This is a genomic window from Hirschia maritima DSM 19733 (assembly GCF_000378345.1).
Lineage (GTDB): Bacteria > Pseudomonadota > Alphaproteobacteria > Caulobacterales > Hyphomonadaceae > Hirschia > Hirschia maritima.
In genome coordinates this window covers 403,701-461,371 of sequence record NZ_KB899545.1, presented here as the reverse complement: position 1 = coordinate 461,371, position 57,671 = coordinate 403,701, and the positions used below count along the sequence as shown (strand labels likewise).

Below are 57,671 nucleotides of genomic sequence, written 5' to 3'. Positions count from 1 at the left end.
TGCTTAGCTTTTAAGTATGCTGTTTGATATGCAATCACGGCATAGGCAGCGGCGTGCGATTTGTTGAAACCATATCCGGCAAACTCATTCACGAGTTCAAAAATAAACTCTGCGCGTTCCTTGGTGACACCCTTTTCTGCCGCTCCCTCTAGGAAACGCACCTTCTGCTTGAGCATTTCCTCCGGTTTTTTCTTACCCATGGCACGACGAAGAAGATCGGCCTCACCAAGTGAGTATCCGGCAAGGATTTGTGCAATACGCATCACCTGCTCCTGATACACGATAACCCCGTAAGTTTCCTCCAGAACAGGTTTTAAATCATCATGAAGGTAATCAATCTCTTCTCGCCCTTCCTTACGAGCAACATAGGTATCGATGTTTTTCATCGGCCCTGGACGATAAAGTGAAATAAGCGCGATAATATCTTCAATACAGTCCGGCTTCACCTTCCGAAGCGTATCTCTCATCCCAGTCGATTCTAGCTGGAACACACCAAGTGTTTCACCTGATGAAAGCAACTTATAAGCTTCTTCATCATCAAAAGTGTGCCATTTTTCGGTTAGTGCTTTACCTTCGCTTTCAACAAATTTAAGCGCACGTTGGATAACTGTAAGAGTTTTTAGGCCCAAGAAGTCGAACTTCACCAAACCATTATGCTCAGCCCACTTCATATTGAATTGGGTGGCAGGAATGTCTGATTTGGGGTCTTTATAAAGTGGTGCGAGCTCGACCAAAGGACGGTCACCAATCACTACACCCGCTGCGTGCGTACCTGCGTTTCTATATAAGCCTTCCAGCTCAAGTGCTGTTTCCACAAGATTACGGACATCTTCATTGTCCCGCATTTCCTGTTTGAACTTCGGTTCACCATCAATGGCTTCTTGCAAGGTTGGCGGATTGGCTGGGTTAAATGGAATCAGTTTGGAAAGTTTATCCACCTGACCAAACGGCAATTGGTGAACGCGGCCAACATCTCGGATAACCGCCTTTGCCTGCAATGTACCGTATGTGATAATCATGGCCACACGGTCTTCACCATATTTACGCTTGGTGTATTCGATCACTTCCTGACGACGATCCTGACAGAAGTCGACATCAAAGTCGGGCATGGACACACGTTCAGGATTCAAGAAACGCTCAAACAGCAATCCAAAACGCAATGGATCAAGGTCTGTAATAGTAAGCACCCAAGCCACCAATGATCCGGCACCAGAACCACGCCCCGGTCCCACCGGGATATCATGCTCTTTTGCCCATTTAATGAAGTCCGAAACGATCAGGAAGTAACCCGGAAACCCCATATGGCGGATAATGCCAAGCTCGAAATCAAGGCGCTCCCAGTATTCAGACTCTTCAGCGTATAGCTTTCCCGTGGACAGGCGCATTTTGAGACCTTCGCGCGCCTGACGATCCAGCTCCTCACCTTCGTCACCATCATCTCCTGTAAAATTGGGGAGGATTGGTTTTCGCCACGCGGGACGATAGGCACACCGGCGCGCAATCTCACACGTATTTTCGATTGCTTCTGGAAGGTCTGAAAAGAGGTCCATCATCTCTTCTTCAGTCTTCATATATTGTTCAGGCGAAGCCTTAGGTCGATCGTCAACCGAAACATACGTAGAGCCAGCGATACAAAGCAACGCATCATGGGCTTTGTGTTGTGCACGTTTGATAAACCGAGCTTCATTAGTCGCAACGAGAGGTAAATCTAGCTCATACGCTAAATCAACGAGTGCTTCTTCACCTTTATCCTCGGTCTCACGTCCATGACGTTGCAATTCCACATAAAGACGATCCGGGAAAGCCTCACTCAGTTTGTTCAAATAATTTCGCGCACCATCTATATCGCCGCGTGCACATAAGTGAGTAACCTCACCATTTCCACCACCTGTGGTGCAAATCAATCCTTCTGTGTGGGCTAGTACATCATCCAGGTAAACACCAGTACCTCCAGAAGGAGACTCCAAAAACCCTTTTGTTGTCAGCACCATCATGTTTTTATACCCAATCTCATTCTGGGCAAACAGTGCTAGTTCAGTTGGTGCTGTATCTGGGTTTTTAGGGTCATAAATATGAAGCGTGATGGCGACAACAGGCTGCACCCCCATTGGTGCAATCGTCTCTGACAATTCCAGCGCACCGAACATATTATTGTCGTCTGTAATTGCAACAGCCGGAAAACCATTTTCCGCTGTCCATTTGCACAAGCTCTTGATCGTAATCATTGACCCTAGAAGGGATAACGCAGAACGAACTCGTAAATGTACAAAGCGCGGTTTCGATAGAGTTTGTATCTCTGTTGATTCAGCCATTGAGAAAACAACTCCTAAATTAAACCAGAAACTATCTTAAAGTAGATTGCCTATTTATGATCTAAACTGATGTGCTCGCGAACCAATTGAGCTACAGGTCAGCCTTCGCCAATTGACCATCTTTTAAAGTTAACACCCTATCCATATAACTTGTTAGTTCAAGATTATGGGTAGCGACTAAAACCGCGACTTGTTCAGTACGCGCTGTATCAAAAAGGCTTTGAAAAACAGCCGTTGTCGTAGTTGGGTCAAGGTTCCCTGTTGGCTCATCAGCTATAAGCACTCGAGGGTGATTTGCCAGCGACCTAGCAATAGCTACTCTTTGTTGTTCACCACCCGATAATTGCCCAGGTTGATGAGTCGCTCGATCGGACAATCCCATCGCGTTGAGTAATTTTTGCGCTCTAGCACGCGCTGCGGACCGTTTTACGCCATCAATCATCAATGGCGCTGCTATATTATCGATTGCGTTTAGTTCAGGTAGCAAATGGTGAAACTGATAGACAAATCCAAGCTTCTTACGACGCGTTAAAGTGCGCTCTCTTTCGCTCATTGTAGCCGCGTCTACACCGTCCACTTCAACGAGCCCTTCATCTGGTGATTCAAGGAGACCAGCCGTGTGTAAGAGTGTAGATTTTCCTGATCCGGAAGGTCCAACCAGACCAACCATTTCACCGGGACGAAGTTCTAGATTTGCTCCTCTCAGCACCTCTAGCGAACCTTCACCTGTCACATAGGTGCGGCGCACATTGTTGAGCCGCATGATCGGCTTACGTTGAGAAATTGGAGTCGTACTCATTGGTTTCTCAATGCCTCCACAGGATCAAGCTTAGACGCCCACATAGATGGGATCAAAGTCGTAAGAACCGTCATTAGGAAAGCCCATCCAGTTACAATCGCAACTTCCGACCATTGGAGTTTTGCCGGAATTGCATTGAGTTGGTAAACAGATTTAGGGAAAATTTCACAACCACACACAAATTCAACACCGTGCTGAATTGGAGCGATGTTAAGTACAAACATAACTCCCAGAAACAAGCCAACTCCAACACCTACAGCACCAAGGATTGATCCACTCATCAGGAATATCCGAACAACGCCACCGCGCGTGGCACCAATTGTTCGTAATATCGCAATATCGCGTGCTTTGTTTTTTACAAGCATCAAAACACCAGTAATGATGTTTAGAGCGGTGATCATAACTACAATCATCATAATTAAACGCATGACGTTGCGTTCAACCACCAACGCACCAACAAGCTGTGCATTCAATGACTTCCAATCACGTGCATAGCGATTTGTAATCCCTTTTTCGCGCAGCTCTATCAAAAGATCTTCCGCATTGTCAGGGTCTTCAACTCTGACACCAAGGTATTGATAACTATCACCTTTGGAGAAAAACAATCTAGCGTGATCCATCGGCATTATCACAGTATATCGATCATACTTTTCATTACCGACGTTATATATAGCTGTTACAGTATAAACTTTAGAACGGGGCACTTGCCCCATCACGGTACGTGGCCCGTTGGGTGATAACAATTTCAAGCGTGATCCAACCACCAGCCCCATCGAACGAGCAAGACCTTCACCTATGACAATGGTATCTGATCGCGAGCCTTCCATGCCAAATTGACTTAAGTCACCTTCCTGAAGGTGAGACACGATAAGCTCAATATCTTGAAGATCGTGAGGGTGTAGTCCCTTAACAGAAACACCCTCTTTTCGGCCACCGGAATCGGCGAGCACCATTTCTTCGATAACGGGAGCCACGTTGACCACGCCATCCAGTTGACGGATACGTCGACCTAGTTCATCCGCTTCAGCTGTGGGCATTTCCACTGCGTTTACATACACATGCGGTTCAAACCCTACGACTTTTGACAATAGCTCCAACCGGAAGCCATTCATAATGGACATGATAGTGATCAATGCGAATACCGCGAGGGTCACTCCCACTGTCGAAACAATGGAAATTAGGGCCAGACCACCATGTTCACGTTTGGCCCGTATATAACGAAACGCAAGCATTCTCTCGAATGGACCAAAAGGTTGTGTGCCTTTGGCATGCTCATCAAGACCATCCACACGTGCAGCGTTAGGAGATACACGATCCGTTACGACACCATTTGTCATTAATCTTACGCACCTGCTGACAGTTTATTCAGAGCGGCGTCAACAGACATTTCTTCTGTCTCACCTGTCATTCTGTCTTTCACTTCAACTACGCCATTTTTAAGGCCGCGCGGTCCAATCACGATTGCTTTGGGAATACCAATAAGTTCCAAAGTTGACAGTTTAGCACCAGGGCGTTCATTTCTGTCGTCATACATTGGCTCAAGTCCCGCAGCTTCAAGTTTTGCGTAAACATCCTCACATGCTGCATCACAGGCTTCGTCGCCTTGACGAAGATTGACCACTGCTGATCTAAAAGGCGCGACCTCATCGGGCCATATCACACCTTTTTCGTCATGACATGCCTCGATGATTCCGCCCAGCAGACGAGAAACACCAACACCGTAAGAACCCATGTGAACAGGCACCTCCTTACCTTCTGGTGTCATCACTTTGGCCTTCATAGGCTCAGAATACTTGGTCCCGAAGTTGAAAATATGCCCAACTTCTATACCGCGCGCAGAAAGGCGACGCTCCTCTGGCACTTCAGCTTCAAACTTAGACTGATCGTGCATTTCTTCAGTTGCAGCGTAGTATCTTGTTCTCTTCTCAAATTCAGGAAGCAAATCACTATCGAAGTCCAGACCGAGGCCGGGTGCTGGCATGTTTACAAGCTCAGAGTCACAATAAACTTCGCTCTCACCTGTTTCTGCTAGAATAATAAATTCGTGAGACAAATCCCCACCAATTGGTCCTGTATCCGCGCGCATTGGTACAGCTTTCAAACCCATACGTTCAAACGTATTTAGATAGGCACAGAACATTTTATAATAGCTCTTACGCGCTTCTTCTTCATTCACATCAAATGAGTACGCGTCCTTCATCAAGAACTCACGACCCCGCATCACCCCAAAACGAGGCCGAATTTCATCACGGAATTTCCATTGGATATGGTATAGATTCAGAGGGAGCTGTTTATATGATTTAACATATGATCGAAAAATATCAGTCACAACTTCTTCATTTGTTGGACCAAACAACATTTCACGATCGTGACGGTCGTTGATACGCAACATCTCTTTACCGTACGCGTCGTACCGCCCGCTCTCTTTCCAGAGGTCGGCTGGCTGAATTGTAGGCATTAATAATTCGATTGCACCGGCACGGTTTTGTTCTTCACGAACGATATTCTCTATTTTTTTAAGAACACGAAGCCCCAAAGGTAACCAAGAATAAATCCCTGAACCTGTTTGCTTAATCATACCAGCACGCAACATTAATTGGTGCGAGATAATTTTAGCCTCTGCAGGTGTCTCTTTTAAAACTGGGAGAAAAAACTTGGACAACCGCATAACAGGTCGACTCCTTTAAGGTAAATATTTCCTTTTGGATAAACGGCCTTGAATTTTGGTGCAACTGCTAAAAGCGTCAAAAAGAGACGATTACCTCTTTAACGGTTGGTATAGTCGATCAAATCAATGAATTGAGCAAACAATCCTGACACCATCCCCAACCAAAACAGAAACGTGAACAAAGCACCACCTGCTATAGCCCATAGTGCTTTCTTTGGTAACTGATGATCAATCGGCGCAGATGCCTCTGAGCCTGGCACAACATGCCCATCTTCTTCTTGAGTTACCGTTCCTCTGGATACAAGAGGAAAAAACACCAGCCACGATGAGATAAACCAAACGATTCCAATCTCCACAAAGCCCATAGTTTGTTCCTCTCTATTTCCCATTCTGACCTAGTGGTCAGCAGGTTCCATTAGTTCGATCAATACACCATTTGAGTTTTTAGGGTGAATGAAGATCATAGGAGTGCCGTGCGCACCTATACGTGGCTCCCCGATAATGCTAGCCCCCTCTGCCTTTGCATCTTCAATAGCTTGATCAACACTATCAACCTCAAAACAAATATGGTGCTGACCACCTTTAGGATTGTTTTTTAGAAAATTCAAAATTGGAGATTTCTCACCTAATGGCTCTATAAGTTCAATCTGAGAGTTAGGTAGGTTTACAAAAGCCACACGCACACCCTGGGCTTCCATTTCAAACGGTTCTACAAACTCAGTCGCTCCATACAATGAACGATAGTTTTCCATTGCTTCTTCAAGGTTAGGAACAGCTACTCCCACATGATTTAGTGGACCTATTTTCATAATTTTCTCCCGCTTTGTTTTATTTTTTACACGCGCAGAATGTTGATATCTACGAGTGGTCTTTTTCCAAATAAACCTTCAGCGGATTTCCGTACACTGCGCAAAAGCGCACGTTCTACATTTTCATCATTATGAATATCTTTGCGGGACATTTTTTCCATGGCCTTTTCTACAGCTTCGTCAAGCTGATCAAGGCTCTCATCTGCAACACGGCCATCAGTTTCTGAAAACCCACGAGCAGCAACAAAGGGACCATCCTTAACACGGCCTTTTTCATCGATAGCAACACTCACACTAAGATGCCCAGACCAAGACATACGACGTCTTTCCTGCATTCCACCGGAATGTTCAGGCGTAAGTCGGTTTCCATCCAGGAATAAGCGCCCAGTTGGCACCTCATCTACGACTTCTACTGGACCTGGAGCAAGACGTATAAGATCACCATTATTCGGCGTTACAGCCTCAGGGACCTGCATTGATAATGCGTATCTTGCATGTTCAATAATGTGGCGACGCTCTCCATGGACAGGCACAGATATTTTTGGTTTTGCCCAAGAATACATTCTGCGCAATTCATCGCGACAAGGGTGTCCAGATACGTGTATGTGTTCCTGACGGTCTGTTATGATTTTCACACCATTTTCAGCCAATGAATTTTGGAGGTCAAAAATACCTCTTTCATTGCCCGGGATCACGCGGGATGAAAACAATACTGTATCACCCTCGCCCATTTTAACATTTGGATGTGAGCCATTTGCAATTTTTGCTAAAGCAGCGCGGGATTCTCCTTGAGACCCAGTACAGAGATACAGAACGTTATCTGGAGCTAAGTGTTCTGCATCGCCCGCTTCAACAAAATGAATGTCTTTTAGTAGACCTACTTCTTTAGCTGCATCTGTAATGCGGAACATTGATCTACCGACCAGCACCACCGAACGATCATTTTCCATCGCGGCAATACAGCAACTTTCCAAGCGCGCTACATTGGACGCAAAGGTGGTGATAGCGATTTTACCCGTCTGCTCTCCGACAACTTTAATAAGGTTTTCTCTTACTGACTCTTCAGAGCCGGACTCACCTTCTTCGAACACGTTGGTGGAATCACACACAATCGCGAGAACACCTTCTTCACCTAGTTCCTTAATACGAGCTTCATCAAAGTTTTTACCGACCATTGGATTTGGGTCGATCTTCCAATCACCTGTATGAAAAACCGTTCCCAGAGGTGTTTTGATCACCAAACCATTGGGTTCTGGAATTGAGTGAGTGAGTGTTACATATTCCAAATCAAACGGCCCAATTGAACGCTTGTCACCCAATGCGACAACATTCAACGGAACATCTTTATCTAGCTGCTTCTCACGAAGCTTTTCCATGACCAAATGTGCAGTAAATGGTGTTGCATACACTGGAGCACGTAACCTTGGCCATAAGTGAGCAATTGCCCCAATATGATCCTCATGCGCATGCGTTAACACAATACCTACAATATCATCGCGAATGGTTTCGATGAACTCTGTGTCAGGCATGATTAGATCAATACCCGGTGTTTCAGGTCCACCAAAAGTTACACCTACATCAAGGATCAACCATTTGCGATTTGCACCAGAGCCGTATGCATACGCATTTAAGTTCATGCCGATCTCACGGCAACCACCTACCGGCAAGAACAATAATTCTTCTTTAGTCATAAAATTCTACTTTTTCTGCGCGTTGTCTTTATTGCGCTGATAAAGAACTAATAGGCCGCGAATGGTTAGATCTGGATCGAAATGATCAATAGTTTCTGCTGCGCCTTCAAATAGGGAAGCAACTCCACCGGTCGCAACAATTGTCATCGGAGCTCCATATTCGTCTTTGATACGATTAACAAGCCCATCGATTAATTCCATATACCCCCAAAACACCCCAGATTGCATGGCACTTACAGTATCAGTGCCTATAACTTTATTGCCTTCCGGAGGCTGAATAGCCACTCGTGGAAGCTTGGCTGAAGCATCGTGTAAGGCACGCATAGATAAATTAATCCCAGGCGCAATAATGCCGCCTTCAAATCCACCATCTGCACCGACAACATCAAACGTTGTAGCAGTTCCTGAATCTATAACGATCATGGGACCATCATACACTTCAAGAGCCCCTACAGCGTTCACTAAGCGGTCAGCCCCAACCTCTGATGGTTTCGGTATTTTAACCGGAACATTGATATCGACATTTTCACCGATAACCAATGGTTCAACATTTAAATATCGACGCGCCAAATTTCGCATGTTGAATAATCCCTGCGGAACCACAGAAGATATAATACAAGCGTTGATCTTCCCTATTTCTAATCCACTCAAGTGCATTAGCTGTGTCAACCAAACTGCGTAATCATCAGCTGTCTTTGTTGAATCAGTGGCACTACGCCATTGCGCTCGCCAATTTTTTCCATCGTGAATTGCAAATAATGTATTTGTATTCCCGGTATCTATTGCCAGAAGCATTTTCGCCCCGTCTTATATCAACTTTAAATGTCAGTTTTCAAGACTGACATCGCCTGTTGTAATTAACTTTTGTGTTCCATCGGATAATTCAACTTCCAAAGCACCATCTTCATTGATACCTTTCATTTTTCCGACAATTTGCGATTGTGAATCCTGCACGGTGATCATCTCATTTAGACCTTCCGCGTATTTCATCCAATCTTCTCTTATTGGAGAGAAACCAAACTTTAAGAAAGAGTGCAACCTATCTCCAAAGGTCAATTTGAGTTTTTCCAGCAAGTTATCGGCGTTTGGCGCACCAGTCTTCGTTAATTCGCTTAACGAAATTGTCTTTTGATCTACATTCGGTGAAGATTGAATATTGACGCCAATTCCAAGAGCAATCCAATTCAAATTTGATGAAACCTCTCCAGTTTCAATCAAAATTCCCGCCAATTTATGCTTGTTACTGCGAACATCATTTGGCCATTTAAGTTGCAACCCATCAGATTTGGCACCAATGGAAATAGCAGCATCATACACCGCCAAAGCCGCAATAAAACTGATTGCAGAAGCTTGCTTCAATGTGCCATCGAATGGAAACAATGCTGTTGTTGAAAGGTTCCCTTCAGGTGCAGACCATTGACGCCCCAATCTACCTTTACCCTGAGTCTGTCGTTTGGCAGCAATCCAGCAGGGACCATATTCGTTGTTAGATGCCCGCCTTCTAGCTTCCAGATTTGTACTGTCTAATTCTTCATACCAAAAAGTTGGCCAAGAATGCGCCAAAGCAGCTTCAATAAGTTTTGTCATTAGCCCGCTGCTGTGGTTGTGTTGATTAACGTTACAATCGTTCCAATCCAGATAACCAAGACAGGAAAAGCTAGTAGAGTGGTGCCATAAATAGAAACAGCGACCATTGAATCAGCCGGTTGTAGACTTTCTTCTTCAGTCGTCTTTGCCCAGATAGCCCAGATGATCTTCAAATAGTAACCGAGTGATACCACAGAAGCCAATACGCCGACCGCCACCAACCAATATAATTCCGATTGAATTGCAGCCTCAAATACCAAGAGTTTTCCAAAGAACCCTGCCATTGGTGGAATTCCAGCTACAGAAAAAACTAGCACCGTTAGAGCAACAGCTAATCCTGGACGAGATGTAGACAGCCCATTCAAGTCAGAAAGGCTTTCAACTTGTCCGTCTCGCCGGCGCATTGCCAGCACAACCCCGAACAGTCCTAAGCTCGTTAGCACATAAATTGTCATGTAGGTTAGAACTGCGGAAGCACCGTTCACTTCACCAGCTGCAACTCCCATTAATGCGTATCCAACATTTGCAATGGAAGAATAAGCCAATAGACGCTTAATATTATTTTGAGCGAGTCCCCCGAACGCGCCGACAAGCATCGAAATAGCAGATACAGCTCCAACAATAATAATCCAAGACTGTTCATACACACCAAACACCGTAAACATTGTGTTTGCCAATAGTGCTACAGTTGCAAGCTTAGGCGCAGTCGCAAAGAATGTGACTACTGGTGTTGGAGCCCCTTCATACACATCTGGTGTCCAAACATGGAAAGGTGCTGCTGACGCTTTAAAACACATTGCCATCAAGATAAGGACTAAACCAAATGTCAGCCCCAAGCTTTGTTCAGAAGCAGCGATATCTTCATATCCAGTAAATCCTGTGAAGCCATAAACAAGGGAACATCCGAATAAAAGTAATCCTGATGCCAAAGCACCAAGTACAAAATACTTAAGTCCAGCTTCAGCGGATCGTCTGCTATCTCGATTAAAAGCGGCCAGCACATAAGATGACAGAGACAGGGTTTCTATCCCGAGATATAATGTCATCAAATTGTTCGCAGACAACATCACACCCATGCCTACACACCCAAACAAGATCAAAAGTGTGTATTCGAACTTGTTCATGTTTTCTCGGTGAAGATATTCACCTGCCATAAGGAGCGCTACTGCTGCCACGCCAAATGCGATTGTTTTTGCAAAAGCAATAAAAGGCGTAATCTTATAGAGTCCATTGAAAGCAGAAACCGCGTCGCCTGTTGACTGGCCAGCAGCCAGAAATGCTGCTCCGGCAAGGGCTAACGCCCCCAACAACCTAGAAAGACCATTGAAAGCGTCTTTCAATAATGAACCAATCAAGACTCCAATTAGCCCGACGGCTACTAGTAGTACTTCTGGGCCTGCAACGGAAATGTCATTCAAAATATCCATCTTTTGCCCTTTCCTATTTCTGCATCAAACTTAAAACTTCGACGGCGGAAGCTTCTGAGATATCGAAGATAAGTGATGGGAATATACCCAAAACTAACGTCCCTATTGCTAATAACAATAAAGTTACACCTTCAACTAATGTGACATCTTTGGCTATTTCTGGATCGGCAACTTTGGGATTCTGAATAGTCCCAAACACGGTAGCTCTGAACAATGTCAGCATGTACACCGCTGAGAAAATCATACCAAGCGCGGCCCCTGCTGCTGCCCAAGGGTTTGCTTTAAACCCTCCCACCATAGACATGATTTCACCTATAAACCCGGAGGTTCCAGGAAGGCCGACATTTGCCATTGTAAAGAACATAAAAAAGGCAGCATAAATTGGCATTCGATGAACCAGTCCACCATATTTGGCTATTTCGCGAGTATGCATTCGATCATACACGACACCTACACACAAAAAGAGAGCACCTGAAATCAGACCGTGCGAGAACATTTGAAAAATTGCTCCCTGAACACCCTCTTCATTGAACGCAAAAATTCCGAGCGTTACCAACCCCATGTGAGCGACAGAAGAATAAGCGATCAATTTCTTCATATCTGTCTGACGGTAAGCAACTAGTGACGCGTAGATCACGGCGATGACCGATAGAGTGAAAACAAGTGGCTGAAACAGAAGGCTAGCCTCTGGGAACATTGGCAATGAAAAACGCAACATTCCGTAACCTCCCATTTTCAGTAGAACACCCGCAAGAATAACCGAGCCTGCTGTAGGTGCTTGCACGTGGGCATCAGGAAGCCAGGTATGAACTGGGAACATTGGCAGTTTGACAGCAAAGGATGCAAAAAAAGCAAGCCACAGCCATGTCTGCACATCTGAAGAGAATACATGCTGCTGAAGCGTTGGAATATCCGTCGTTCCTACGTCTACATAGATGTACACTAGAGCAGCTAAAAGAGCTAAAGATCCGAGCAACGTATATAAGAAAAACTTAAACGCTGCATAAAGCCGATTTGCGCCTCCCCATATCCCAATAATGATAAACATTGGAATGAGGCCACCTTCGAAGAATATATAGAACAATACCAAATCTAATGCACAGAACACTCCCAACATCAGCGTTTCAAGAACAAGAAACGCTATCATGTATTCAGCAAATCGAACTTCAATATTCTTCCAACTCGCCAATACACAAAGCGGCATCAAAAATGTGGTAAGTAAAATGAGCAACATAGAAAGCCCATCAACACCTAGTTTGTATGAGATCTGCCCAAACCACGCGACATCTTCAACCAGCTGATACCCCGGAGCAGAGGGATTGAATTCCGACATAGCCCAGAGTGAAAGGACGAATGTAGCCAAAGTTACAACCAAAGCTGCTAAGCGGATTGTTTCTCGAGATTGTTCGCCAACTGCTGCACGCGTTAGAAGGATTATCAACGCCCCCACCAAAGGCAGAAACGTAATCATGGAGAGAATTGGAAAAGATGCCATTAGTTTCCTCCAGATTGGCCTGAGATTGCCACTGCCCCAAAGACCACTGCTGCAATCAAAATTATGAATGCATAATGATACAAGTAGCCTGTGTGCAAACGAGACAATCCACCTGCGCTGGCTTTTGTGAGTTTAGTCAAACCATTGGGCCCTAAACCGTCGATCAGTTTCATGTCGATTATCTTCCAGAAGAAATCACCAATTGCTTTCGTACCCTTCACAAATACAAAATTATAGATCTCATCGAAGAACCATTTATTCGATAAAATTGCATGCACTGGCCCTGATCTTTCACCCATAGCTCTTGGGATATGAGGTACCCATCCGTAGAAAATCAAAGCGAGAATTAATCCGCTCATCCATGCGAAGAAAGGAGCCCACAACACCCAATCTGGAGGATGAACCCCATGATGCCCATCACCGTGATCTCCAGCGTAATCATTGGAGGATCCAACATCATGGCTAATGGTGTCATGATTATCAGCATCAGCGGCCACCACGTGTTCTGTAGAGTGCGTCACATCGGTTTTGTAAACCTCTGAATCATCATGATGTTCTTCGTAATGTGAGGCTTTATAGATTGAATCACCCCAGAAGTTTTTATTCACTTCAGTGAGCTTCCCGATAAACGCTCCGTAGAAAACCACTCCTGCGAGTACCGCTCCTCCTGCCAAAAGATACAATGGAACACCCATCACTTTTGGCGCATCATGAGCATGGTCAAAGTCATGTTCGTTGGCACGTGTTTTCCCGTGGAAGGTCATCAACATCAACCGCCAAGAATAGAAACTCGTTAGCAACGCTGCGAGTATTCCCATCCAAAATGCAAAATGGGCATACATGCCGCCTGAGAGGAATGCCTCTTCCAATATTGCATCTTTAGAAAAGAAGCCAGCAAATCCAATCTTAGTACCCGGGATACCGACGCCTGTTATTGCTAAAGTTCCGATCAGCATCATCAACCACGCAATCGGCATTTTAAAACGCAACCCACCCATTTTGCGCATGTCTTGTTCATCAGCCAAGCCATGAATGACGGCACCCGCGGTTAAGAAAAGCATCGCTTTGAAGAATGCATGTGTAAACAAGTGAAACATCGCTGCATCATAGGCTCCAACACCCGCAGCAAAGAACATGTACCCAAGCTGCGAACAGGTCGAATATGCAATTACGCGCTTAATATCGTTCTGGGTAAGCGCCACAGTTGCGGCAAATATAGCCGTCAATGCACCTATGAATGTAATCATTGCGGAAGCATATGTTGTGTATTCATATATAGGCGAACAGATGGCCACCAGCACCACTCCAGCTGTCACCATGGTGGCAGCATGAATAAGCGCCGATACAGGGGTTGGCCCCTCCATGGCATCAGGCAGCCATACATGTAGTAAAAGCTGTGCGGACTTACCCATTGCCCCGACAAACAACAACACGCCGATTATCTCTAGAGCGGGTGCAGTTACGCCCAATATCGATAACGACATCTCCTGCACATGAGCAATTTCACCAAACGCAAATGGCGTCAGTTCAACATTGTCTTTTATAGCGTCAAACACAGGTGCAATTTCGACCGTTCCGAACACAAGGAACACAGTCATTATTCCCAGAGCGAAGCCCACATCACCTACCCGATTTGTGACGAAAGCTTTGATCGAAGCATCATTCGCAGACGATTTATGATACCAGAAACCAATCAGTAAGTACGATGCCAAACCAACACCTTCCCAGCCAAAAAATAACTGCAGGAAATTGTCGGCGGTCACCAGCATCAACATCATAAATGTAAATAGAGAAAGATAAGCGAAAAAGCGTGCACGGCCCATGTCATGCGACATGTATCCCCAAGAATAAATATGCACCAAAGACGAAACACTCGTGACCACAAACATCATTACGAATGACATTGTGTCCATACGAATAGCCCAGTTCGCTTGGAAAGCACCTACATCAAGCCAACGTGCCAAGGTAATAGAATATGTTTCAGGTACGCCTTCACCAGATGCAATAAACTGGTTCATGAATAATAGTGTCGCACACATAGCCGCTGTCACGACAAGTGCAGTGGTTGCGGACATTGCAATCTTATCTAACCTCGCACGGTTTGCGGGAATATGCGCGTGACTGTGCGCATCGTGAGCTACATTTTCAAGAGAAGTAAACTCATCATTTAGAGGTGTAAAAAGATTTACGAATCCCCCAATAATTGCTCCAACCAACGGAGCAAATACGACGATTATTGCAGCTAATTCTTGCCAGCCCATGCCCCGTTCTCCTTTACCCGTTACCCGCGCATCATGTTGACATCATCCACCGCGATCTCGCCACGGTTTCGGAAGTAAACAACAAGAATAGCTAATCCAACTGCCGCCTCGGCTGCTGCTACCGTCAGTACAAGCATTGCAAACACTTGCCCTGTAATTGTTCCGTTGAAGACAGAGAACGCAACCAGATTGATATTCACAGAAAGCAATATCAATTCAATTGCCATCAAGATTACGATAATGTTTTTACGGTTCACGAAAATGCCGAATACGCCAATCGTGAAAAGTATGGCAGAAAGGCCCAGATAGTGTCCAAGTGTTACTTCCATATCCAGCCTCTATTTCTCATTCTCTTTGCGAATGCTCGCACCTTGCCCCGGGTTTACATCCAGAACCTCAACAGCATTTTCGCGTCGACGTGCAATTTGATCACCCACATTTTGGCGTTTGACATCAGGCCTATGCCGCAATGTAAGAACAATGGCTCCAATCATTGCGACCAGCAGAACGATCCCAGCCATTTGGAATAACAACAAATAATCAGTGTAAAGCACATTGGATAAAGCTTCTGCATTGGTGTCTGCACCTGGAGATGGGTCAAAATTACGAACCTGATCCGTATTTGCAGCTGTTGCGATAATTGCGAGTTCAGCAAGGAGAGCTAATCCAATCATTCCACCTACGACGAAGTAATCAGCAAAGCCCTTTCGCATTTGTTTGAAGTCGACATCTAGCATCATCACAACAAACAAGAACAAAACCGCTACCGCGCCGACATAAACCACCACCAACAGCATTGCGAGGAATTCAGCACCAATTAGCACTAGCAATCCAGCTGCCGTGAAGAAAGACAGGATCAACCACAACACGGAGTGCACTGGATTTCGCGATGAAATCACAAACAGGGCCGATAAAACCACGACCGTTGAGAGTATGTAAAAAGCGATCAGCTGCACGCGTCCGCCTCGTCTTTCTTCTTTGCGGCAATCAAAGATCACCTTTGTCAGTCACCTGACGGGTTAGTTGTTGCGCGCTGCCTATCGATAGCGTGCGTCGAGTTCTAAATTCTTTGCGATTTGTCGTTCCCAACGATCTCCATTGGCCAACAATTTGTCTTTGTCATAGAAAAGTTCTTCGCGAGTCTCAGTGGCAAACTCGAAGTTTGGTCCTTCAACTATTGCATCAACTGGACAAGCTTCCTGACAAAACCCGCAGTAAATACATTTCGTCATGTCGATGTCATAGCGGGTTGTACGTCGTGAGCCGTCAGAACGCGGTTCTGCTTCAATCGTAATAGCTTGAGCAGGACACACCGCTTCGCAAAGCTTACACGCGATGCAGCGCTCTTCTCCGTTAGCATACCGGCGAAGCGCATGTTCGCCCCGAAAACGCGGACTTAAAGGCCCTTTTTCAAATGGGTAGTTCACCGTGGCCTTGCGCTTAAACATATAACGAATTGCAAGAACTAATGCCGACAAAATATCCGATAACATTGCGCCTTTAATGGCTTGAGCGATACGGAGCATGAAACTTACCTTCTTGTTCTACGCTATTGCGGAGCCATTTTTGACAAAAACCACATAAGCAGAAACTGCTATGACGGCGACGAGTGATGTGGGCAGAAATATCTTCCATCCAAGACGCATTAATTGGTCGTACCGGTAACGCGGAACGATCGCACGAACGATTGCGAACAAAAAGAAGAAGAAAACAACTTTAATTGCAAAAGATCCGAAATAGATAATGCTGGAAATCAAACTTCCTGATTTCAACCCAAGATCTTCCAGACTAAAAAATGGCAAATGCCATCCACCTAAGAACAGAATGGTCATAAGCGCACACATAAGCACGATCGCTATTTGTTCAGCTAAATAAATCAACAAGAAAGGCGAGGAAGAATACTCAACTTGATAGCCAGCCACCAATTCTGATTCTGCCTCTGGTAAGTCGAATGGAGCGCGGTTTGTTTCAGCCAATGCGGACACAAAGAACATAACGAACATCGGCAACATCACGAAAATCAAAATCAGATCGCCGCCGCCAAAGATATTCCAATTCCAAAATCCACCAGATTGTGCATTCACAACATCAGTCAAATTCATCGATCCAGCTAACATAAGCACAGTGACGAGAATAAATCCGATAGACACTTCATAGGATACCATTTGCGCAGCGGATCTTAGTCCACCAAGGAATGGATATTTTGAATTTGAAGCCCATCCAGCCATGATAATGCCGTACACACCCAGTGATGACACTGCAAATAGATACAAAATTCCTACATTGAGATCAGCATTTACCCACCCTGGGGCAACTGGAATGACAGCCCAAGCCATAAGAGCTGTTACAGTTGAAATTATCGGAGCCAGAATGAAAACTGTCTTATTCGCTCCTGCTGGAATAATAATCTCCTTGAGAACGAATTTTCCAAAGTCAGCAAAGGATTGAAGAAGACCAAATGGTCCCACGACATTGGGTCCCTTGCGTAGCATGGATGCAGCCAACACTTTACGATCCATCCAAAGCAACATGGCAATGGATAAAAGTAGTACGACCAAGAAAGCTAGGACTTGCGCTACAGCGAGAAGGACAGCTAGCCAGGGATTTCCATTCGTCCATTGTAGAAAGAGTTCCATATCTCGCCCTCCTACTCTGCCGCAGCTTTAATATGCTGGGTGGCAAGCTCTGCACATTCAGCCATTGTCTTAGAAGCTCGGGCGATTGGGTTCGTTAAATGAAATGCACCTATTGCGTGTCCGAATGGAGCATCTGCTACATCACCAGCTAATCCAAATGGGAATTCAATGCTGCTGTCGCTTACGGTTGATACATAGTCCACCCCTTTAAAGGCAGGATTGTCCTCACCCAATTTCATGCGGAGTTCTTCAATAGAATCGTAAGGAAGAGGTTTTCCAATTTTCTCTGACAATGCTCTAAAGATTTTCCAATCTTCTTTGGCCTCGCCTTTAGAGCCGACAGCGCGTTGTGTACGTTGAACACGCCCTTCAGTATTTACATAGGTAGCTGACTTTTCAGTGTATGCAGTTGAAGGAAGAATGACATCAGCACGATGAGCCCCTTCATCACCATGACTGCCAACATAAATCACAAACGCATTGCCAAAAGCATCGCCAACAATTTCATCTGCACCTAATGAAATAATAGTTTCTACGTTACCTTCTTGGGCACCACTCAGAATGCCATCAATATCTAGGCCATCATCTGCTGGCAAGAAACCAGCGTCCAAGCCTCCTACGCGTCCCGCTGCATTGTGTAAAACATTGAAACCATTCCAACCTTCATCTTCTTCTGTTTTAGGTTTGAAACACCCAACATCAGCTGCAAGTTTCGAAGCGAGATGTAAAATTTCAGCGCCATCTTCACGCGCAAATGCGCTCTGCCCTAAAACGATCATAGGTCTTTCGACATCTTTTAGTGCTTCAAACACTCCCGTTCCAGGTTTGATGCCTTTTAAAGTTTGAGAACCAGTTCCCAAATGCGTGTATTCATATGAGAGATCAACTTCCTCTCCTATCAATGCAACCGGCATATCTCTGTGCAGCCAATTTTTACGTATGCGAGCATTTAATACGGCTGCTTCTTTTCGCGGATTAGTACCGATAAGAAGTACAGCATCCGCCTCATCAATTCCCATAATAGAAGAGTTAAACAAATAACTCTCACGAGGAAGCATATTTCCAGATGCATCTAGCCCGAGCTTAGCGCCGTCTTGACGACAATCTGTTGAAGACACACCTAGAGAACGCATTAAGTCTAACAGCGATTTCATACCTTCAACACAAGCTAAATCACCCGCAATTGCAGCTATTTTAGATGCTTCACCTTTCAGACGTTCCGCTACAACGCCTAAAGCTTCATCCCAACTTGCTGGAACTAACTTTCCATCTTTGCGAATATAGGGCTTATCTAATCTTTGACGCCCTAATCCATCTATAGCAAAACGCGTCTTATCTGAAATCCACTCTTCATTTACCTCTTCATTTATTCGAGGCATAACACGCAATACAGCAGCGCCACGCGCATCTACTCGTATTGCACTTCCCATTGCATCCATCACATCAATGGATTCAGTTTTACGTAACTCCCATGGACGTGCATTAAATGAATACGGTTTTGAGGTCAGCGCCCCAACAGGGCAAAGGTCAATAACGTTACCAGATAATTCCGAAGCTAGAGACGCTTCTAGATATGTAGTTATCTGCGCATCTTCACCACGGCTGACTAATCCAATTTCTTCAACACCAGCCACTTCGGCAGCAAATCTCACACAACGCGTACACTGAATGCAGCGCGTCATGACCGTACTAACCAACGGTCCCATGTGCTTATCATCAACAGCTCGTTTAGGCTCCTCATAACGGCTGGCAGCACGACCAAAACCAACGGCTTGGTCTTGCAAATCACATTCTCCACCTTGATCACATATCGGGCAATCTAGTGGGTGATTGATGAGCAAAAATTCCATCACACCATTGCGCGCCTTGATAGCACGCTCAGACTTGGTCGACACCTTAGGAGGAGAGCCATCACGGTCGGGACGCATGTCACCGACAGCCTGAGCACAAGATGCAATCGGTTTAGGAGCTCCCACCCAGTCAACCAGACACATGCGGCAATTTCCAGCGATGGACAGGCGCTCATGGTAACAAAAACGCGGAATTTCAGCACCAGCTTCTTCACAAGCCTGTAGCAAAGAATAATTCCGAGGAACTTCCACCTCAACTCCATCAACAACAACTTTGGCAGTATCTGACATTCCTTACCTTACTCCGCTGCTGTGATGTTTGAGCCCTGAACATGCGGGCGACCAATACGATAACTTGTAATGCGTTCTTCAATTTCAGACCGGAAGTGTCGAATTAATCCTTGCACAGGCCATGCTGCCGCATCTCCCAATGCACAAATGGTGTGACCTTCAATCTGGTGCGAAACATCTAACAACATATCGATTTCAGAAGCATCTGCTTGCCCTTCAACCATACGTGTTAGAACACGCCACATCCATCCAGTACCTTCACGGCACGGTGTGCACTGTCCACAACTTTCATGTTTATAGAAATAAGCAAGACGAGCTATCGCTCGGATCACATCTGTAGACTGATCCATCACAATTACAGCCGCGGTCCCTAACCCTGATTGGACTTCTCTGAGTGCATCAAAATCCATCAAAACATCATCGCAAATGTCTTTGGGTATCATTGGTACAGATGAACCACCTGGAATGACCGCCTTTAGGTTCTCCCAGCCGCCTCGTACGCCCCCACAATGTGTCTCCAACAATGTCCGAAGTGGAATGGACATTTCCTCTTCGACATTACAAGGACGGTTCACATGGCCAGAAATAGCAAATACTTTTGTGCCAGCATTATTTTCGCGTCCGAACTTTTTAAACCAGCCTGCACCACGCCGTAGAATGGTCGGTGCCACAGCAATGGACTCAACATTGTTTACCGTAGTCGGACATCCATAAAGTCCGGCATTTGCTGGAAATGGAGGTTTAAGACGTGGTTGTCCTTTTTTACCTTCGAGACTTTCCAAGAGCGCAGTTTCCTCGCCGCATATATATGCACCCGCACCGTGGTGAATGTGGATATCGAAATCCCAACCAGACCCTGATGCGTTCTTACCGATTAAACCAGCCTCATAAGCTTCATTGACAGCTTGCTGCAAGCGTTCACGTTCGAATATGTATTCGCCACGCAAATAGATGTAACAAGTGTGCGCACGCATAGCGAAAGAAGCGATCAAACACCCCTCAATCAGCAAATGCGGGTCGTGACGCATAATATCTCTATCTTTACACGTACCTGGCTCTGATTCATCCGCATTCACGACGAGATAGTGCGGACGCTCTTTGACCTCTTTAGGCATAAAGGTCCATTTCAAGCCTGTCGGGAAGCCTGCACCACCCCGACCTCTAAGCCCTGAATCTTTAACCTGATCACAAATCCACTCCGGACCAAACTGCATCAGTTCTTTTGTAGAATTCCAAGCACCACGTTTTTTAGCACCCTCAAGTGACCAATCATGATGGCCATATAAATTCGTGAATATACGATCTTTATCGAGCAACATTATTCTTGCTCCTTATTCGCGCGAATAAATTTAATGAGCGCTGGAATTGAAAACCCAACTCCGGCCACTATCCCAATGGCCAGCCAGATAATTTTATCTGTCGATAACCATGCTAGTACACCGGCTAAGATACATACCGTTTCGAGTATCGCTGGAACTATGAGCGCCTTAAGAGCTTTATTCGGAGAAGAATTCGACATAATCTTATTCCCCTTTTTCGCTAACTTTGGATTGACGTCGAGAAAACTCTGTTTCACCTCCGACAGACAGTAATCTTGCTTGTGGAATCCAATTTTCTCGTTCAACTCTGCCTTTGAAACTCAAATAGCCATTTACCCATTCAATGTTGGCTTTGCTCCAGTCAGCAATTTGAGAGAAGTGAAAAACTCCCAATTCATTCAAAGTGGCTTCAATTTTGGGACCAATTCCCGACACTTGTTTGAGATCATCAGCTTCTCCTTCTGGTTTGTCTAAAAAGAGAGGTCTGTCCGTATCTTCAAGTGTTGGCTTACCTGCGTTTTCAGTTTTCTTTGGAACTTCAGTTTCTGTTTTATCAGCACTGGCATTGTTTTCCAGTTTCGGACTGGACGCTGTCTCTTTAACTGCCACATCCGGTTCAGCACTTTCTACGACACTAGACGGAGCGCCCGGAATACTCGTTAATTGCCTAGCCAATGACCCATCATATAAACTCTCATCCAACAAAGTGGTCATTCCACCTTCTGGCGCACTAGTTTGCCGATCAATTCGTGTGCCAGGTTGAGGGTCCTTACCGGCAACAAAATCATCTAGCAATTTTGCCATGCTGGTTTCATCTAAATCTTCAAAATAATAGTCATTTATTTGAGCCATAGGCGCATTCACACAAGCGCCTAAACACTCTACCTCTTCCCATGATAGTTTGCCATTTGCGCCAACACTGCCTTTGTCACCAATTTTCGATTTACATACCTTAATCAAATCATCGGAACCACGCAGCATACAAGGTGTTGTTCCGCAAACTTGAACATGGAATTCACCAACTGGCTGCATGCGGAACATTGTGTAGAATGTCGCGACCTCATAAACCCTTATATAAGCCATTTCCAAACGGTCTGCGACTTCCCGCATTGCTGGTTCGGAAAGCCAACCACCATTATCCTTTTGAGCCAACCATAACATTGGGATAACGGCCGATCGTTTTCTTTCATTAGGATACTTCGATAGCCAGAACGCTATTTTTGCTTCAGTTTCTTGTTTAAAAGAGAAACTTGAACCACCAGCATCCATATCAAATCGTCGAATATTACTCATGAATCAACTCGCCTTAACGTATTCGATGCGAGAGATAAGTCCGTTCTTAATTGTATAGATGCATCCTACTTGAAAACTTTTATCTCCGTTTCCGCGATCAACGTCTTCATGATCGATGACTGTGTCGCCGAGTACGATCCGATGGAGCAACTTTGCTTTATTGCTTGGAAAATCAGAAAAAATTCCGACATGACGTTCTCTAAACGCTTTCATCCCCTCGCAGACAATATCTCCCAGATAGCTCGTGATCAGAATGTCATCAGAAAAATATCCACAAAATTTATCAAGGTCCTGCGCATTATACGCATCAAGTTGACCGCCAACTAATTGTTCAGGTGTCAAATCAGTCATCGGTCAATTTCTCCAAAAACAATATCTAATGACCCAAGAATGGCGGAGGCGTCAGCTAATTGGTGCCCTTTGCATAGGTGATCCATTGCTTGAAGGTGGGCATAACCCGGGGCCTTGATCTTTGCTCTATACGGCTTGTTAGTCCCGTCGGAAACGAGATAAACACCAAACTCCCCTTTAGGAGCCTCTACGCAAGCGTATATCTCGCCTTCAGGAACGTGAAATCCTTCGGTATAAAGCTTGAAATGATGGATCAATGCTTCCATAGAGCCCTTCATCTCCGCTCTCCGTGGCGGAGAATACTTTGACTTCTCAGGGAGAACTGGCCCTTGAGGAATGTTGTCGATGCATTGTTTTATAATCTTTACCGATTCACGCATCTCTTCCATTCGACACAAATATCGATCGTAACAATCACCATTCTTACCAACAGGAATGCCAAATTCTAATTCTGAGTAAATTTCGTAAGGTTGCGACCGCCGTAAATCCCACGCGATACCAGAACCTCGAACCATAGCGCCGGAAAAGCCCCAATCCAGCGCAGTTTGAGCGCTAACCTTTCCAATATCTACATTTCTTTGCTTGAATATCCGACTTTCAGTCAGCAAGCCTTCAATATCATCCAGCACTTTTAGAAACGGGTCACAAAAGTCATAAATGTCTTCGAGCAACTCAGGAGGTAAATCCTGATGAACGCCGCCCGGACGGAAATACGCAGCATGCATTCGGCTTCCTGAAGCACGTTCATAAAAAACGAGCAGTTTTTCACGTTCTTCAAAGCCCCAAGTTATGGGTGTTAGTGCTCCAACATCCATGGCTTGAGTGGTTACATTCAATAAATGCGATTGCAGGCGTCCTATTTCAGAATATAGAACACGAATAAAAGAAGCTCGGCGAGGCACTTCAATGCCTGCCAATCTCTCAATTGCAAGACACCAAGCATGTTCTTGATTCATCGGCGCACAATAATCTAAACGATCAAAATACGGCATCGCCTGAAGATAGGTTTTGTGCTCGATTAGCTTTTCGGTGCCGCGATGTAGTAAACCTATGTGAGAATCAACACGCTCTACTATTTCACCATCGAGCTCCAAAACCATCCGCAACACGCCGTGCGCTGCCGGATGCTGCGGTCCGAAATTGATAGTGAACTTGCGGTTTTCTTTGTCGTTTGAAGAAGAAGTGCCATCAGCCATTATGCTTCCTCCCCATTCGCTTTTTCATCACCCGGAAGTACTTCTTGCATTCCTTCCCAAGGTGAAAGGAAGTCGAAATTACGATATTCCTGCACGAGTTTAACAGGTTGATATTTCACACGCTTTTCAACTTCATCATATTTCACTTCAACATGCCCAGTTAAAGGGAAATCTTTGCGAAGAGGATGCCCTTCAAAGCCATAATCGGTCAAAATGCGCCGTAGATCTGGATGATTTGAAAACAGAACACCATACATATCGAATGCTTCACGTTCATTCCAATTTGCGCAAGGGAACAAATCAACCAAGCTTGGTACTGGCCCCTCTTCATCTGTAGTCACCTTAACGCGAATACGTTGATTCAAACTCATCGAGAGAAGATGATAAACCACTTCAAATCGTTCGACTCTTTCAGGGTAGTCGGCAGCACAAATATCAACGAGAGTTTCAAACCGACATTGAGGATCATTTCTCAAAAAACGAACTAATGATTCTATTTGATCCCGTACACCGATTACCACAAGCTCTGCATTCTTAACTGAACATGATTTTACCGCATGCGGTTGCTCGGTCTCAATATGACTGACCAATTCTTCAAGGGCTTCGATATTGATGTGATTGCTCATCTATCGATTGTCCCTTCACGGCGAATCTTCTTTTGCAACTGCAACAAACCGTACATCAAAGCTTCTGCAGTCGGTGGGCACCCAGGAACATATACGTCTACAGGAACAATGCGATCGCAGCCTCGCACGACTGAGTAGGAATAATGATAATATCCACCACCATTGGCGCACGACCCCATGGAGATCACATAGCGCGGCTCCGCCATTTGATCGTAAACTTTACGCATAGCTGGAGCCATTTTGTTAGTTAGCGTTCCTGCCACAATCATAAGATCTGATTGACGCGGCGTACCACGAGGCGCCATTCCAAAACGTTCCATGTCATAGCGTGGATTCGCTGCGTGCATCATCTCCACTGCACAGCACGCAAGTCCAAAACTCATAAACATGAGAGAACCAGTCCGCGCCCATGTTATCGCATCATCCAATTTAGCTACAACAAAACCTTTGTCAGCCAATTCATCTGACACACCAGCGTAAAACGGGTCATCAGATGCAATCGATGCTTCTTTCTTAAAATTTGGACCAGGCATTTTGTTCATATTATTCCCACTCCAACGCGCCGGAACTCCACTCATAAATGAAGCCGATTGTTAATACGCCCAGAAACACCATCATTGACCAGAAGGCTTCGACATTCCCTGCGTCAACTTGAAAAATCCAGGGAAATAAAAACGCGACTTCTAGATCGAAAATGATGAAAAGAATCGCCACCAAATAAAAACGAATATCAAACTTCATTCGCGCATCATCGAATGGATTAAATCCACATTCGTAAGCGGAATTTTTTTCGGGATCAGGATTGCTGGGAGACAGAACCGCAGAAAGCAACAAAAATGCAAGACATAGGGCAAGACCGAAAACAAAAAATATGATTACCGGCAGATAATCTAGAACAAGTGGTTGTACGTCTTGCATCGCATCGTCCTATCAACTTGCAAACTGCACATCACTACCTTGGCAAAACAATTGTCTAGCCACAGCAAAACATTTCTAATCGTGTCAAAAATGTATTGCCCAAAGGCAGTATTGACGCACGTAACACCAAGCCGAAAAACGGTTTGCAATCTTTGCTGTAGCAAGGGAAACAGCCCCCAGAGAGCTACGAAAGTTAGAATTATCTATGCAGTTCTAAGGTTAAAAAGCAACAGTATCTCACCAAGAGTTGGTTTCAGTATTGTTGGATACCTTTAGTAACATGATTTTTTTGTAATTTTAGCCGCAATTGCAAACCATTCTTATTTTACAACAACTAGCCTCAATGGTTTGCATAAGGGACTTTCAGGGCGATTCACTAAAAAAATACGTTCAATTATATTATCTTAGCGATTCTTTGGCCGACTAACGCCATTCTTTCAAAAGAAGTTTTACTTCTATGATTCACGATCTAAAATTAGACTTATCCACATAAAAACGAGTAACTTAACCCTTGTTTCTCATTAGACGGGCTTTTTGTTTATCCCAATCTCGTTTCTTCTCTACATCTCGTTTGTCGTGGTTTTTACGCCCTTTCGCGAGCCCTAGCAACAATTTCGCTATCCCACGCTCATTGAAATAGAGCTTCAGCGGCACAATCGTCATCCCATCACGCGTGATTCCCTGCGTTAGTTTTACTAACTCTTTCTTTTTCAAAAGAAGCTTTCGCATCCGCAATGGCTCGTGATTAAATCTTGCAGCCGGCGGGTAAATTGGAATAGTCGCGTTGACCAAAACAATTTCCCCCTGCTCATCTCTGGCATAACTCTCAGAGATGTTTGCGCGACCTAAGCGCAGTGATTTTACTTCGGTTCCGAGGAGCGCAATCCCAGCTTCGAGTGTATCAACGACTTCATAATTTCTTCTAGCTTGACGGTTTTCGGCAACGAGCCCATTTCCATCATTCTTTTTCTTTTGAGCCATTTCTACCTTCTAAGACAGTACGCCTGCTTCACGCATAGCTGACCGTATTTCATTCTTAACATCTTCAGACTGCACTTCTAGCATTGGGCGACGCACATCCGGCATACATAGTCCAAGTTCAGCCATAGCAAACTTTACTGGTGCGGGGCTTGGCTCCAAGAACAATACTCGATGAAGCTTTTGCAGAGAATCATTTATCTTCCGTGCTTTCCCAAAATCACCGGCCATTAATGCGTTTTGCATGTTAGCGCATGCTTTTGGAGCCACATTTGCGGTCACTGAGATACAACCATGACCACCTAATGCATTAAACCCAATCGCACTCGGGTCATCACCACTTAACAGCACAAAACCATCTTCACTTTCGGCTGCTTGCCAAGCAACACGCCCAAGATCTCCAGTTGCATCTTTAATTGCAATAATATTTGGATGTTTTGACAATTCACCCAAAGTCTCAGGTTCTAAGTCAGAAACCGTTCGAGATGGAACGTTGTACAATACTAATGGTAATTCCACTGCATCAGCAATGCCAGTGAAGTGAGAAATAAGGCCCAATTGAGAAGGTCGGTTATAATATGGACAAACTGTAAGTGCAGCATGAGCTCCAACCGCCTTAGCATGCTCTACTAAACCAATAGCTTCACGAGTCGAATTAGAACCAGCGCCCGCAATGACAGGAATTTTACCAGCCACGATTTCAACGCACAATTCTACGACGCGCCTGTGCTCTTCGTGTGATAAGGTCGCACTTTCACCAGTCGTTCCACAAGGCACTACAGCATGCGTACCCGCTTCTACCTGGCGGACTACCAATTTCTCAAATGCTTGCTCATCCACTTTACCATCTCTGAAAGGTGTTATGAGTGCAGGGATTGACCCTTTAAACATGGTGTCCTCCAATACGAGTCGACTTTTTATATTTTTCAAAAAACGCTCACTTACCGTTCACGTTTATCGATTACTAAGTGTGGTTATTCGCATCCCAACCAGGTTTTGCAAGTCATGAATCGAATTCTTTGTATTGCTTTTATTACTTTTTCACTCGGCACGCCGATAGCGAGCGCTGTTCCTACAGCTCCGTCGTTAAAGCCAAACAACCAATTTCAATCCAATGTTATTGAAAATAATGCATATAAAAACCTAAACGATGCACTAAATGCTGCGGATCGGGGTAATTGGTCAAAAATCCGCAATGAGTTAAAAAGAAATAACTCTGAAGCAGTCAGCAGCCTTCTACTTTGGAAGCTTACGACAAATTCAAGTGCAAATCCCACCTTTAAAGAATTGAAAACAGCACTCAATTTGCTGCCAGACTGGCCAAAACAACACGAAATCCAAAAGCAAGCCGAAGGCTTATTGTCTTCGTCAGGCATGAAAGATCACGAATTAAAGAATTGGTTTGAAACATTTCCGCCCATTACGGGAACAGGAAAACTGGTGCACGCGCGCCTGCTAAAGCGATCCGGTCAAAAAGAACAATCAAAAGCGTTGATCAAAGATATTTGGTGGAACCATTCACTCGCATATTCAAATGAGAAAGAACTCATTCGTGAATTTTCTTCTTTCATTTCTCAATCAGACAATTCAAAACGCGCAGATATGCTCTTGTGGGCCAATCAGAGAAGTGCAGCAAAACGGCTGATAAAGAAACTGCCCTCATCTGAACGAAAGCTCATTGAAGCCAGATTGGCGCTTATGGAAAAACGCCGCGGTGTCGATAAGCTTATCAAAGCCGTTCCCAAAAGCCGACAAAAAGATCCAGGCCTTCTTTATGAGCGCGCTGTTTGGAGACGCAAAAGAGCTAAAAATTATGATGGGGCAATAGAGGCGATACTTGATATTGACCCCGCTCTAACTTCCGTTTCTGGTAATACTAAGATTTGGAGAGAGAGACGGTTACTGCTTCGAACGCTAATAAAAGAAAATCGTTGGGCCGAAGCCTACAAGATTTCAGCTCAGCACGGAATGACGAGAGGTGTCGGTTTTGCTGAAGCGGAATTTTACTCCGGCTGGACTGCCCTTCGCTACCTTGATCAGCCCCAACAAGCTTTAGAACATTTTACGACACTCTCAGAGGGCGTCGGTTCTCCTATTAGTCTTGCAAGAGGACTATACTGGAAAGGGGAAGCTTTAATTGCTCTAAACGAGGTCGAAAAAGCTCAGGAAGCATATGTAGCAGCCGCTCAACATAATCACGTTTTTTACGGTCAGATGGCTGCACAACGCTTGAAATCACTTGGAGTTGATGAGGTCCAACTTGAATTCATAATTCCTGAATTAGCGACAGAAGAAGATAAGCAAGCTTTTGAAGCCAAGCCAATTATCCAAGCTGCAAAGTTATTGGCAGAGTCCGGTAGAAAGAAATCGTTTGAACGCTTTTCGTTTCACATCGATGATTCGCTTGAATCACCACAGGACCACCAATTGTTGTCTGATCTCGCAATTCACTATTTGGAACCTCGCGCAGGCGTTAGAAACGGTAAAGCAGGCTTAGCCAAAGGGAATTTAGCTCCCGATGCTGCATTCCCAGTTGTGGAACTTCCGCAAAGCACGGGATCAGGAATAGCTGAACCAGCTTTGGTAATGGCACTATCACGTCAAGAAAGTGAATTGATGCCAACAGCGGTCAGCCACGCTAACGCACATGGAATGATGCAACTTCTCCCTGCAACAGGTCGGCAAAAAGCGAGAAGCTCAGGCCTCCCCTACAGAACAAGCTGGCTTACAGATGACCCAACTTACAATTTTCGTTTAGGCCGTGGCTACCTCGACGATTTGATAGATGACTTCAATGGTTCATATATATTGGCTCTTGCTGCCTATAATGCAGGGCCAAGTCGCCCCAAAAGATGGATTCAAGAATATGGTGATCCCCGAAAAGGTGAGATTGATCCAATTGATTTCATAGAGAGCATACCTTTTTCTGAAACCAGAAACTATGTTCAGAGAATTTTGGAAAATACTCAGGTTTACAGACATCGTTTGAGTGGATCTCCAACAGACATTCGATTGATGAATGATCTGTCTCGCGGAAACATAAAAAACTGATCAATCCGCCAATTTAAATCGGCGACATATTCCTGTTTAAAGTCGTGACGTAATGTCACGCCCCTTGGCGTGCACATCAAATATATGCTGTACTGCAACAAAAGATATAATATAATTTCAGGAATTTTACGGGATGGCAAACAACAAAACTTTTCAACTCTCTTCTGAGTTCGAAAATGCTGATGAAGCTCAATGGCTTTCTCTTTTAGACAAAGCACTAAAAGGAAGACCTCCTGAATCAATCAATTCAAAGACTTATGATGGTCTAACCATTAAAGCTCTTTACAGAGATACAGACTGGGAATCATCAACCGACAAATCCGGACTTCCTGGACAGTCTCCATTTATACGAGGCGCAAGCCCATCAAAAGATAAATACCTGCCATGGGATATTCGTCAGATTGTCTCGCACCCCTCTCCAACTGAGAGCAATAAATCTATTCTTGAGGATTTAGAGAATGGCGTGAGCTCAATAGAATTCCGTATTGATGAAAACGGTGAGCGCGGCGTTTGTATTCGTACATTGGAGGAATTCAAACAAGCGCTAAACGGGGTCAAACTCGATTGGGCACCTGTCGGTCTTGATGTTACAGCGGCTTCCATTGAATCTGGACTAGCAGCCAGCGCATTCCTGGCTTCTTATGCAAGAGAAAATAGTGATGATGTTTCTCAAACAAAACTCGCATTTAATTATGACCCGATTGGAACACTAACACGTTCCGGACATTTCGCTGGGACACAAGTTGATATTCAATCAAACATTACGGACATAGTTGAATCACTTTCTAGCGAGTTCCAAAATTCCACCATTTTACGCGCTGATTCACGTCCAGTTCATGAAGCTGGAGGATCTGAGGCTCAAGAACTAGCCTCTCTAATTTCCACAGCAACGCAATATACTCGAATGCTGGTCGAAAAAGGTGTTTCACCCGAAAAAGCAATTGCAAGCATCAATTTCACGGTCGCCATTGGCGCTGACTACATCGTTGAAATAGCCAAATTACGTGCGGCAAGACGCATGTGGGCGAAAGTTGCAGAAGAGTTTGGAGTTAAAGAACAGAACTTCAAAATGACGATTCAAGCAGTTTCTTCTCGTCGTATGCTGACAGCTAGAGACCCTTGGGTGAACATTCTCAGAAATACTGCAGCATGCTTTGCAGCAGGTGTTGGTGGCGCAGACATTGTGACCATTCGTAACTTCACTGATGCGCTTGGCTTACCTTCACCTCAAGCCCGTCGAATTGCACGCAATACGCATATTATCGCGCAAGAAGAATCTTCACTGGGAAAAGTTCTTGATCCTTCAGGTGGAACTTGGAGTATTGCGTCGCTTTCTGATGAGATTGCCTTAAAAGCTTGGGGCATTTTCCAATCTTATGAAGCTGAGGGTGGATACATTTCCGCTATTCAAAACGGTACCCCACAATTAGCCGCAAGCAATGTAAGAACTACACGAGTAAGAGATATTGCCTATCGGAAAGTTCAAGTTACTGGGGTATCTGATTTCCCGCTTCTTGATGAAAATGAAGCGGAGTATGTAAAGCCTGATTTAAAGGGTGTTTTATCCAAAGCTGCACAAGCCACGGGGCAAAAGCCATCATCATTTAAGATCAATGATCTTATAGTCAGTGCTCAAAAAGGTCTCACAATTTCAGAACTCACCCCGTCTTCAGAGGATAATCTAGAGGCTGATCCGTTCTGGCCAATGCGTCTTGCAAAATCTTATGAAAATTTACGTGATTACGCAGAGAAATCTGAGAAAAAGACAGGCAAAACGCCCTCTGTTTTCATAGCTGCGTTGGGGCCACTCGCCGAACACACTGCTAGAACATCATTTGCCACTAATTTCTTTGCCGCTGGAGGACTGAAAGCTGTTTATCACACGGGCTCAGCTGATGAATTGGCAAAAGCATTTGAAAACTCAGACTGTCTATTAGCTTGTATCTGCGGAAGTGACGATCGCTATTTGCAGGAGGCAGCAGATACCGCTCGTGAGTTGGGTGCTGCGGGCGTAGGTCGTCTATATCTTGCAGGCAAACCACCAGCAGAGACTAGAGATGCTTGGCAAGAAGCAGGCATGGACGAGTTTATCCATATCGGTGTCGACGTTGTAGCGAGCCTTGAACTTGCTCACTCCGAACTTGGTTTGGCTTTGTAACGCTTCTTAGTATCAATATTTGAAAGTCCCCCAAAGATGCGAGATCAGGACTTTTCAAGCACTCCCCAGGAGATATGAAAATGACAATCAAGACACCAGACTTTACCAAGATCAAGTTAGACTTACCTGAATCCGGTGTGGTTAGTGATAAATCGTTAACCGACTGGCAACAGCAATCTGGTGACGCTGCTCACGAGATATGGGAAACTCCAGAAGGAGTGAGTGTAAAATCACTTTACACATCAAAAGACACCCAAGACCTTGATTATCTAGATGATTGGCCCGGAATAGCCCCTTATGGTCGTGGCCCATACCCTACTATGTACCCGCAGCGCCCTTGGACAATCCGCCAATACGCAGGTTTTTCTACGGCAGAAGAATCTAACGCTTTTTACCGTCGCAATCTGGCGGCAGGACAAAAAGGATTGTCAGTTGCCTTCGATCTAGCAACACACCGCGGTTATGATAGTGACCATCCACGTGTTAGTGGCGATGTAGGAATGGCCGGAGTGGCGATCGATTCCATCCTTGATATGCGTACCCTCTTCGACGGAATTCCGCTCGATAAAATGTCAGTCTCAATGACGATGAACGGTGCCGTACTTCCAATTCTTGCACTTTTCATTGTGGCGGCAGAAGAACAAGGCGTTCCACCTGAAAAGCTCTCAGGAACTATTCAGAACGATATTTTAAAAGAGTTCATGGTTCGCAACACCTATATTTATCCCCCCACACCATCCATGCGGATTATTTCAGATATCTTCGCTTACACATCGAAGAATATGCCAAAATACAATTCAATTTCAATCTCCGGCTATCACATGCAAGAGGCTGGAGCGACTGCTGACCTTGAGCTGGCATACACGCTCGCAGATGGTGTAGAATACATCAAAGCAGGTATGGAAGCAGGCCTTGATGTAGACGCTTTTGCTCCTAGATTATCATTCTTCTGGGCGATAGGCATGAACTACTTCATGGAAGTTGCCAAAATGCGCGCGGGACGTCTTCTTTGGTCAAAACTGGTCAACCGTTTCAGCCCGAAGAATTCTAAATCTCTTTCATTGAGAACTCACTCTCAAACTTCAGGATGGTCCTTAACTGCACAAGACGTGAACAACAATGTTATAAGGACATGTCTTGAAGCGATGGCAGCCGCTAATGGACAAACCCAGTCATTGCACACCAATGCATTGGATGAGGCACTAGCTCTGCCAACAGACTTCTCAGCTAGAATTGCTAGAAACACTCAAATCTTCCTTCAACAAGAGGCTGGCACTTGTCACACAATCGATATGTGGGGTGGATCATACTATGTTGAACGTCTAACTCACGACCTTGCAGAAAAAGCTTGGAAGCACATCGAAGAAGTAGAAGAGATGGGCGGAATGGCAAAAGCAATCGAAAAAGGCCTTCCAAAACTTCGTATTGAAGAAGCAGCTGCAAACACTCAAGCGCGCATCGATTCAGGCGTGCAGTCTGTTATTGGTGTCAACAAATATCAACTTGAGGAAGAAGAAGATGTACCTGTTCTCAAAGTTGATAATGCCAGCGTGTACAAGCTCCAGCTTGAAAAGTTGAAAAAGCTCAAAGACATGCGTGATGATGCAGAAGTCACAAAAACTCTTGAAGCGATTTCCAATTCGATGAAAACTGGAGAAGGCAATTTGCTCGAACTCGCAGTTAATGCAGCAAGAGCCAAGGCTACAGTCGGTGAAATCTCGCTTGCTATTGAAAATGTAGTTGGACGCCACAAAGCAGTCATCAAGTCTATTCAGGGAGTTTATGCCGCAGGAATGGAAGCCAAATCGGAACGTGTGAGCAAGGCGCTCGAAGGTGCGAGTGAGTTTGAAAACAATGAAGGCCGTCGTCCTAGAATTCTAATTGCTAAAATGGGGCAAGATGGTCACGACCGCGGTCAAAAAGTTGTGGCATCTGGAATGGCTGATCTTGGTTGGGATGTTGATATTGGTCCACTCTTCCAAACTCCCGAAGAAGTAGCACGCCAAGCTGTTGAAAATGACGTTCATGTTGTTGCCGCTTCCTCTTTGGCAGCTGGGCACCTCTCACTCGTACCGGCTTTGAAGAAAGCGCTGGCCGCGGAAGGACGCGACGACATTATGATTGTTGTTGGTGGTGTTGTGCCTCCACAAGATTATGATGAGTTGTATGCTGCTGGTGCGGCAGCAATTTTCGCTCCAGGAACAATTATTGCTGAATCATGTATTGAACTTATTGCCAAGCTAGGGTCACAATTGGAGCATTAACTCCAAATTGCTACTTTTAGAATCGGAGGCCCCATGCCGAATGCAGATACAGAATTAGACCGTTGGTTAAATGGACTAAGTCAGATTGTCAGCGAAGTGTTGTGGAGAGATTGGGATCCCATGGACGTCAATGAAGATCCGTCTTCATCCGATGTCTATGACCCATTAGTGCCAGGAGTGCTGCGATTATTGCTAAATGATGCAGAACCGGCTGAGATTGCTGATCACCTTTGGAAGCTGGAAGAAGAAGATCTAAAACTCTCGGTTTCTCAAGCAGATACAGTTGATGCTGCCAATATGCTTGTAAATGAAACACACATTTATATGGAAGAGCACCCTCAGCCGAGCTCCTTCAAATAAATCTTAGTTGAGTTTCTAACCGACCACTTTGGAGGACCATCCATGAAACGTACAATTGCTTTATTGCTTTCCACGTCTCTATTTCTTGTTGCCTGCGCAACTGCGCCAACTTTGTATGGCCCAAAGAACAAGGATGGAATTGGCTTTGCAGAACAGAAAATTGAATCAAACCGATTCACAATAACATTTTCTGGTGGAACGGATGCCTCTCCGCTCGAGGTTGAGAAGTTCGCATTACGACGTGCTGCGGAGATGACGATCGAAAACAATCACACTCTATTTCATGTTATCTCCAAATCCACTCAACGAGTTGGAGGTCATGACAACAAGGGAACCAATGTCGGTGTTTCAGCGGGTGGTGGCTCAAGAGGAAGTGGCGTTGGAGTAGGTATTGGCTTTGACTTAACACCAACAAGAAAATCGTATGAAACCTATCTGGAGATTCTGACGAGCGATAAAATGTTGGATACTGTTTCTCAGGACATGGTCTACAACGCTCGTTCTGTTCTAGACGCTTCAACCTTAGATCAAGTAGTCACGGAATAGATTTTGAAACTTCAAAAAATAACTACAGACAGCCTCTCTACACGTGCAGGGCTTGCCAAGGCAATTACGTGGGTGGAATCCAAAAGAGCAGATCATCAACAAAATGCTCGAGATTTACTTTCCGAAGTCATGGATAAAACCGGAAAAGCAATCAGAATTGGCATTACTGGCGTCCCCGGAGTAGGTAAATCAACCTTTATTGACAACTTTGGCTCTCTTCTTACTTCGATGGGGCATAAAGTTGCAGTTCTAGCCGTCGACCCTACATCGCGCAGATCTGGTGGCTCCATTCTGGGCGATAAGACTAGAATGGATCAGCTCTCGGTAGATCAAAACGCTTTCATTCGCCCCTCACCGGCAGGTGACACACTTGGCGGAGTTGCACGAAAGACGCGCGAAACACTATTGATGTGCGAAGCGGCTGGATATGACATTATTCTTGTTGAAACCGTCGGAGTTGGACAGTCAGAAACTGTCGTCGCTGACATGGTAGACCTTTTCCTCGTCCTCATGCTTCCCAATGCCGGAGACGAGCTACAAGGGATAAAAAAAGGTGTACTGGAAGTTGCCGATATTATAGCGGTAAACAAGTGTGATATCGATGAAAAAGCGGCTTTGCGCGCCGCGAGACACTATAAGAACGCCCTTCATATAATGACACCAGCTGACCCGAGCTGGCTGCCCCCCGTTGCAACGATATCAGGTGAGTCCGGTATTGGATTAGAACAATTGTGGGAAACTATTAAAAAACATGAGACGACAACAAAGCAGTCAGGGTCTCATCATAAGCGTCGCTCGGAACAACAGCTCAGATGGATGGACTCTTTGATAAGTGACTCTCTAATGACTGCTTTCACCCATCACTCAGGCGTAGAAGCAATCCTTGAGGATGTGAAAAATCGTGTCGCTAAAGGACAACTGCCCGCCAGCAAGGCAGCCGACCTTCTCATGGCTAAATTTCGAGACTAAAACCCATTTTGCAATGCTTAAACGTGTTTGCCAGCTCGATATTTACGTTGACCATCGGTTTCTTCACCACGCGCAAGTTTCTTACTCTGTTCAATCCAGTTCTCACGATCGATACGGCCTTTGAATGTTAGATAATTATCTACCCATTCAACCTCCCGACGGGTCCAAGCAGCAATTTGATAGAAATGATAGATTCCTAGATCATGCAAGATGCGCTCAATTTTTGGCCCTACTCCTGCAATCTCTCTTAGATCATCATGCTCCCCTAGCAATGGCTGAGTAAGGTAAGCTGGACGCCCAGTCGATGCCTCTCCCTCAACAAAGTACTCAGACTTTCTAAAACTCTCTTGAAAGCTCTCTGCCGTCACTACTTTGCTTTCTGAAGTGCGCTCTACTGATTGTTCCGTTGACCGACGAGTGTTCTTCCTCGAACGACGTTTTCGTTTTGAAGTTCTTTCGCCGTTTTCATAACTGTACCCCGAACCAGAACGAGACGAAGAAGATAATGATGATGACTTTGAATTAGATGAACGAGAAGAATATGCGCTATTCTCTGTCTCTTCAGTTTTCTCGTTCATTCTGGTTTCGCGCAGTTCCGATAATTCTTCTAAATTATCCAGCGCGTCTCCTGGTCTCTCTTCACTCTCGGTAGTCACAAACGATTGTTCTTCGTCGCTGCGCCCTTCTTCAAGATACCCAATTCTACCCAGCAAATAGCTGTTTCGCCATTTAAGTTTAGTTGTATCACTCTCATCGCCATACTGCGCTTGTTCCCCAATACTGGCGGCTTTATTTTCCTGCAGAGATTTAATTTCTGTTTGAGACGACGATAAGTTTTCTTCAAGATACTTTACGCGACCATTCAGAAAACGATTACGCCATTCCAGTCGCTGAATATCTGCCTCTAATTCTTCTGAATAAGCTTGGTCAAATGAGTTGCTATTGGCCTGAAGTTGTTCATTCCCGGATTCGTCGGAAGTTTCTTGAGAAAGGTCTTCTTCATTTTGTTCACGTAGTTTTTGAAGCGTCCTCAAATAGCTTTCTCTCCAACGAAGACGAACTAATTCAGTTTCTTTCTCAGAAGAAAAAGCTTGAACACGTACCTTCTCTTTAATTACGGGTGGAACAGGAGTAACTGTTTTCTCAATTCCTTCATCCACATCAGAAATCATTTTTGATGACACAAGAGCTGTGTCGCGTTCCAATTCGTTGATTTTCTCTTGAAGATAGTGCGAACGCCAGCGAAGGCGATCCATCCCAATATCCGTCACCAATTCACGAGCATAAGGGGTCTTCGATTTCTCAATCTCTAATTTTTCTTGGCCGTATCGTATACGTTCAGCTAGATAAGCCTCCCTCCAATTGATACGCTCACCATTTAATTTGGTGTTCGCAGGATCAACCAGCATGGTGTTTACCAGTTCGTCGGAGTCTTTTCCAGCAGCTGAAACGTTATTAGATTGATAACGTAGCTTTTCACTTAAATATGTATTCCGCCAATTAGCCCTTTCCGAAGACGAGCCTCTGGAGTCCAATCCATTAGAGTTCTCGAAAGATTTTGGGATAACTTTTAATTTTTCTAACTCTAGGTCTTTTGTAATCGCTTCTTCTTCCAAGAAACGAATGCGCCCTTCAAGGTATCGCGTACGCCAACGTAAACGGTCTAATTGTTCTTTATCTTCTTGATACGATGAATCCGAGCTTTGAATTGAACTTAAACCAGCGGAATTTAGCTCACTAGAGAATACTTCAGAATTTTTCTCAATTGAAGATTCAACATCCAATGCACCAAGTTCATTTGAACCATCGGATTTCCTGTCTTCTTCTAGATACTGAACACGCCCTTCCAGATATCGATTGCGCCAAATGATCGATTGAACATCCACAGCGGATATATCGTCATCAGCTAAAATTGGTTGAGAACTATTCTTTGCTGTTTCAGACACGAACGACTGTTCAACAGCCTTTGGGGAGCCCGAAGTCAGAGCAGACTGTGCTTCATTCACTACATTCGAAGATTCGCTAGGAATCTGAGCATGGAGTCTATCAGCATTCAAACCTTCTTCACTTGCAACACTTCGAACGACGTCTTCAGCTAATAAATCTTCAGGTAAGTCTTCAGCATCATGAATTAGATCCAATGCGGAAGGAAGCACTGCTGATGTGTCAGATTCATTGTTCTTTTCATTTTCCGTTGAAGTTGTTGCAGGAGCCACTTCTAAATCTGACACTTTACTCTCTAAAAAGCGTACTCGGCTTTCCAGATATCTATTTCTCCAACGAATTTCTCCGTCTTTTTCTGAAATATCCCGACTACCAGAGAAAGCCGTTAAACCTGCATAATTATAACTAATATCTTGTTGGCCAGTCGCACCCGCTAAAGACAGTTTTGCCTTTAAACCTGCAACCTCTTCTCTTTCGGCAGACAACTGCTTTAGAAGATCACTATGTTTCTCATCAACTATCGAAACGTAGGGTTTAGTGGTACTTTGCGAGTGACCGATTCCTCCTGATACTCTCAACTCTTCCGGTTCGATATGCTTGTTCGCATAAGCTTTCTCGAGGCTTTTTCTTAAACCTTCAGTCTCATGTGCACATTTACGACAATGCAATGACCATCCAATCAAGCCACCTGCAATAGTGGTTAGAATAAGCCAACCCAACATTTGTGAAACTAGCCAAAACATTAGCGTGTTTCCTCACTTGTCACTATAAACTCAATACGGCGGTTAACTGCCCGTCCTTCTGGAGTTTCGTTACTGGCATCTGGTTGATCAGGGCCATATCCTTGGTAAGACAATTTACCTTCGGGATACCCTCTATCAATCAAATACTGTGCCACTGTCTGAGCTCTTCGATTGCTCAGTCCTATATTCATCGTTCTGCTGCCAACATTATCTGTATGGCCTTCAATCCTGATACTTACATCATTACATCGGCGCGCAACTGCTATCAATTTATCCAATGTGCTTCCGCTTTGTCTGGAAATGTCTGCACGAGCCGTTTCGAAATAAATTTTATTTGCGTCCATAATCAAGGCAAACGCATCCTGACAAACACCAGAAAGATTGTTGCCGTTTTCTCTCAGCGGTAAATCACCTAATTCTGTTAATTCAGGTTCTAACACATCAACATTATACTGAACGCCAAACTGGTTGCCTACATATTTGAGATCATCAGCTAAAAAGCTATAAACACTGTCTGGAGCTACACCTTCGACATAGAGATTCTTATTTGAATAGGAAAGTTTTCCACTTTGAAAGCGAGAAAATTGGGGCAAAGCTTTAATTGCAGTGCGCACCCATCCTCTTTCACCGCCAATGCCAGTTTCATCTACTACTTCACCATCAAAATTGTCTGAAATGACCCTAGTCATCGCCCGTTTGGATTCTCCGTCTGGAACCAAACCGGACAAAATTATCTGATCACCGCGCTTTTCCGCGGACCAATTATAAGGGCCAGTGACCGTAGAAACCGCACTGTAAGGCGAAGATAAATTAGCAAGAACTGTCGCTATAGAATCGACTTTGTCATTTCCAGTTGCTTCTCCTGATACGGTCATATGAAAATCAGACAAAACAACTTTACCTGGTTCCAACCCCGCTAATTGTTCAAGTCCCAATTCCGCCATGTCTGTCCAAGCGCTAACATCAACAACGCCAACACCAAGCTTCAATTGATTATCAATATTGGACCAGCCTTTATTTTGACTGGCACTTAGTATTTCTTCAATGGCCTCACTAGACGGCGCGTGCCCCGTCAGCGTCAAGGTATCGTCAATAACTTCCGCCTGCCATACATAAGGGCTTATCCGCTCTCCTAGCTCAGTAGAATCAATTGTACGAGTGACTCCACCAAAGAAAAGCCCGCCTTTTCCTATACTCTTTCGAGCGATGTTCAGAGCATTAGTTCTCTCAGCTTCCGAAGGTGCTAGCCCTGTGACGATCAGCTTTTGGCCACGCGCTTCAATTTTCGCCCAAGAAATATTATTGTCAGACAATTGGGTCTGAGCTGCTCTTAAGATTCTGGCTTCTAATCTATGCGGAGCTTTGTCACCGAATAACATCGAACCGAATAAGGAAAATGCGAGTAATCCTATTCCGACCCATAGGAGAAACTTGCACCAATTACGAATAATCATGAACACCCCCTCCTTTCTCTACTACGAAGACAACAAAAACATGGTGCCAAACGCAAATTTGTGTTGAACAAAATACAAAATCGCATAACCAGACTAGATGTTATCTTCTAACTAACCGAATTTTAGAAGGTTTTTCATCCCCGAGGAGAGTCAAACTTATGGCGCACGCGCCTTACGAGCATATAACAAGTACTTCCAACCCTACCATTAAAATGATGAAAGGCTTGGATAGGAAAAAAGTCCGCAACGAAACTGGGCTGTTTTTGGCTGAAGGTGCCCGCCTAGTTGTCGACGCCTTAAAGTTTGGATGGACGCCTAAATATATTTTAGTTGGACAAGACACTACAGAACGCAGCGAAATCAAAGAACTTCTCGACAAATGCGCTCTTAAGGGTGCTCGCATACTAACGACGAGTCCTAGAATTCTGTCTGCAGTCTCTAGAAAAGATAATGCTCAGACGGTAATCGCGGCATTCGAACAACGCTCACAAGAACTCAACACTATAGATGTAGAGGATAAGGCTCGATTTATCGCTTTGTATGAAGTTAGAGACCCAGGAAATCTCGGTACAATCATGCGGACAGCCGATGCTGCGGGTGTTGATGGAGTAATTCTAGTAAATCAGTGTTGCGACCCTTTTTCAGTAGAGAGCGTCCGCGCGACAATGGGCGCACTATTCAGCACGACGTTAGTTTCGACAGATTTTGAAACTTTCAATGCGTGGCGACTAAGTAATGAAATCAATATGATCGCAGCCTCAGTAAACGGTACACTACGTCATGATGAAGCAAATTACGCTTCAAAGTCTGTTATTCTTATGGGCAATGAACAGTCTGGCATTCCAGAACAAGCAGAAAATGCATGCGATGTCCTAGTCAAAATCCCGATGGCCGGAGCAGCAGATAGTTTAAACTTGGCGCAAGCCACAGCAATCATGACATACGAAGTTTGGAAAGGAGCCGGATATGACGGAGCCAATCTCTAAATCCGTACCACAAGGGCAGTTCAAATTTCTTAGCGCGTCGGACTGGAAGGATTATAAACTCTTAGATTCCGGCCACGGCCGTAAGCTAGAACAGTTTGGAAAATATACTTTTGACCGACCTGACTCTCAGGCTCTCTGGTCACCTCAAACTCCAGTTCAAGATTGGCAAGCGGACGGCATTTTCAAAGGTGGAGATCAAGATGAAAAAGGCGCTTGGTCATTTATTGCTGGTAAGCCCCCCGAAGAATGGCCGGTTTCTTGGAAAGGTCTAAACATCCAAACACGCTGTGCTGCTTTTCGGCACATGGGACTTTTCCCAGAGCATTCAGTTCATTGGAACTGGGCTATGGAGAAAATTCGAAACGCTAATCGCCCTACTCGCGTATTAAACCTCTTTGGATATACGGGCGTCATGTCTCTTGCATGCGCAAAAGCAGGTGCGGAAGTCGTTCACCTTGATGCTTCACCCAAATCTATTGGTTATGGACGAGAGAACCAGGAATTATCAGGTCTCGGCGACAAACCAATTCGGTGGATATGCGATGATGCTGTTAAATTTCTCCGCCGAGAAGAACGGCGCGGCAGATTTTACGATGGGATTATTCTGGACCCACCTAAATATGGTCGAGGTCCTAAAAAAGAAATCTGGCAATTAGATGAAGGCTTAGACGAGCTATTATCTCTTGTTCGTTCTGTCTTATCGCCAGACGCTTTGTTTGTTATTTTAACAATATATGCGGTGAGATTATCATACATTTCGGTGGGACAAGCTCTGGCTTCCCAACTCAATGGCATGGGTGGAGGCCTCGAATGGGGAGAAATGTCGCTACCTGAGGAAGGTCGAGGATTCGATCTGCCTACCGCAGTCTATGCTCGTTGGTCATCAGACCTATAAACACGTGCCTTTATCTCAAGAGGTAAGGACGGCTAACGGGCTGACAAGCATTGTTCGAAGCTGAGTCTCCAGCTGGAGGGTCTGCAATCCATTTACCTTCTGGGCTCCGACAAGCGTGCATAGTCTCAGTGCCCATATCTGTTTCATAAGTCAGCTCACGACACGTAACTGTCGCAGGAATTGGATCTCGCATGGTGGGACCAGTTACGCGGTGGTACATGCTCTTTGGATCATTTGCCAAGGCAGGACGCAAATCAGCTGGTTCCATATATCCATATGAACGTCCATCCGCTCCGACCATATACCAATCATCAGAATGCATACCCCGAACGCGCCCCATCAGCTGGAGCCTCATCCCAGCGGGAATGGTATCAATTCGCACATTACTTGAAGAAGTAGGCGATGGGCGTAGTGCTGCTGATTTTGTTGTCACATAATCACCTTGCTCAACGCGGAAGCTATCTGGTGTTTTACCAACTTCATCTGCACGAGGGACCGAAACCAATCTAAACGAAGACTTGGTTTTACCTGGCCGCATAATAACTTTTTGCCCTGTTGAAGGTGCCTGCCAGTTCAATACTCGACCATCTGTTTCATCATCAAGAACATTTTGAACTTGTTTTTCGAGTGCTTCACGATCTTCTAAAGCAATTAGAGGCCCCATTCCCATCATCATCGAACTAATGACATATGAGCCAGCTGTTAGACCATGGATGGGTGCGATCCCACCAGCCGCACCACGTCCCATCAACTGACTAGAGGGGGTAGCCTGACAATAAAGGTCGGCGGAACGTGTTTCCAATGTCTCAGTCGTATTTAAATCGGTTACATATAATTGAGCATTTTGTTGATCTACAGTCGCACAAGCTCCAAGGCTTAGAGCTGCAACAGATAAGCAATAATGGCGTTTAGTCATATGTAATGTCATCCAACTTAAATGTTCGATTTGTTATTCTACACGTCTAAAATAGCAGATAGGGCCTGATTCCAACAAGGCAAATCAAGCTATCCAACTGCTATTCGTTTTTCTATATTATATTCAGCACCTTAGTAGGCAGGCGGTCGCCGATCAAGTGACAAATAGTGCCTCTGGTAAAAATCCAACAACAGCACCCGATAGACATGTTGCTAATGTTCCGGCCAATAAAGTTTTCCACGCAAGGCTCAAGAAAACATCTCTTCTGGCAGGCTCCACAATGGACAATCCCCCTATAAGGATTCCAATTGAACCGAAATTCGCAAACCCACATATGGCATGAGCAGTAATGATACGAGATCTCTCGCTGAGTTCCTCAGTAGGCACATTACCAAGATCAGAAAAAGCTATAAATTCTGTGAGGACAGTCTTTACTCCCATCAAAGAACCAGCTTTTTGAGCTTCTTCCCATGGAACACCAATAAGCCACATCAAGGGTGAAAATATCCACCCTAATATTCTTTGGATGGATAACTCTTCTCCGTTAGGCTGAAGAGGTAAATGCCCAAGAATGCTATTTCCCAGATGCAAGATTGCTAGCGCAGCTATTAGCATTGTCGTTATGTTCATAACGATGGCCAAGCCATCCGTTGCACCGCGTGAGAAGGCATCCATGGTAGATTCATATTTGAAATCCGGCTCATGAGCACGCTTAGAAAATTCCGTCATTTCAGGTACTATAACTAGCGCCAACGCGACAGCAGCTGGAGCTGCCATGAATGATGCGGTTAAAAGTTGAGAGAGCGGATTTGCGATGACACCTTCAAGAAAACTGACATAGATAACAAGAACAGAACCAGCAATTGTTGCAAACCCTGTTGTCATCAAAATAAATATCTCAGACCGACTCATACCTTTTAGATAGGGTTTCACTAATACTGGAGCTTCAGTCATTCCCATGAAGATATTTGCGGAAACTGCTAAGCTTGTTGCTCCACCTAGCCCCATTGTTTTTGCGAATATATAAGCAAATCCGCGCGTTATTGCTCGAAGGATGCCCCAATGCCATAGCATTGCTGATAAAGACGCTACAACGATCAAAAGTGGAAGGATTTGGAAAACGAATATTGGCGCAACAAAGCCTGCATCTTCAACAGGAAAAGCCTCATTATTCCCCAAATATCCATATACAAAAGATGTTCCAGCACGAGTTGCATCTTCAAGCATTTGGATAACAATATTTGGTTCACCACTGTCGCCAAACAAGCTGCTTTTTCCAAATAGTTTTGGAACACCGAAAAGTAACAATGCAAAGATAAACTGCAAGCCAACCGCACCAATTACAGTCTTGACCGGAAATCTATCTCTCTTTTCTGATATGCCCCAAGCAATCAAAAATATGACAAATATTCCGATTAGTGCGCGCGCATTATCCCATCCCCAATCAAACATGAATCATAACTCTTCTATCACCCTGAACATTTTGTTGATTGTGATCATCCCCAACAGAATTGATCAAGCAATTTCTATCTATAGAGAATAATTGGAATAAGGCACTTACGGATCATCTCCGTTGTAGTGGACCCGATAATCAAATTTCGGATTCGCGAATGCCCGTACGCGCCCATAGCTAAAAGGTCGTAATCATTTTCTTCGACAAATTGAGTTATGGCGCTCGCTGGCTGCCCCGTAAGTACCTCACTACTCACTTCTAACCCTGCATCCCGAATTTTGTTTTCTAGCAACTTCAATGTTTCTGAATTTACCACAGCATCCGCTGCAACTGTCACGATATGTATGTTGAGATCTTTATATATAGGATTAGTACAGACACTTTCGATCATCTTTTCAGAAGATGACCCGCCATCATAAGCCAACAATACAGATTTTGGTTCTTTGAATTGACGAGAGACAACTAATACTGACTTGTCAGATGCACGAATCACTCGTTCTAAATTTGAGCCAAGGTGCATTTTCGCAAAATCTGCACCCTCGCCCCTTTTTCCGATCAGAAGCAAATCTGCATCTTTTTCAAAAACATTGACTGTTTCGACTAGGTCACCATGCCTTAATTTACACTCGATTTGCTCCACGCCTGCATCTACAACCCGGGCTTTAGCATCATCCAGAATCGCGCGACCTTTTTTCTGTGCTAGTTTTGCGTGTTGTGCATCGAGCTCAGCTAATTCATCCATCAATGATGTTCGCGCACCAAGCCCAATATTTCCGGATAGGTCCATCTTTGAACGGTTACGTTCGTCCAAAACGTGCAACAAATCTAATTCACCGGTAGTACGTTTGCTAACCCAGGCAGCATAATCACAAACACTTTGCGAATATAACGAACCATCAATCAATGCGACGAGTTTCATGTCTGCTCCCCTGCTGTGTAGTACAGTTTCAATGTAAACCTTTAATGCCCCAAAAGACCATCCATGGCACCGGGTTTATCGTGAATAGCCAAGTCATCGACAATGGTTTCAGACGCTTTATTCAACCCTTTTAGTTGAACCTCTGCCCCTTCACGACGGAACTTTAAAACAACTGCATCAACTGCAGCTACACTTGAAATATCCCAAATGTGGGCACGGCTCACATCAATAACGACTTTTTCAAGCGCTTCTTTGAAGTCAAATGACGCATTAAAATCTTCGACAGAAGCAAAGAATAATTGCCCCTCAACAGTGTAAGTGCGTTCTTTTCCGTCCTCACTGAGTTGAGACGATACTCTGAATATTTGAGCAATTTTCCAAGCGAAAAACACTCCAGACAGCAGCACGCCGACCAAAACCCCAATCGCCAAATTATGAGTTGAAATCACCGCTATCACCGTCGCTAGCATTACCACGCTGGAACTCTTAGGGTGAGTTTTAAGCGCTTGGAGTGATGACCAAGAGAAAGTCCCTACAGAAACCATAATCATAATGGCAACGAGAGCTGGCATCGGAATTTTACTAACCATATCTCCTAGCGACACACAAAGAATGATCAGAAATACACCAGCGACAAATGTAGAAAGACGACCGCGACCACCGGATTTCACGTTGATCATTGATTGACCAATCATCGCACAACCAGCCATTCCACCGATAAATCCGGTAAAGAAGTTAGCTATCCCTTGGCCTATACACTCTTGTTTACGGTCACTCGTTGTGTCGGTTAGCTCATCAACAATATTTTGCGTCATGAGTGACTCTAATAAGCCAACTGCAGCTACAGCAGCAGAATATGGCAAGATTATCTGAAGAGTTTCCAGACTTAATGGCACGTTTGGAATCAAGAAATTCGGAAGACTAGATGGTAATTCACCTAGATCGCCAACGGTCCTTACATCAAGGCCCAACCACAATGCCAATCCAGTAAGAACGACAATACAAACCAATGGTGACGGAATTGCTTTTGAGATCAGAGGAAACAAATAGATAATGCCCAGACCAGCAGCTACCATTAGGTAAGTAAGAGCAAGACTTCCACCAGTAAAACATCCTCCGTGATCATCATTGGACAAATCCAACCCAAATAGATCACAAGGCAGTAATTCAGGCATTTGCGCTAAAAAAATCAATATTGCCAGCGCATTCACAAAGCCAGTCATCACAGACTTTGAAACAAAGCGCATCAAATACCCCAAACGCAGATAACCAGCTATTACCTGCAGAATTCCTGCTAAAATTGTAGCTGCGAGCAAATAGTCCAAACCAAATTCTTTGACCAAGTCGATCATCAAAACAGCAGTTGCCGCTGTTGCCGCAGAAATCATCCCGGGACGACCACCGAATATTGCAGTCAAAACAGCAATTGAGAAGGAAGCATACAACCCAATTTTGGGATCAACTCCCGCTATTAATGAAAAAGCAATCGCTTCAGGAATCAACGCTAGCGCAACGACCAATCCAGAAAGTAGGTCGCCTCTAATATTCCCAAACCATTCTGATTTAAGACGATAGACAAAATCTTGATTCACTAGCTAACTCCACGCGGGAAGGACAAAACACTTTATACGTACGTTTCTACTTACGTACTTTTACGCGCTGTCTGACAGAGAATGTCCAGAATCGCCACCCCTGATACCGATTTTTGTAGGAATCCAGCCTACACAGAATAAAGATTAATCGGTTGGTGTATCGGTTCGCTCTGGAGATTGGCTCGGGTTTTCCATCAACCGTCTGAGGAACCCCGGTGTCACAGCTGACAACGGATTGATGGAAACTGTTGCTCGCTCCAGCGCGCCGCGCACAGAATAAGTTACTGCAAATACACCTTCGCCTTGGCGAGAAACAAACAGGTCACCAATAATCGGAATTCCACCCAACGCTGAATTCACACCAAAAGACGGAACAACAACGCCATCCAGACTGATATCCCCGGTATCCATGTGAAGCCAACCACGAGAAGTTAATCCCATAGCGGGTCCGGATGCTTTAATCCCCGGGAAATCAATTCTTCCATTCTTAAATCGCAATGGTGCTTCTATTTCTGTAAACAAGACACCGTCACCATTAAGAACATCTGTCAGCCCTCTCAAACTGGCCAATGCAAATACCTGTGCCAGGATGGGTGCCCCCTTCAACCTCACATCCTTCATATTCATTTCGGCGGTGCCAAATTCCTTGCCCAAAACACCGCTCATACTTAGCGTACCACCAAGCAGGTATTCAGTTTTGAACAGGGTTTTGATTACATAACCAGCATCATCCGACATTAGCTGAAAAAGGATGTCTTCTCCGTCACGTTCAAAGGTTGCTTCGATACCTTTCCCCCGCGCTATGGTTCCAGACACTAACCCACGATCTAAGCTTTCTGGGCTCATGTCTAAAACAAGCTTAGAGTTTAATAACTGAGTATCTTGACGTAATTTAAGTTTGTCGACTGAAATAGTGGCTAAGACATTCACGCCAGGCCCTTGCCCACCTTTTCCAATTTCCGAAACCCCATCGATCCAAGGGCTTGCATCAAGATAAGGCCCTGAGACATTCAGTTGAACATCTCCATTTGCGGACCTATGAACATCCCCTCTCAGATCTAATCTGTTTTCTGAATAAATTCGTTCAATCAGCGCGCGTTGCAAACCTGTTTCTTCTGAAAACGTTAGCTCACCTGCAAGTTCAACACCTTTAGCCTTGATATCCCCAGTCAGTACGGATTCCCCGGTTGCCCCCTTCCCAAATCTGAACTCCCCAGTGCCGGGTACATAAAGCGGTTTTAACCAACCGATTTCAGATAAATTGAGAGCTGCACCCGTTAAGTCAAAATGCATTTCGATACTGTCAAAATCGTTTTTCTGGCCGGAAGCTTCCAATTCTAAATCAGCTTCACCTTGCATAAACGAGCGCGCTGCCAATCCCAGAGAATTGAAAAGGTCTGGCGTCACAACCGCATTGGCTTTCAAACTTGTGTTGCCGCGTTCATCCAAATCTTGAATCCAGGTAAATTCGGCAGGAGCAGATCCGAAACGGCCCGCTCCTTGCAGTTCAAGCGCCTCATTATCTAGATCTACTGTGACATCTGAATTCACCAAACCAAAACCAAAAGCTAACTCAGGAACTTCAGTTTCTAAAAAACCTCCTTTTACATCAAAAAGGATGTCTTCTGCAGTTGTGTTAGCTCCCATTGGACGTTTGATTTCGACGTCTAAGCCCCCACTTCCTTTCATCTCCGAACACTCAAGTTCGTATTCGGAACAAACTTTCAAGCGGGAGCCTTCCAATACATCCATCAAATCTTTTAGTTCGCCGCGACCAGATGCAGTATAAACTGAAATTGCGCCCGCCGGATGAAAGGCCGGAAGGTCAGCGCTTCCCTCATCTAATTCCCACTGACCGAAACGACCACTTTCAAGTTTTATGGTCATACTATTTCCGCGTAATCGACCAACTCCAGCAGCATCGGATATGGGTGGTAAATCAGATAAAAATTTTACTTTTGCACCTTCAACGCGAAAATCCAATGTCAGAGCTTTATCAGGAACAATTTGTTTTGAATTGGTTCCTGGTGGAAAATCCATAAAGAAATTGATATTAGTTCCACGACCATCAAGAATGTTATCTTTCGCCCAATTTCTAGCATCAGCGCCAAGTTTCAATGGCCAAAAACCAAAAACTTGATCAGGTGTGACACGGCCCTCTCCAACCGCCTTCACTTCCACACCTATGCGTTTTCCCAGGCTCTTTTCTTCCTGACCTTCAACGAGTGGCAATTTGGGCTCAAGATACACGCGCCCAGTTCCAGTCCCTCTAAAGTTTTCAACACCACCGCTTACTTTTTCAAATAAAATCGACATGTTTTCCGTGTCGATTGTACCGGTAATATCTGCTTCAAGAATATCCCATGGACGATCAAACATCGGTTGAATTTTCAGCCAAGCATCATTGGCCTTTAAAGAAAAGGGATATTCCGGAGTTTCACTACCGTTGAACAATTGAGCTAGATTGACTTGCCCTTCAAATTCTCCAGCCAAATTATCAGATTTCAAATTTAACTGAGTTAAAGTTACATCTCGAGTTTTAAAATCTGCCAGAGTTTCAAAACTAAAGGATTCGATCATATATGGTTGATCTTTGCCTTCAAGACGCACACTTCCGCCTTCTCCAGCAGCTGAAAATTGAGCTGTTAATATGCCATCTCTTTCACTAGCGGTAGCTCCAATATTTAGATCAACCACCCCATCGTAACGAACGGGAAAATCATCACTGGCTGCGAGTGCAGCAAGCCTTTCAGGGTCAGCTCCTACCACGCCCAATTCTACTGAAAAATTTTCAATGTCATTGTCTGAAAACAACCTCAACTGAAGCGCCTGGGGCGCATCATCTCCCAACAAATCACCAGAAACATCAAGCAATAAACCTTCAGTATCTGCTTGCCAGTTCCCCTCGGCACCAATTGTTTTCCAATCTAAACCTGTAATGCTGTCGGTAATACGAAAGTCAAAATTTGAAAATTCAATTGTTTGAAATGATTGTTGTTCCACATGACCACGAAATTGAGGTATCCAACTGCGCCAATCAAATGCATTTGGAGATGTTTTTTCGGTTTCTTCAGGAAGTTTTTTTCTATCATTCAGAAAATTTTCTTCGGGTGAAACTAGGCTCCATACACCATTAGAATCTCTGTGAAGAGCAGATGAGCCATTTTCTAATCTAACTTTAACGACGTTGATACGTCCTTGCATCAAAGCAACTGTATCAAACCAAACAGCTCCCTTTTCAGCTTCGGCATGGACTTGGTTCTCACTGTTGAAAGTGGTGATACCGCCAATAGTGGCTTCTATACGCCGTTTGTCAGGTGACCATGCCAAGAGCAATGAATCGATCTCAACTGGCTGCCCACCTCTAGCCTCCGTAAGTGCAGCTTCCACCTGCGGACGTAGCACATTCATATCAAGAGGGCCTTTGGTCAATCGCCATGCAAGGAAACCGGCAGCACCTAGAATCAGCAAAACAATCAGTGCCAGTATTTCAAGAACGAGCATTCTTTTTGAAAACTTCATTTTAAAACGCCGATTCTTTTGACACTACACTATACTCTCGACCAAACACTTGCTTACTGTGCTTTCAAATAGACTCATTAAAATACCATTATACAGGGATCTACCCATGAGCGAAGAATTATCAGCAGGTTCGAAGAGCCCGTCCTTCAATATAACGACGAGCAAAGGCCGCAATGTGACGCTAGAAGACTTCCAAGGTTCTAATCTCGTCATTTTCTTCTACCCTAAAGATAATACGCCAGGCTGCACAACTGAAGCTATAGATTTCACTCAAAATTTTGATGATTTTCAAGATTCAAATACTCAAATTCTTGGTATTTCAAAGGACAGCCTTAAAAAACACGAAAACTTCATCAACAAACATTCACTTGGCACGGAACTTGGAAGTGATGAAAGCGGAGAAATGTGCGAAGCATTCGGTGTTTGGAAGGAAAAAAAGAACTACGGAAAGACATATATGGGTATAGAAAGGTCCACTTTTCTTATTGATAAAAAAGGGATTATTTCTAAAGTGTGGAGAAAAGTCCGAGTTAAAGGACACGTGGAAGACGTTTTGAGCGAAGCCAAATCATTAGCGTAGTTTCCAATCTCACTTTCTTGAAATGATACGCTTTATTGTACGTGAATTGGAACATTTAAAACCCAGTTAACAGTCTGATGGTATTTTTATCATCGATATTTTCATTATTGGGCTTCGCGCGAAGCAATTTGTAAGCTATTGATAAACTGTGTCCTAAAAAACACGTTTTTCGATGGATGCAAATGCGTGCAGAGTACGATTACAAATTAGGCGAATTTTGATGGCGGACGAAGTTAAAGCTCGTGCAAGAGCACTTTTTGATCGGGTATTCCCTGAACGTCAAATTTATCACCGTAGTGGCGGTTCGGTTCGGTATGTTTCGGTATCACCGATTCAACAAGCCCTCTTCGCAGGTGGAGCAACACTGGTAGCTGGATGGTGTATTTTTGCTTCCATTAGCACCCTTCTCCAAGGCCCAACAAATAGCTTTCAGTCAAACGCTGATGACAGAAAAATCGCAAAAATTGAACGCTGGTTGCAAGCATCACAAGCAAGAGAAGCAGCAGCTCTTTCTCTTCTTGAAGAAAAAACTATCGCTTTTACTAATGCAACGACTGAATTTGAACGTCGTCATGCTACCTTAAAAACACTTCTTGGTGCACTCAAAGATAATGAAGCTGAAGTCGAGAAATATGCACTCAATGGCACTGGTGGAAAAGTTCTTTTAAATTCAACAATTGAAGAAGCTGACGCCAGAACTTCACGACCATCGGAAGGCGTTACTGCAAGCGTTGAAGTTGCGGGATTCCGTGCTCAAATTGATAGCCTGAGAGCCGAGCAAGCTTCATTTTTGGATGATGCAGAAGATCGCGCCGTTGAACGTGCTGAAAGAATGCGTGGTGTTCTTAGATTAACTGGAGTTGCTGTTGGGCGCGTGGTTGATCAATCCAATACTTTTGCAGGTGGACCACTTTTAGAGGTGGAACCTACGAATTTTTCCTCCGTCGATCTAAATAATGACGGACAAGATTTTTCACTTAGAGTTAGGGAAGTTAAAGCACGCCTTGCTGAAGCTCAGTTCTTCGAAGATTTAATACTTGCAATGCCTCTAGGTGCACCGGTCGGTGTGAAATATAGAGAAACCTCAGGGTATGGAAAAAGAAGAGACCCATTCTCTGGTCGTCTAGCTTGGCATGCTGGATTAGATATGGGTGCCTTTAGAAACGCACCAGTTACCTCCACCGCACCTGGTAAGGTTATTTATGCAGGTAGAAAAGTTGGATATGGACGAGTCGTTGAAGTCGATCATGGCTTTGGATTCATGACTCGTTACGGACACCTTGCCAGCATTAATGTAAAAAAAGGTGATTCTGTCATACTTGGTCAAAAACTTGGTGGTATGGGTACAACTGGTCGTTCTACTGGAGTCCACCTTCACTATGAAGTACACTTTCGTGGAAAAACGTATGATCCTATTAAATTTCTAAGGGCCGGAAAACATGTTCACCAAGGGTAAATCACCAGAAAACAACACTCCAGCCGGTTCTAAGCCTGCTGCTCCAGCTGCACCGGTAGCTGAACAATCCAAACGTGCTCCAGCGTCACCTAACCGTGCTGCGCCTTCAATCGTCAGTGCTGACGTTAAAATGAAAGGCTCTGTTGTATCTCAAGGTGAAGTTCAGATTGATGGAAATATCGAAGGCGACATTCGCGCCTCTTCTCTTACAATAGGTAACACCGGTGCTGTGACGGGTGAAGTCGTCGCAGAAACAGTCATCGTTCGTGGATCTGTAAAAGGTCAGGTACGCGGTAAGAAGGTACAATTGTGTACAGGTGCAAAAGTTGAAGGTGATATCACTCACGCCTCACTTTCAATTGAGCCTAACGCAATTTTTGAAGGGCAAGTAAGGCACTCTCAGGACCCCTTAAACGATTCAACGCGTCCTGCTGCACCTTCGCCGACACCACCACAGACACCTACCGCCTAAGAACTTATTTCATGAGTTATAAAAAAAAGGCACAAACCCGATAATGGTTTGTGCCTTTTTTTTATAACAGAATATCTGATGGATCAGCTTACTGAGATAAAGCCAGCTCAACTTTAGAGGTTTGAGCAATAACTTGCGCTATTGATGAAGGCTGCTCCGGTGGAATGGGCGCTTCGGGCCACAAAGCAATCAACGCATTAATCTCCTCCATTAAAGATGAATTACCATATTTTAGTTTCTCAGCGTGTTTTTTAGCAACTATCGCAAATCCATACGCATCTTGATATTCACCAGCATCTGAAACGACACCATCAGTAATAGCGATTGTGTATTCTTCCACTATAACACTCATAAGATAACTAATAATCTCAGCCGGCTCACCTCCAGCTTTAGAGGTCACCTCAGCTAAGTTCTTTTCCGCAGCTAAAAGCTGAGCCCCTATTTCCGCGGCTTGTCTTCCATCTTCCAATGCCGTTGAAACTTCCTCGAACAAACTTGCCTTAAAACCAAGCTGCTCTAATCCTGCTCTTTCAGCTTGGTGTGTTTCAGAAACAGGGTGCAATAAATGAGGTGCAGCCATTTGAAGTTCGCCAGCACGGTACAATGCCAGCCCTGCTTCTACATGCCCACTCATAAACGCTAATCGATTTGGAAGCGGTAAGGTATCAACAGAGTGAGCATGCTCCCCTCCTTCACCTGCTTCTCCATTTGCGGCTTCACCTTCGCCCAATTCACCCGAAGCGATAACGCCAGCCTCACCTGATGAGTGACCTTCACCTTCCCCTTCACCACCGGGACTACATGCAGCCAGCCCAACACCCAAAACAGCAGTACCGAGCCCAAGCCCTGCCCATTTTACAAACTTTGTTTTCATAGATCACCTATTTGCAAATTATTTGCTTCAGCTTATAAAGCGAACATACATTTTGCAACTAATTCTCAATAGTACTTCATGATTATCACAATAGAAAACCTTCTTCCTCCAGAATCATTAGAAATGATTCAAAAATGTTTGAAAAACCTCACATGGCAGGATGGAAAAAAAACAGCAGGTGGAACGGCGAAGCAGGTTAAACAGAATTTGCAAGCCAACTTAAATTCAAATGGTGGCCAAGATATAAAGGACGCTGTTTTTTCTTCTATAAACAAGAACGCTGTTTTCACAGCATTTGCTCAACCCAAAAGGTTTTCCAATCTTCTCGTGAGCCAAACCTCTGATGGCGGACACTACGGATTGCACAACGATAACGCGATAATGCAAAAAGATGGGCGTCCTATGCGGACTGATTTATCTTTTACGATCGCCCTCAATTCACCAACAGAATATGAAGGCGGTGAACTCACAATCCACACAGCAGGGATAGTTCAATCCTTCCGACCTCAAATAGGTGAATGCGTTGTTTACCCAACTTCAGCACTCCATGAGGTAACTCCCGTTGCCAGTGGTGAACGCATCGTTAGTGTTGGTTGGGTTGAAAGCCTCGTTCAAGACCCAGCAGAACGTGAACTATTATTTGATATTACGAATTTAAAAGTAAATCTTCGTCGCCACCTCAAAGCGAATTCCATAGAAATGCTGACGCTTGATAAAATTAATGCAAATCTAGTTCGAATGTGGGCCAAACCATAAATGTCTAGCCCACCAAAAACCTAGTTATTGCCAACCAGCTCTATCAAAAACTTTGACTGCTTCTGTTTGATTGATTCCAAGCTCAGCAACATTCAACTGACTTTCTTCAAAGTCACCCATAGCCTCTACCGCAGAAGACGCTTCGACAGTTTCTACAGCTGGATACTCATTATTTCCATTTGCAAAATACTGTTGTGCACTTTCTTCTGTCAGATACTCAATAAACTTGATTGCATTTTCGCGATTTGGCGCATGTTTAAGCACGCCAGCTCCGCTAATGTTCACGTGAGTACCATTCCCACCTTGGTCAGGAAATATAATTCCAATTGAATTGAATAATTCGTTGTCTGCAGCCTCAGGCGAAGCAAGGTAACGCGCAAGATAATATGTATTTACGATTGAGACCTCACACTCACCCACAGCAACTGCCTTAATTTGCGCTGTATCATTGCCTTGCGGCTTACGTGCGAAATTATCCACCACACCTTTGGCCCAAGTTTCAGCCTTTTCTGCACCTTCCGTGGCAACCAAAGAAGCCATGAGTGAAATATTGTAGATATTGGACGAAGAACGCACACACACTTTGCCTTTAAGTTCAGGGGCAGCCAAATCCGCGTAATTATTCAATACATCCGGTTTTCCAGCCGCTTTATTATAAATAATAATACGAGCACGCTTGGAGAGCCCAAACCAAAGACCATCTTCATGTCTCAGATACTCAGGAAGTCTTTCTCTCAAAACTTCTGAATCAACAGAGGAAAGAATTCCTGCCTCTTCTGCCCTCCACAGTCGACCTGCATCGACAGTAACTAAAACATCAGCTGGACTATATTCACCCTCGTTTTGAATTCGTTCGATAAGCGCGTCAGCCCCAGACTCTAAACGATTGATTTTAATTCCAGTTTTTTCTGTGAAATCGTCATAAAGAGCGAGATCTGTATCATAGTGACGAGAAGAATATACGTTAACTTCACCAGCATCTTTAACAGTTACATCTGTTTTCTCGCCACAAGCGGCTAAAATTGAAAATCCGGCAATAGCGCCTACAGCAACGCCTAAAAATCTCTTCTTCATCATTTTTCCTACGATCAGTTTATATCGACATACAGTTATATAGTGGTCACATCCCACAAAAGCAATTGAGAATTAATTGCAACCCCTATTCGAAGGCTATGGCGCTTTCAGCAGCAGGTGAAATTGTTACTTTTTCAGAGGTAGTAGGAACATAATCATCTTTAAGGTCAATCCATAAAGTGTCTAACTCTTTACCCCGCACCAGAACTCGACGGACACCGGCTTTCAACCTTATATCTATCACTTCACAATCCCCGCCTTTAGAAATGTCGAAATTTCCTGGATTGCACAAAAGTGTTGTTTTTCCTGATAAATCTGTACTCTTCAAAACAGAAATGGGCCAATCACCAAACGATGTTATTATCTTATCATCGTGAATTATGGAGTTTACTGCTTGCCCTTCCCCCAGCAGTTTTCCAACATTCAATGATGCTGGATTGTTGTATAATTCATCAGGGCTGCCAAATTGAACAATCTTGCCATTTTCTATTACGGCAATTCTGTCTGCCATTTCCATTGCTTCATCAGGGTCGTGCGTTACTAAAATCGCGGTTACATTCCGCTCTATCAGAAGGCGCCTCGTTTGTTCTCTAAGGCGTCGCCGCAACACAATATCAACCGCCGCAAATGGTTCGTCCAATAGCAATACTTTCGGAGAAGGCGCAATTGCACGTGCAAGAGCTACTCTTTGCTGCTGTCCGCCGGAAAGTGTGTGCGGATACCTATGCTGAAAACCGTTCAAGCCGATGTGCTCAAACAAATCAGTCAAAATACTTTCTGATTCCTCGGAATTGGAAATTCCAAACCCCACATTTTGGGCAACTGTCATGTGAGGAAACAACGCACCTTCCTGAAACACTAAACCGATAGGTCGTTTTTCAGGCGGAGGATTAGTTCCATCAGCGGCTAACAAAGTTCCTTCAACTAAAATTTCGCCATCTTGGACAGCCATCAAGCCAGCAATCAACTTGAGCAATGTTGTCTTTCCGCAACCAGATGCCCCTAAAAGACAAACGATCTCTCCCTGCTCAACCGATAAATTTATACCGGACAGAGCTGCGTTGCCGTCATATGCATGAGATAAATTTCTGATCTGCAGGCTCACCATGCGACCCTTTCCGTACTTGAGAATGGGTATTAATATGATATCAGGCAAATATGAAAAGCCATATCACTCAACTATTTGCCAAGATGAACCTAAATCTAAGCCTATTAGCTGGCTTATTTTTAATTACAGGCGTTTTAGCACTTCCAATTCTGTCCGTTCTTTGGGTCTTCATGACGGGGCAAATGAGTGATGAGGCTCATCTTTGGCAAACTATTCTTCCCCCATATCTTCAAAACACAATTGTGTTGATGCTTTTAGTAAGTTTAATAGCAACTGCCATTGGGGTATCGTGCGCTTGGATAGTGGCCAGCATGGACTTCCCGGGACGAAAGCTGTTTTCTTGGCTTCTTATTTTACCGCTGGCGTCACCAGCATATATCATAGCTTATATTTACACAGATTTTTTAGATACAACCGGACCAGTTCAAACAGGCTTAAGGTCATTATTGTCAGCAGATATAGCTTCTTTTCATTTTCCTGAAGTTCGAAGTATTCCAGGTGCCGCAATACTTTTGGGACTGGTTCTGTATCCATACATATATGTTGTCACTAGAACCAGTTTTTCAGTTCTTGCCCGTAATCAATTTCAGGCTGCTAGAAGCCTAGGACGCGGCCCATGGGCGGCGTTTTTCAAAGTCGCACTTCCCAGCGCACGATTAGCAATCTTTGCCGGCTTGTCACTCGTCCTCATGGAAACGCTAGCAGATTTTGGTGTGGCAGATTATTTCGCAATTCCAACGCTGAGCACGGGAGTGTTTAGAACATGGTTGGCAATGGGCGATAAAGTAACCGCCCTTAAGATCGCGGGAGTGATGTTGCTTTTTGCATTTATTCTAATTGTTTTAGAAAAAATCAGTCGTCGAGGAAAACTTTCTAATCAAGATCAGTCTTCTAACGATTCCCCTTTGTTTAAACTCAATAAATTTCATTCGGGTTGTGCAATCATTGTCTGCTCTTTGCCGATCATGTTGGGGTTTGCCCTTCCAGTTGGACTACTGGCACTAAATGCGATCTCTTATGGTGATCAACAATCTCTTACTGCTCTCATTGGATACACTTGGAACAGCATTTC

Annotated in this window: 50 protein-coding genes (2 of these 50 cut by a window edge); 13 read left to right on the top strand and 37 right to left on the bottom strand. The window is 44.5% G+C overall.

The window, feature by feature from the left end; all coding sequences use genetic code 11:
• From dnaE to dapA, 27 genes are all read right to left on the bottom strand, one after another.
• On the bottom strand, nucleotides 1–2,312 hold the 5' portion of the coding sequence (gene dnaE / locus F551_RS0107590) for a DNA polymerase III subunit alpha (RefSeq protein ID WP_018996899.1). It extends 1,126 nt beyond the left edge of the window; 2,312 of the gene's 3,438 nt are visible here — the first part of the coding sequence; it begins with the start codon at nucleotides 2,310–2,312; its stop codon lies beyond the left edge, outside the window.
• A gap of 91 nt (nucleotides 2,313–2,403) precedes the next feature.
• Nucleotides 2,404–3,111, bottom strand: coding sequence for an ABC transporter ATP-binding protein (locus F551_RS0107585; RefSeq protein WP_018996898.1), 708 nt, complete (start codon nucleotides 3,109–3,111; stop codon nucleotides 2,404–2,406).
• Nucleotides 3,108–4,448, bottom strand: a complete 1,341-nt coding sequence (locus tag F551_RS0107580; protein ID WP_018996897.1) for a lipoprotein-releasing ABC transporter permease subunit — start codon at nucleotides 4,446–4,448, stop codon at nucleotides 3,108–3,110. Before F551_RS0107580 ends, F551_RS0107585 begins: the two co-directional genes overlap by 4 nt.
• A 5-nt stretch (nucleotides 4,449–4,453) precedes the next feature.
• The gene (gene proS / locus F551_RS0107575; protein ID WP_018996896.1) at nucleotides 4,454–5,779 is read right to left on the bottom strand and encodes a proline--tRNA ligase; all 1,326 of its coding nucleotides are present in this window, start codon (nucleotides 5,777–5,779) and stop codon (nucleotides 4,454–4,456) included.
• A gap of 98 nt (nucleotides 5,780–5,877) precedes the next feature.
• Entirely contained in the window at nucleotides 5,878–6,144 is a 267-nt protein-coding gene (locus F551_RS0107570) for a DUF1467 family protein (RefSeq protein ID WP_033404822.1), read from the bottom strand.
• A 30-nt stretch (nucleotides 6,145–6,174) separates the two neighbouring features.
• Entirely contained in the window at nucleotides 6,175–6,588 is a 414-nt protein-coding gene (gene mce, locus F551_RS0107565; protein WP_018996894.1) for a methylmalonyl-CoA epimerase, read from the bottom strand.
• A 26-nt stretch (nucleotides 6,589–6,614) separates the two neighbouring features.
• Entirely contained in the window at nucleotides 6,615–8,279 is a 1,665-nt protein-coding gene (locus tag F551_RS0107560) for a ribonuclease J (RefSeq protein ID WP_018996893.1), read from the bottom strand.
• Between the two features lie 6 nt (nucleotides 8,280–8,285).
• Complete coding sequence (locus F551_RS0107555; protein WP_018996892.1) at nucleotides 8,286–9,074, bottom strand: type III pantothenate kinase; 789 nt, start codon at nucleotides 9,072–9,074, stop codon at nucleotides 8,286–8,288.
• 30 nt (nucleotides 9,075–9,104) lie between these two features.
• Nucleotides 9,105–9,866, bottom strand: a complete 762-nt coding sequence (locus F551_RS0107550) for a biotin--[acetyl-CoA-carboxylase] ligase (protein ID WP_018996891.1) — start codon at nucleotides 9,864–9,866, stop codon at nucleotides 9,105–9,107.
• Nucleotides 9,866–11,293, bottom strand: a complete 1,428-nt coding sequence (gene nuoN, locus F551_RS0107545; RefSeq protein WP_018996890.1) for an NADH-quinone oxidoreductase subunit NuoN — start codon at nucleotides 11,291–11,293, stop codon at nucleotides 9,866–9,868. Before nuoN ends, F551_RS0107550 begins: the two co-directional genes overlap by 1 nt.
• A gap of 13 nt (nucleotides 11,294–11,306) precedes the next feature.
• Complete coding sequence (locus F551_RS0107540) at nucleotides 11,307–12,788, bottom strand: NADH-quinone oxidoreductase subunit M (RefSeq protein WP_018996889.1); 1,482 nt, start codon at nucleotides 12,786–12,788, stop codon at nucleotides 11,307–11,309.
• Nucleotides 12,788–15,049 carry an NADH-quinone oxidoreductase subunit L gene (nuoL, locus tag F551_RS0107535; protein ID WP_018996888.1) on the bottom strand — a complete coding sequence of 754 codons (2,262 nt, stop codon included), beginning with the start codon at nucleotides 15,047–15,049 and terminating at the stop codon, nucleotides 12,788–12,790. The genes F551_RS0107540 and nuoL overlap by 1 nt, the downstream gene beginning before the upstream one ends.
• 20 nt (nucleotides 15,050–15,069) lie before the next feature.
• On the bottom strand, nucleotides 15,070–15,378 hold the full coding sequence (nuoK, locus tag F551_RS0107530; RefSeq protein ID WP_018996887.1) for an NADH-quinone oxidoreductase subunit NuoK: 309 nt from the start codon (nucleotides 15,376–15,378) through the stop codon (nucleotides 15,070–15,072).
• A 9-nt stretch (nucleotides 15,379–15,387) separates the two neighbouring features.
• Nucleotides 15,388–16,047: an NADH-quinone oxidoreductase subunit J gene (locus tag F551_RS0107525; protein WP_018996886.1), complete on the bottom strand. Its 660-nt coding sequence runs from the start codon at nucleotides 16,045–16,047 to the stop codon at nucleotides 15,388–15,390.
• Nucleotides 16,048–16,086: 39 nt separating this feature from the next.
• Entirely contained in the window at nucleotides 16,087–16,575 is a 489-nt protein-coding gene (nuoI, locus tag F551_RS0107520; RefSeq protein ID WP_018996885.1) for an NADH-quinone oxidoreductase subunit NuoI, read from the bottom strand.
• An 18-nt stretch (nucleotides 16,576–16,593) separates the two neighbouring features.
• Nucleotides 16,594–17,685, bottom strand: coding sequence for an NADH-quinone oxidoreductase subunit NuoH (nuoH, locus tag F551_RS0107515; protein ID WP_018996884.1), 1,092 nt, complete (start codon nucleotides 17,683–17,685; stop codon nucleotides 16,594–16,596).
• A gap of 11 nt (nucleotides 17,686–17,696) precedes the next feature.
• A complete protein-coding gene (gene nuoG / locus F551_RS0107510; RefSeq protein WP_018996883.1) occupies nucleotides 17,697–19,826 on the bottom strand; it encodes an NADH-quinone oxidoreductase subunit NuoG in 2,130 nt (709 codons plus the stop codon).
• A gap of 8 nt (nucleotides 19,827–19,834) precedes the next feature.
• The gene (nuoF, locus tag F551_RS0107505) at nucleotides 19,835–21,145 is read right to left on the bottom strand and encodes an NADH-quinone oxidoreductase subunit NuoF (protein WP_018996882.1); all 1,311 of its coding nucleotides are present in this window, start codon (nucleotides 21,143–21,145) and stop codon (nucleotides 19,835–19,837) included.
• Nucleotides 21,145–21,345 (bottom strand): hypothetical protein, encoded by a 201-nt coding sequence (locus F551_RS0107500; RefSeq protein WP_018996881.1) that lies wholly within the window; start codon nucleotides 21,343–21,345, stop codon nucleotides 21,145–21,147. The genes nuoF and F551_RS0107500 overlap by 1 nt, the downstream gene beginning before the upstream one ends.
• A gap of 4 nt (nucleotides 21,346–21,349) precedes the next feature.
• Complete coding sequence (gene nuoE, locus F551_RS0107495; RefSeq protein WP_018996880.1) at nucleotides 21,350–22,438, bottom strand: NADH-quinone oxidoreductase subunit NuoE; 1,089 nt, start codon at nucleotides 22,436–22,438, stop codon at nucleotides 21,350–21,352.
• Nucleotides 22,439–22,441: 3 nt separating this feature from the next.
• The gene (locus F551_RS0107490; RefSeq protein WP_018996879.1) at nucleotides 22,442–22,789 is read right to left on the bottom strand and encodes a nuclear transport factor 2 family protein; all 348 of its coding nucleotides are present in this window, start codon (nucleotides 22,787–22,789) and stop codon (nucleotides 22,442–22,444) included.
• Complete coding sequence (locus F551_RS0107485) at nucleotides 22,786–23,985, bottom strand: NADH-quinone oxidoreductase subunit D (RefSeq protein ID WP_018996878.1); 1,200 nt, start codon at nucleotides 23,983–23,985, stop codon at nucleotides 22,786–22,788. The genes F551_RS0107490 and F551_RS0107485 overlap by 4 nt, the downstream gene beginning before the upstream one ends.
• Nucleotides 23,985–24,611 (bottom strand): NADH-quinone oxidoreductase subunit C, encoded by a 627-nt coding sequence (locus F551_RS0107480; protein WP_018996877.1) that lies wholly within the window; start codon nucleotides 24,609–24,611, stop codon nucleotides 23,985–23,987. The genes F551_RS0107485 and F551_RS0107480 overlap by 1 nt, the downstream gene beginning before the upstream one ends.
• Nucleotides 24,608–25,153: a NuoB/complex I 20 kDa subunit family protein gene (locus F551_RS0107475; RefSeq protein ID WP_018996876.1), complete on the bottom strand. Its 546-nt coding sequence runs from the start codon at nucleotides 25,151–25,153 to the stop codon at nucleotides 24,608–24,610. The genes F551_RS0107480 and F551_RS0107475 overlap by 4 nt, the downstream gene beginning before the upstream one ends.
• Before the next feature lies 1 nt (nucleotide 25,154).
• Entirely contained in the window at nucleotides 25,155–25,529 is a 375-nt protein-coding gene (ndhC, locus tag F551_RS0107470) for an NADH-quinone oxidoreductase subunit A (RefSeq protein ID WP_018996875.1), read from the bottom strand.
• Between the two features lie 504 nt (nucleotides 25,530–26,033).
• Complete coding sequence (smpB, locus tag F551_RS0107465; protein ID WP_018996874.1) at nucleotides 26,034–26,510, bottom strand: SsrA-binding protein SmpB; 477 nt, start codon at nucleotides 26,508–26,510, stop codon at nucleotides 26,034–26,036.
• A 9-nt stretch (nucleotides 26,511–26,519) separates the two neighbouring features.
• Entirely contained in the window at nucleotides 26,520–27,398 is an 879-nt protein-coding gene (gene dapA / locus F551_RS0107460) for a 4-hydroxy-tetrahydrodipicolinate synthase (protein ID WP_018996873.1), read from the bottom strand.
• 114 nt (nucleotides 27,399–27,512) lie between these two features.
• Here dapA and F551_RS0107455 point away from each other — a divergent pair, with 114 nt between their 5' ends.
• The 6 genes from F551_RS0107455 to meaB all read left to right on the top strand — a co-directional run bounded on the left by F551_RS0107455 (nucleotide 27,513) and on the right by meaB (nucleotide 35,855).
• A complete protein-coding gene (locus F551_RS0107455) occupies nucleotides 27,513–29,558 on the top strand; it encodes a lytic transglycosylase domain-containing protein (RefSeq protein ID WP_018996872.1) in 2,046 nt (681 codons plus the stop codon).
• Between the two features lie 133 nt (nucleotides 29,559–29,691).
• Nucleotides 29,692–31,716, top strand: a complete 2,025-nt coding sequence (locus tag F551_RS0107450; protein ID WP_018996871.1) for a methylmalonyl-CoA mutase family protein — start codon at nucleotides 29,692–29,694, stop codon at nucleotides 31,714–31,716.
• An 80-nt stretch (nucleotides 31,717–31,796) separates the two neighbouring features.
• Nucleotides 31,797–33,980: a methylmalonyl-CoA mutase gene (scpA, locus tag F551_RS0107445; protein WP_026296713.1), complete on the top strand. Its 2,184-nt coding sequence runs from the start codon at nucleotides 31,797–31,799 to the stop codon at nucleotides 33,978–33,980.
• 33 nt (nucleotides 33,981–34,013) lie between these two features.
• Nucleotides 34,014–34,340, top strand: coding sequence for a hypothetical protein (locus tag F551_RS0107440; protein WP_018996869.1), 327 nt, complete (start codon nucleotides 34,014–34,016; stop codon nucleotides 34,338–34,340).
• A gap of 42 nt (nucleotides 34,341–34,382) precedes the next feature.
• Nucleotides 34,383–34,886, top strand: coding sequence for a CC0125/CC1285 family lipoprotein (locus F551_RS0107435; RefSeq protein ID WP_018996868.1), 504 nt, complete (start codon nucleotides 34,383–34,385; stop codon nucleotides 34,884–34,886).
• Nucleotides 34,887–34,889: 3 nt separating this feature from the next.
• Nucleotides 34,890–35,855, top strand: a complete 966-nt coding sequence (gene meaB / locus F551_RS0107430; RefSeq protein ID WP_018996867.1) for a methylmalonyl Co-A mutase-associated GTPase MeaB — start codon at nucleotides 34,890–34,892, stop codon at nucleotides 35,853–35,855.
• Between the two features lie 17 nt (nucleotides 35,856–35,872).
• Here meaB and F551_RS17130 read toward each other — a convergent pair whose 3' ends face one another.
• Both F551_RS17130 and F551_RS0107415 read right to left on the bottom strand, forming a co-directional pair.
• On the bottom strand, nucleotides 35,873–38,542 hold the full coding sequence (locus F551_RS17130) for a hypothetical protein (protein ID WP_018996866.1): 2,670 nt from the start codon (nucleotides 38,540–38,542) through the stop codon (nucleotides 35,873–35,875).
• Nucleotides 38,542–39,996 carry an OmpA family protein gene (locus F551_RS0107415; protein WP_018996865.1) on the bottom strand — a complete coding sequence of 485 codons (1,455 nt, stop codon included), beginning with the start codon at nucleotides 39,994–39,996 and terminating at the stop codon, nucleotides 38,542–38,544. The genes F551_RS17130 and F551_RS0107415 overlap by 1 nt, the downstream gene beginning before the upstream one ends.
• A gap of 158 nt (nucleotides 39,997–40,154) precedes the next feature.
• Between F551_RS0107415 and F551_RS0107410 the strand changes: the two genes are divergently transcribed.
• Both F551_RS0107410 and F551_RS0107405 read left to right on the top strand, forming a co-directional pair.
• A complete protein-coding gene (locus tag F551_RS0107410) occupies nucleotides 40,155–40,982 on the top strand; it encodes a TrmH family RNA methyltransferase (RefSeq protein WP_018996864.1) in 828 nt (275 codons plus the stop codon).
• Nucleotides 40,963–41,877, top strand: coding sequence for a class I SAM-dependent methyltransferase (locus F551_RS0107405; protein ID WP_018996863.1), 915 nt, complete (start codon nucleotides 40,963–40,965; stop codon nucleotides 41,875–41,877). The genes F551_RS0107410 and F551_RS0107405 overlap by 20 nt, the downstream gene beginning before the upstream one ends.
• Nucleotides 41,878–41,887: 10 nt before the next feature.
• Here the strand turns inward: F551_RS0107405 and F551_RS0107400 are convergent, their stop codons facing one another.
• From F551_RS0107400 to F551_RS0107380, 5 genes are all read right to left on the bottom strand, one after another.
• Nucleotides 41,888–42,793, bottom strand: coding sequence for a hypothetical protein (locus tag F551_RS0107400; protein ID WP_018996862.1), 906 nt, complete (start codon nucleotides 42,791–42,793; stop codon nucleotides 41,888–41,890).
• Between the two features lie 153 nt (nucleotides 42,794–42,946).
• Entirely contained in the window at nucleotides 42,947–44,245 is a 1,299-nt protein-coding gene (locus F551_RS0107395) for a NupC/NupG family nucleoside CNT transporter (RefSeq protein ID WP_018996861.1), read from the bottom strand.
• A gap of 74 nt (nucleotides 44,246–44,319) precedes the next feature.
• A complete protein-coding gene (locus F551_RS0107390; protein ID WP_018996860.1) occupies nucleotides 44,320–45,165 on the bottom strand; it encodes a universal stress protein in 846 nt (281 codons plus the stop codon).
• Between the two features lie 41 nt (nucleotides 45,166–45,206).
• Nucleotides 45,207–46,757 carry a SulP family inorganic anion transporter gene (locus F551_RS0107385; protein WP_018996859.1) on the bottom strand — a complete coding sequence of 517 codons (1,551 nt, stop codon included), beginning with the start codon at nucleotides 46,755–46,757 and terminating at the stop codon, nucleotides 45,207–45,209.
• A gap of 144 nt (nucleotides 46,758–46,901) precedes the next feature.
• Entirely contained in the window at nucleotides 46,902–50,279 is a 3,378-nt protein-coding gene (locus tag F551_RS0107380) for a YhdP family protein (protein ID WP_155825833.1), read from the bottom strand.
• Nucleotides 50,280–50,385: 106 nt separating this feature from the next.
• On the opposite strand from F551_RS0107380, the gene bcp reads away from it, so the two are divergent.
• From bcp to F551_RS0107365, 3 genes are all read left to right on the top strand, one after another.
• Nucleotides 50,386–50,859: a thioredoxin-dependent thiol peroxidase gene (bcp, locus tag F551_RS0107375; protein ID WP_018996857.1), complete on the top strand. Its 474-nt coding sequence runs from the start codon at nucleotides 50,386–50,388 to the stop codon at nucleotides 50,857–50,859.
• Between the two features lie 220 nt (nucleotides 50,860–51,079).
• A complete protein-coding gene (locus F551_RS0107370) occupies nucleotides 51,080–52,315 on the top strand; it encodes a M23 family metallopeptidase (RefSeq protein WP_018996856.1) in 1,236 nt (411 codons plus the stop codon).
• Nucleotides 52,299–52,787, top strand: a complete 489-nt coding sequence (locus tag F551_RS0107365; protein ID WP_018996855.1) for a bactofilin family protein — start codon at nucleotides 52,299–52,301, stop codon at nucleotides 52,785–52,787. The genes F551_RS0107370 and F551_RS0107365 overlap by 17 nt, the downstream gene beginning before the upstream one ends.
• An 88-nt stretch (nucleotides 52,788–52,875) precedes the next feature.
• On the opposite strand, the gene F551_RS0107360 is transcribed toward F551_RS0107365, so the two are convergent.
• Nucleotides 52,876–53,661, bottom strand: a complete 786-nt coding sequence (locus tag F551_RS0107360; RefSeq protein ID WP_018996854.1) for a hypothetical protein — start codon at nucleotides 53,659–53,661, stop codon at nucleotides 52,876–52,878.
• A gap of 78 nt (nucleotides 53,662–53,739) precedes the next feature.
• Between F551_RS0107360 and F551_RS0107355 the strand changes: the two genes are divergently transcribed.
• Nucleotides 53,740–54,417 carry a Fe2+-dependent dioxygenase gene (locus F551_RS0107355; protein ID WP_018996853.1) on the top strand — a complete coding sequence of 226 codons (678 nt, stop codon included), beginning with the start codon at nucleotides 53,740–53,742 and terminating at the stop codon, nucleotides 54,415–54,417.
• A gap of 24 nt (nucleotides 54,418–54,441) precedes the next feature.
• On the opposite strand, the gene F551_RS0107350 is transcribed toward F551_RS0107355, so the two are convergent.
• Together F551_RS0107350 and F551_RS16455 are read right to left on the bottom strand one after the other, a co-directional pair.
• Nucleotides 54,442–55,491 carry a Fe(3+) ABC transporter substrate-binding protein gene (locus F551_RS0107350; RefSeq protein ID WP_018996852.1) on the bottom strand — a complete coding sequence of 350 codons (1,050 nt, stop codon included), beginning with the start codon at nucleotides 55,489–55,491 and terminating at the stop codon, nucleotides 54,442–54,444.
• 85 nt (nucleotides 55,492–55,576) lie between these two features.
• Nucleotides 55,577–56,599, bottom strand: coding sequence for an ABC transporter ATP-binding protein (locus F551_RS16455; RefSeq protein WP_018996851.1), 1,023 nt, complete (start codon nucleotides 56,597–56,599; stop codon nucleotides 55,577–55,579).
• Nucleotides 56,600–56,649: 50 nt separating this feature from the next.
• Between F551_RS16455 and F551_RS0107340 the strand changes: the two genes are divergently transcribed.
• On the top strand, nucleotides 56,650–57,671 hold the 5' portion of the coding sequence (locus F551_RS0107340; protein ID WP_018996850.1) for an ABC transporter permease. The gene runs 637 nt beyond the window's last position; the window shows 1,022 of its 1,659 coding nt (coding positions 1–1,022); it begins with the start codon at nucleotides 56,650–56,652; its stop codon lies beyond the right edge, outside the window.

Coding starts and splice junctions, on each gene's coding strand:
- F551_RS0107440 (WP_018996869.1), top strand. CDS start 34,014: ATGCCGAATGCAGATACAGAATTAGACCGTTGGTTAAATGGACTAAGT.
- F551_RS0107455 (WP_018996872.1), top strand. CDS start 27,513: ATGAATCGAATTCTTTGTATTGCTTTTATTACTTTTTCACTCGGCACG.
- F551_RS0107370 (WP_018996856.1), top strand. CDS start 51,080: ATGGCGGACGAAGTTAAAGCTCGTGCAAGAGCACTTTTTGATCGGGTA.
- F551_RS0107550 (WP_018996891.1), bottom strand. CDS start 9,866: ATGACAAAACTTATTGAAGCTGCTTTGGCGCATTCTTGGCCAACTTTT.
- nuoK (WP_018996887.1), bottom strand. CDS start 15,378: ATGGAAGTAACACTTGGACACTATCTGGGCCTTTCTGCCATACTTTTC.
- ndhC (WP_018996875.1), bottom strand. CDS start 25,529: ATGCAAGACGTACAACCACTTGTTCTAGATTATCTGCCGGTAATCATA.
- F551_RS0107360 (WP_018996854.1), bottom strand. CDS start 53,661: ATGAAAACAAAGTTTGTAAAATGGGCAGGGCTTGGGCTCGGTACTGCT.
- F551_RS0107560 (WP_018996893.1), bottom strand. CDS start 8,279: ATGACTAAAGAAGAATTATTGTTCTTGCCGGTAGGTGGTTGCCGTGAG.
- nuoI (WP_018996885.1), bottom strand. CDS start 16,575: ATGCTCCGTATCGCTCAAGCCATTAAAGGCGCAATGTTATCGGATATT.
- F551_RS0107350 (WP_018996852.1), bottom strand. CDS start 55,491: ATGAAGAAGAGATTTTTAGGCGTTGCTGTAGGCGCTATTGCCGGATTT.
- dapA (WP_018996873.1), bottom strand. CDS start 27,398: ATGTTTAAAGGGTCAATCCCTGCACTCATAACACCTTTCAGAGATGGT.
- scpA (WP_026296713.1), top strand. CDS start 31,797: ATGACAATCAAGACACCAGACTTTACCAAGATCAAGTTAGACTTACCT.
- F551_RS0107555 (WP_018996892.1), bottom strand. CDS start 9,074: ATGCTTCTGGCAATAGATACCGGGAATACAAATACATTATTTGCAATT.
- F551_RS0107580 (WP_018996897.1), bottom strand. CDS start 4,448: ATGACAAATGGTGTCGTAACGGATCGTGTATCTCCTAACGCTGCACGT.
- smpB (WP_018996874.1), bottom strand. CDS start 26,510: ATGGCTCAAAAGAAAAAGAATGATGGAAATGGGCTCGTTGCCGAAAAC.
- nuoF (WP_018996882.1), bottom strand. CDS start 21,145: ATGTTGCTCGATAAAGATCGTATATTCACGAATTTATATGGCCATCAT.
- F551_RS0107480 (WP_018996877.1), bottom strand. CDS start 24,611: ATGAGCAATCACATCAATATCGAAGCCCTTGAAGAATTGGTCAGTCAT.
- proS (WP_018996896.1), bottom strand. CDS start 5,779: ATGCGGTTGTCCAAGTTTTTTCTCCCAGTTTTAAAAGAGACACCTGCA.
- mce (WP_018996894.1), bottom strand. CDS start 6,588: ATGAAAATAGGTCCACTAAATCATGTGGGAGTAGCTGTTCCTAACCTT.
- F551_RS16455 (WP_018996851.1), bottom strand. CDS start 56,599: ATGGTGAGCCTGCAGATCAGAAATTTATCTCATGCATATGACGGCAAC.
- F551_RS0107365 (WP_018996855.1), top strand. CDS start 52,299: ATGTTCACCAAGGGTAAATCACCAGAAAACAACACTCCAGCCGGTTCT.
- F551_RS0107405 (WP_018996863.1), top strand. CDS start 40,963: ATGACGGAGCCAATCTCTAAATCCGTACCACAAGGGCAGTTCAAATTT.
- F551_RS0107490 (WP_018996879.1), bottom strand. CDS start 22,789: ATGACTGATTTGACACCTGAACAATTAGTTGGCGGTCAACTTGATGCG.
- F551_RS0107380 (WP_155825833.1), bottom strand. CDS start 50,279: ATGAAGTTTTCAAAAAGAATGCTCGTTCTTGAAATACTGGCACTGATT.
- F551_RS0107570 (WP_033404822.1), bottom strand. CDS start 6,144: ATGGGCTTTGTGGAGATTGGAATCGTTTGGTTTATCTCATCGTGGCTG.
- nuoH (WP_018996884.1), bottom strand. CDS start 17,685: ATGGAACTCTTTCTACAATGGACGAATGGAAATCCCTGGCTAGCTGTC.
- F551_RS0107400 (WP_018996862.1), bottom strand. CDS start 42,793: ATGACTAAACGCCATTATTGCTTATCTGTTGCAGCTCTAAGCCTTGGA.
- F551_RS0107390 (WP_018996860.1), bottom strand. CDS start 45,165: ATGAAACTCGTCGCATTGATTGATGGTTCGTTATATTCGCAAAGTGTT.
- nuoE (WP_018996880.1), bottom strand. CDS start 22,438: ATGAGTAATATTCGACGATTTGATATGGATGCTGGTGGTTCAAGTTTC.
- F551_RS0107355 (WP_018996853.1), top strand. CDS start 53,740: ATGATTATCACAATAGAAAACCTTCTTCCTCCAGAATCATTAGAAATG.
- F551_RS0107435 (WP_018996868.1), top strand. CDS start 34,383: ATGAAACGTACAATTGCTTTATTGCTTTCCACGTCTCTATTTCTTGTT.
- bcp (WP_018996857.1), top strand. CDS start 50,386: ATGAGCGAAGAATTATCAGCAGGTTCGAAGAGCCCGTCCTTCAATATA.
- F551_RS0107500 (WP_018996881.1), bottom strand. CDS start 21,345: ATGTCGAATTCTTCTCCGAATAAAGCTCTTAAGGCGCTCATAGTTCCA.
- F551_RS0107540 (WP_018996889.1), bottom strand. CDS start 12,788: ATGGCATCTTTTCCAATTCTCTCCATGATTACGTTTCTGCCTTTGGTG.
- F551_RS0107585 (WP_018996898.1), bottom strand. CDS start 3,111: ATGAGTACGACTCCAATTTCTCAACGTAAGCCGATCATGCGGCTCAAC.
- F551_RS17130 (WP_018996866.1), bottom strand. CDS start 38,542: ATGTTTTGGCTAGTTTCACAAATGTTGGGTTGGCTTATTCTAACCACT.
- nuoL (WP_018996888.1), bottom strand. CDS start 15,049: ATGGGCTGGCAAGAATTAGCTGCAATAATCGTCGTATTTGCTCCGTTG.
- F551_RS0107485 (WP_018996878.1), bottom strand. CDS start 23,985: ATGGCTGATGGCACTTCTTCTTCAAACGACAAAGAAAACCGCAAGTTC.
- nuoG (WP_018996883.1), bottom strand. CDS start 19,826: ATGTCAGATACTGCCAAAGTTGTTGTTGATGGAGTTGAGGTGGAAGTT.
- nuoN (WP_018996890.1), bottom strand. CDS start 11,293: ATGGATATTTTGAATGACATTTCCGTTGCAGGCCCAGAAGTACTACTA.
- F551_RS0107475 (WP_018996876.1), bottom strand. CDS start 25,153: ATGAACAAAATGCCTGGTCCAAATTTTAAGAAAGAAGCATCGATTGCA.
- F551_RS0107415 (WP_018996865.1), bottom strand. CDS start 39,996: ATGATTATTCGTAATTGGTGCAAGTTTCTCCTATGGGTCGGAATAGGA.
- F551_RS0107410 (WP_018996864.1), top strand. CDS start 40,155: ATGGCGCACGCGCCTTACGAGCATATAACAAGTACTTCCAACCCTACC.
- F551_RS0107450 (WP_018996871.1), top strand. CDS start 29,692: ATGGCAAACAACAAAACTTTTCAACTCTCTTCTGAGTTCGAAAATGCT.
- F551_RS0107395 (WP_018996861.1), bottom strand. CDS start 44,245: ATGTTTGATTGGGGATGGGATAATGCGCGCGCACTAATCGGAATATTT.